General features: G+C 64.0%; 56 protein-coding genes (2 of these 56 only partly in view). 18 read left to right on the top strand and 38 right to left on the bottom strand.

What is annotated here, in order from left to right:
• Both R3C13_RS11365 and R3C13_RS11370 read left to right on the top strand, forming a co-directional pair.
• Window positions 1–1,905: the 3' portion of a TonB-dependent receptor domain-containing protein gene (locus R3C13_RS11365; protein ID WP_371310941.1), read on the top strand. The gene continues 1,095 nt to the left of window position 1, outside the view; 1,905 of the gene's 3,000 nt are visible here — the last part of the coding sequence; the start codon falls outside the window, past its left edge; it ends in the stop codon at window positions 1,903–1,905.
• A gap of 145 nt (window positions 1,906–2,050) precedes the next feature.
• Complete coding sequence (locus tag R3C13_RS11370; RefSeq protein ID WP_371310942.1) at window positions 2,051–3,190, top strand: PQQ-dependent sugar dehydrogenase; 1,140 nt, start codon at window positions 2,051–2,053, stop codon at window positions 3,188–3,190.
• 3 nt (window positions 3,191–3,193) lie between these two features.
• Here R3C13_RS11370 and recR read toward each other — a convergent pair whose 3' ends face one another.
• The 15 genes from recR to R3C13_RS11445 form a co-directional block, all read right to left on the bottom strand.
• Complete coding sequence (gene recR / locus R3C13_RS11375; RefSeq protein ID WP_371311038.1) at window positions 3,194–3,802, bottom strand: recombination mediator RecR; 609 nt, start codon at window positions 3,800–3,802, stop codon at window positions 3,194–3,196.
• 119 nt (window positions 3,803–3,921) lie between these two features.
• Complete coding sequence (gene ctrA / locus R3C13_RS11380; RefSeq protein ID WP_371310943.1) at window positions 3,922–4,635, bottom strand: response regulator transcription factor CtrA; 714 nt, start codon at window positions 4,633–4,635, stop codon at window positions 3,922–3,924.
• A 142-nt stretch (window positions 4,636–4,777) separates the two neighbouring features.
• Complete coding sequence (locus R3C13_RS11385) at window positions 4,778–5,620, bottom strand: AAA family ATPase (protein WP_371310944.1); 843 nt, start codon at window positions 5,618–5,620, stop codon at window positions 4,778–4,780.
• Window positions 5,620–6,642, bottom strand: coding sequence for a flagellar biosynthesis protein FlhF-like protein (locus tag R3C13_RS11390; RefSeq protein ID WP_371310945.1), 1,023 nt, complete (start codon window positions 6,640–6,642; stop codon window positions 5,620–5,622). The genes R3C13_RS11385 and R3C13_RS11390 overlap by 1 nt, the downstream gene beginning before the upstream one ends.
• A 115-nt stretch (window positions 6,643–6,757) precedes the next feature.
• A complete protein-coding gene (locus R3C13_RS11395) occupies window positions 6,758–7,912 on the bottom strand; it encodes an acyltransferase family protein (RefSeq protein ID WP_371310946.1) in 1,155 nt (384 codons plus the stop codon).
• Between the two features lie 11 nt (window positions 7,913–7,923).
• Complete coding sequence (gene fliN, locus R3C13_RS11400; RefSeq protein ID WP_371310947.1) at window positions 7,924–8,190, bottom strand: flagellar motor switch protein FliN; 267 nt, start codon at window positions 8,188–8,190, stop codon at window positions 7,924–7,926.
• The gene (locus R3C13_RS11405) at window positions 8,187–8,618 is read right to left on the bottom strand and encodes a hypothetical protein (protein WP_371310948.1); all 432 of its coding nucleotides are present in this window, start codon (window positions 8,616–8,618) and stop codon (window positions 8,187–8,189) included. The genes fliN and R3C13_RS11405 overlap by 4 nt, the downstream gene beginning before the upstream one ends.
• The gene (locus R3C13_RS11410; RefSeq protein ID WP_371310949.1) at window positions 8,618–9,565 is read right to left on the bottom strand and encodes a flagellar motor switch protein FliG; all 948 of its coding nucleotides are present in this window, start codon (window positions 9,563–9,565) and stop codon (window positions 8,618–8,620) included. Before R3C13_RS11410 ends, R3C13_RS11405 begins: the two co-directional genes overlap by 1 nt.
• Window positions 9,562–10,227, bottom strand: coding sequence for a hypothetical protein (locus R3C13_RS11415; protein WP_371310950.1), 666 nt, complete (start codon window positions 10,225–10,227; stop codon window positions 9,562–9,564). The genes R3C13_RS11410 and R3C13_RS11415 overlap by 4 nt, the downstream gene beginning before the upstream one ends.
• A gap of 82 nt (window positions 10,228–10,309) precedes the next feature.
• Window positions 10,310–10,582 (bottom strand): DUF1153 domain-containing protein, encoded by a 273-nt coding sequence (locus R3C13_RS11420; RefSeq protein ID WP_371310951.1) that lies wholly within the window; start codon window positions 10,580–10,582, stop codon window positions 10,310–10,312.
• Between the two features lie 204 nt (window positions 10,583–10,786).
• Entirely contained in the window at window positions 10,787–11,869 is a 1,083-nt protein-coding gene (locus tag R3C13_RS11425; RefSeq protein WP_371310952.1) for a phosphotransferase, read from the bottom strand.
• Window positions 11,835–12,488 (bottom strand): hypothetical protein, encoded by a 654-nt coding sequence (locus R3C13_RS11430; protein ID WP_371310953.1) that lies wholly within the window; start codon window positions 12,486–12,488, stop codon window positions 11,835–11,837. The genes R3C13_RS11425 and R3C13_RS11430 overlap by 35 nt, the downstream gene beginning before the upstream one ends.
• Window positions 12,489–12,503: 15 nt before the next feature.
• Window positions 12,504–13,331 (bottom strand): pyrroline-5-carboxylate reductase, encoded by an 828-nt coding sequence (gene proC / locus R3C13_RS11435; protein ID WP_371310954.1) that lies wholly within the window; start codon window positions 13,329–13,331, stop codon window positions 12,504–12,506.
• On the bottom strand, window positions 13,318–13,821 hold the full coding sequence (locus R3C13_RS11440) for a YbjN domain-containing protein (protein ID WP_371310955.1): 504 nt from the start codon (window positions 13,819–13,821) through the stop codon (window positions 13,318–13,320). The genes proC and R3C13_RS11440 overlap by 14 nt, the downstream gene beginning before the upstream one ends.
• Window positions 13,822–13,950: 129 nt before the next feature.
• Window positions 13,951–14,205 carry an accessory factor UbiK family protein gene (locus tag R3C13_RS11445; protein ID WP_371310956.1) on the bottom strand — a complete coding sequence of 85 codons (255 nt, stop codon included), beginning with the start codon at window positions 14,203–14,205 and terminating at the stop codon, window positions 13,951–13,953.
• Window positions 14,206–14,295: 90 nt separating this feature from the next.
• Between R3C13_RS11445 and lgt the strand changes: the two genes are divergently transcribed.
• Together lgt and R3C13_RS11455 are read left to right on the top strand one after the other, a co-directional pair.
• Window positions 14,296–15,252, top strand: coding sequence for a prolipoprotein diacylglyceryl transferase (gene lgt / locus R3C13_RS11450; protein ID WP_371310957.1), 957 nt, complete (start codon window positions 14,296–14,298; stop codon window positions 15,250–15,252).
• Window positions 15,249–16,295 (top strand): class I SAM-dependent methyltransferase, encoded by a 1,047-nt coding sequence (locus R3C13_RS11455; protein ID WP_371310958.1) that lies wholly within the window; start codon window positions 15,249–15,251, stop codon window positions 16,293–16,295. The genes lgt and R3C13_RS11455 overlap by 4 nt, the downstream gene beginning before the upstream one ends.
• Before the next feature lie 3 nt (window positions 16,296–16,298).
• Here R3C13_RS11455 and R3C13_RS11460 read toward each other — a convergent pair whose 3' ends face one another.
• Together R3C13_RS11460 and R3C13_RS11465 are read right to left on the bottom strand one after the other, a co-directional pair.
• The gene (locus tag R3C13_RS11460; RefSeq protein WP_371310959.1) at window positions 16,299–18,251 is read right to left on the bottom strand and encodes an alpha/beta hydrolase family protein; all 1,953 of its coding nucleotides are present in this window, start codon (window positions 18,249–18,251) and stop codon (window positions 16,299–16,301) included.
• A gap of 109 nt (window positions 18,252–18,360) precedes the next feature.
• On the bottom strand, window positions 18,361–18,786 hold the full coding sequence (locus R3C13_RS11465; RefSeq protein ID WP_371310960.1) for a secondary thiamine-phosphate synthase enzyme YjbQ: 426 nt from the start codon (window positions 18,784–18,786) through the stop codon (window positions 18,361–18,363).
• A gap of 92 nt (window positions 18,787–18,878) precedes the next feature.
• On the opposite strand from R3C13_RS11465, the gene R3C13_RS11470 reads away from it, so the two are divergent.
• Together R3C13_RS11470 and R3C13_RS11475 are read left to right on the top strand one after the other, a co-directional pair.
• Window positions 18,879–19,724 (top strand): neutral zinc metallopeptidase, encoded by an 846-nt coding sequence (locus tag R3C13_RS11470; RefSeq protein WP_371310961.1) that lies wholly within the window; start codon window positions 18,879–18,881, stop codon window positions 19,722–19,724.
• Window positions 19,725–19,845: 121 nt separating this feature from the next.
• Complete coding sequence (locus R3C13_RS11475) at window positions 19,846–21,135, top strand: O-acetylhomoserine aminocarboxypropyltransferase/cysteine synthase family protein (protein WP_371310962.1); 1,290 nt, start codon at window positions 19,846–19,848, stop codon at window positions 21,133–21,135.
• 51 nt (window positions 21,136–21,186) lie between these two features.
• On the opposite strand, the gene rpoD is transcribed toward R3C13_RS11475, so the two are convergent.
• The 3 genes from rpoD to R3C13_RS11490 form a co-directional block, all read right to left on the bottom strand.
• Window positions 21,187–23,181: an RNA polymerase sigma factor RpoD gene (gene rpoD, locus R3C13_RS11480; protein ID WP_371310963.1), complete on the bottom strand. Its 1,995-nt coding sequence runs from the start codon at window positions 23,179–23,181 to the stop codon at window positions 21,187–21,189.
• 66 nt (window positions 23,182–23,247) lie between these two features.
• Window positions 23,248–25,110 carry a DNA primase gene (gene dnaG, locus R3C13_RS11485; protein ID WP_371310964.1) on the bottom strand — a complete coding sequence of 621 codons (1,863 nt, stop codon included), beginning with the start codon at window positions 25,108–25,110 and terminating at the stop codon, window positions 23,248–23,250.
• Between the two features lie 67 nt (window positions 25,111–25,177).
• Complete coding sequence (locus tag R3C13_RS11490) at window positions 25,178–25,675, bottom strand: GatB/YqeY domain-containing protein (RefSeq protein WP_371310965.1); 498 nt, start codon at window positions 25,673–25,675, stop codon at window positions 25,178–25,180.
• A 133-nt stretch (window positions 25,676–25,808) separates the two neighbouring features.
• Between R3C13_RS11490 and carA the strand changes: the two genes are divergently transcribed.
• Together carA and R3C13_RS11500 are read left to right on the top strand one after the other, a co-directional pair.
• On the top strand, window positions 25,809–26,993 hold the full coding sequence (carA, locus tag R3C13_RS11495; RefSeq protein ID WP_371310966.1) for a glutamine-hydrolyzing carbamoyl-phosphate synthase small subunit: 1,185 nt from the start codon (window positions 25,809–25,811) through the stop codon (window positions 26,991–26,993).
• Between the two features lie 28 nt (window positions 26,994–27,021).
• Entirely contained in the window at window positions 27,022–27,687 is a 666-nt protein-coding gene (locus R3C13_RS11500) for a 2OG-Fe(II) oxygenase (RefSeq protein ID WP_371310967.1), read from the top strand.
• A gap of 5 nt (window positions 27,688–27,692) precedes the next feature.
• Here the strand turns inward: R3C13_RS11500 and R3C13_RS11505 are convergent, their stop codons facing one another.
• The 5 genes from R3C13_RS11505 to R3C13_RS11525 all read right to left on the bottom strand — a co-directional run bounded on the left by R3C13_RS11505 (window position 27,693) and on the right by R3C13_RS11525 (window position 31,664).
• On the bottom strand, window positions 27,693–28,280 hold the full coding sequence (locus R3C13_RS11505) for a TetR/AcrR family transcriptional regulator (protein ID WP_371310968.1): 588 nt from the start codon (window positions 28,278–28,280) through the stop codon (window positions 27,693–27,695).
• An 876-nt stretch (window positions 28,281–29,156) separates the two neighbouring features.
• The gene (locus R3C13_RS11510) at window positions 29,157–29,603 is read right to left on the bottom strand and encodes a hypothetical protein (RefSeq protein WP_371310969.1); all 447 of its coding nucleotides are present in this window, start codon (window positions 29,601–29,603) and stop codon (window positions 29,157–29,159) included.
• A 10-nt stretch (window positions 29,604–29,613) separates the two neighbouring features.
• Window positions 29,614–30,453, bottom strand: a complete 840-nt coding sequence (locus R3C13_RS11515; RefSeq protein ID WP_371310970.1) for a class I SAM-dependent methyltransferase — start codon at window positions 30,451–30,453, stop codon at window positions 29,614–29,616.
• 23 nt (window positions 30,454–30,476) lie between these two features.
• Window positions 30,477–31,151 (bottom strand): cytochrome b/b6 domain-containing protein, encoded by a 675-nt coding sequence (locus R3C13_RS11520; protein ID WP_371310971.1) that lies wholly within the window; start codon window positions 31,149–31,151, stop codon window positions 30,477–30,479.
• Between the two features lie 6 nt (window positions 31,152–31,157).
• Window positions 31,158–31,664 carry a cytochrome c gene (locus R3C13_RS11525; protein ID WP_371310972.1) on the bottom strand — a complete coding sequence of 169 codons (507 nt, stop codon included), beginning with the start codon at window positions 31,662–31,664 and terminating at the stop codon, window positions 31,158–31,160.
• Window positions 31,665–31,783: 119 nt separating this feature from the next.
• On the opposite strand from R3C13_RS11525, the gene R3C13_RS11530 reads away from it, so the two are divergent.
• On the top strand, window positions 31,784–32,278 hold the full coding sequence (locus tag R3C13_RS11530) for a hypothetical protein (protein WP_371310973.1): 495 nt from the start codon (window positions 31,784–31,786) through the stop codon (window positions 32,276–32,278).
• On the opposite strand, the gene R3C13_RS11535 is transcribed toward R3C13_RS11530, so the two are convergent.
• The 3 genes from R3C13_RS11535 to R3C13_RS11545 all read right to left on the bottom strand — a co-directional run bounded on the left by R3C13_RS11535 (window position 32,275) and on the right by R3C13_RS11545 (window position 34,975).
• The gene (locus R3C13_RS11535) at window positions 32,275–33,222 is read right to left on the bottom strand and encodes an alpha/beta fold hydrolase (RefSeq protein WP_371310974.1); all 948 of its coding nucleotides are present in this window, start codon (window positions 33,220–33,222) and stop codon (window positions 32,275–32,277) included. The genes R3C13_RS11530 and R3C13_RS11535 overlap by 4 nt on opposite strands.
• Before the next feature lie 59 nt (window positions 33,223–33,281).
• Entirely contained in the window at window positions 33,282–33,893 is a 612-nt protein-coding gene (locus R3C13_RS11540) for a DUF3365 domain-containing protein (RefSeq protein WP_371310975.1), read from the bottom strand.
• Window positions 33,894–33,994: 101 nt separating this feature from the next.
• Window positions 33,995–34,975, bottom strand: coding sequence for a M48 family metallopeptidase (locus R3C13_RS11545; protein ID WP_371310976.1), 981 nt, complete (start codon window positions 34,973–34,975; stop codon window positions 33,995–33,997).
• Between the two features lie 111 nt (window positions 34,976–35,086).
• Here R3C13_RS11545 and R3C13_RS11550 point away from each other — a divergent pair, with 111 nt between their 5' ends.
• A complete protein-coding gene (locus R3C13_RS11550) occupies window positions 35,087–35,761 on the top strand; it encodes an MBL fold metallo-hydrolase (RefSeq protein WP_371310977.1) in 675 nt (224 codons plus the stop codon).
• A 90-nt stretch (window positions 35,762–35,851) separates the two neighbouring features.
• Window positions 35,852–37,453 carry a pilus assembly protein TadG-related protein gene (locus R3C13_RS11555; RefSeq protein WP_371310978.1) on the top strand — a complete coding sequence of 534 codons (1,602 nt, stop codon included), beginning with the start codon at window positions 35,852–35,854 and terminating at the stop codon, window positions 37,451–37,453.
• A 10-nt stretch (window positions 37,454–37,463) separates the two neighbouring features.
• Here the strand turns inward: R3C13_RS11555 and R3C13_RS11560 are convergent, their stop codons facing one another.
• Window positions 37,464–37,895 (bottom strand): REDY-like protein HapK, encoded by a 432-nt coding sequence (locus R3C13_RS11560; protein WP_371310979.1) that lies wholly within the window; start codon window positions 37,893–37,895, stop codon window positions 37,464–37,466.
• A gap of 139 nt (window positions 37,896–38,034) precedes the next feature.
• Between R3C13_RS11560 and carB the strand changes: the two genes are divergently transcribed.
• The 5 genes from carB to R3C13_RS11585 all read left to right on the top strand — a co-directional run bounded on the left by carB (window position 38,035) and on the right by R3C13_RS11585 (window position 44,246).
• Complete coding sequence (gene carB, locus R3C13_RS11565) at window positions 38,035–41,298, top strand: carbamoyl-phosphate synthase large subunit (protein WP_371310980.1); 3,264 nt, start codon at window positions 38,035–38,037, stop codon at window positions 41,296–41,298.
• Window positions 41,299–41,367: 69 nt separating this feature from the next.
• The gene (greA, locus tag R3C13_RS11570) at window positions 41,368–41,841 is read left to right on the top strand and encodes a transcription elongation factor GreA (protein WP_371310981.1); all 474 of its coding nucleotides are present in this window, start codon (window positions 41,368–41,370) and stop codon (window positions 41,839–41,841) included.
• A gap of 1 nt (window position 41,842) precedes the next feature.
• Window positions 41,843–42,919: a mitochondrial fission ELM1 family protein gene (locus R3C13_RS11575; protein WP_371310982.1), complete on the top strand. Its 1,077-nt coding sequence runs from the start codon at window positions 41,843–41,845 to the stop codon at window positions 42,917–42,919.
• 80 nt (window positions 42,920–42,999) lie between these two features.
• On the top strand, window positions 43,000–43,737 hold the full coding sequence (locus tag R3C13_RS11580) for an autoinducer binding domain-containing protein (protein WP_371310983.1): 738 nt from the start codon (window positions 43,000–43,002) through the stop codon (window positions 43,735–43,737).
• 122 nt (window positions 43,738–43,859) lie between these two features.
• Complete coding sequence (locus R3C13_RS11585) at window positions 43,860–44,246, top strand: sigma factor-like helix-turn-helix DNA-binding protein (protein WP_371310984.1); 387 nt, start codon at window positions 43,860–43,862, stop codon at window positions 44,244–44,246.
• On the opposite strand, the gene mnmA is transcribed toward R3C13_RS11585, so the two are convergent.
• The 8 genes from mnmA to R3C13_RS11625 all read right to left on the bottom strand — a co-directional run bounded on the left by mnmA (window position 44,212) and on the right by R3C13_RS11625 (window position 51,747).
• Complete coding sequence (gene mnmA / locus R3C13_RS11590; protein ID WP_371310985.1) at window positions 44,212–45,396, bottom strand: tRNA 2-thiouridine(34) synthase MnmA; 1,185 nt, start codon at window positions 45,394–45,396, stop codon at window positions 44,212–44,214. The two genes, R3C13_RS11585 and mnmA, sit on opposite strands and share 35 nt — an antisense overlap.
• Before the next feature lie 98 nt (window positions 45,397–45,494).
• On the bottom strand, window positions 45,495–46,331 hold the full coding sequence (locus tag R3C13_RS11595) for a protein-glutamate O-methyltransferase CheR (RefSeq protein ID WP_371310986.1): 837 nt from the start codon (window positions 46,329–46,331) through the stop codon (window positions 45,495–45,497).
• Between the two features lie 71 nt (window positions 46,332–46,402).
• Entirely contained in the window at window positions 46,403–46,768 is a 366-nt protein-coding gene (locus tag R3C13_RS11600) for a response regulator (RefSeq protein ID WP_371310987.1), read from the bottom strand.
• A gap of 89 nt (window positions 46,769–46,857) precedes the next feature.
• Complete coding sequence (locus tag R3C13_RS11605) at window positions 46,858–47,505, bottom strand: histidine phosphotransferase family protein (protein WP_371310988.1); 648 nt, start codon at window positions 47,503–47,505, stop codon at window positions 46,858–46,860.
• Between the two features lie 98 nt (window positions 47,506–47,603).
• On the bottom strand, window positions 47,604–47,849 hold the full coding sequence (locus tag R3C13_RS11610; protein WP_371310989.1) for a hypothetical protein: 246 nt from the start codon (window positions 47,847–47,849) through the stop codon (window positions 47,604–47,606).
• A gap of 39 nt (window positions 47,850–47,888) precedes the next feature.
• Complete coding sequence (locus tag R3C13_RS11615; RefSeq protein WP_371310990.1) at window positions 47,889–48,236, bottom strand: YdbL family protein; 348 nt, start codon at window positions 48,234–48,236, stop codon at window positions 47,889–47,891.
• Window positions 48,237–48,255: 19 nt separating this feature from the next.
• Entirely contained in the window at window positions 48,256–48,441 is a 186-nt protein-coding gene (locus R3C13_RS11620; RefSeq protein WP_371310991.1) for a YnbE family lipoprotein, read from the bottom strand.
• A gap of 75 nt (window positions 48,442–48,516) precedes the next feature.
• Window positions 48,517–51,747 carry a YdbH domain-containing protein gene (locus R3C13_RS11625; RefSeq protein WP_371310992.1) on the bottom strand — a complete coding sequence of 1,077 codons (3,231 nt, stop codon included), beginning with the start codon at window positions 51,745–51,747 and terminating at the stop codon, window positions 48,517–48,519.
• A 300-nt stretch (window positions 51,748–52,047) separates the two neighbouring features.
• Here R3C13_RS11625 and R3C13_RS11630 point away from each other — a divergent pair, with 300 nt between their 5' ends.
• Window positions 52,048–53,424 (top strand): M23 family metallopeptidase, encoded by a 1,377-nt coding sequence (locus R3C13_RS11630; protein ID WP_371310993.1) that lies wholly within the window; start codon window positions 52,048–52,050, stop codon window positions 53,422–53,424.
• Between the two features lie 135 nt (window positions 53,425–53,559).
• Window positions 53,560–54,894 carry a M23 family metallopeptidase gene (locus R3C13_RS11635; RefSeq protein WP_371310994.1) on the top strand — a complete coding sequence of 445 codons (1,335 nt, stop codon included), beginning with the start codon at window positions 53,560–53,562 and terminating at the stop codon, window positions 54,892–54,894.
• A gap of 10 nt (window positions 54,895–54,904) precedes the next feature.
• Here the strand turns inward: R3C13_RS11635 and clpB are convergent, their stop codons facing one another.
• Window positions 54,905–55,739, bottom strand: partial view of an ATP-dependent chaperone ClpB gene (clpB, locus tag R3C13_RS11640; RefSeq protein ID WP_371310995.1) — the end only. 1,781 nt of this gene lie beyond the right edge of the window; the window shows 835 of its 2,616 coding nt (coding positions 1,782–2,616); the start codon falls outside the window, past its right edge; the stop codon is at window positions 54,905–54,907.

Consider the following 55,739-nt stretch of genomic DNA (forward strand, 5'->3'; position numbering starts at 1 on the left):
AGCCTGAAGCTGACATCGCTGAGCAGCCAGAACGAGACCAGCCAGCACTCGATCCAGGATACGGCACGACTGGTCGCGGATGTTCCCTTCAACGACCTTTCGGCCATCCCTCCGGGCCTGAATCCGACTGCGGACCTCTACAATTCCCTGTTCCCTGGCGGCTTCGTCGCGGACCCGGAACTTGGCGTCCTGAACAGCCTGGTCGGCTTTGACCTCTCCGGCGGCAAGTCCGACACGTTCACACAGGAACTTCGTCTCCAGTCGGACTTTGACGGTCCCCTGAACTTCAACCTGGGCGCCATCTACGTCGATGGCGAGTCGATCGACCCGCAGGATCCGAATGCGGGCTACTATGTCTTCTCGAACGCCCTGACTGGCCTGACCCAGTTCAACAATGCCCTGGTCGCACTCAATATCGTGGCGCCCGGTTCGACCTGCCCCGACCTTGGGGCCGGCCAGCTTCCCGGCATCTTCTGCGGCACGGTCCCCGTGGCCACGCCGGATGGGACAGCGACATTGTTTGACGGCACGGTCGGCGGTGATGGCGGAAACTATTACCGGTCACTCTCCCCCTACCGGCTCAAGTCCACGGCCATCTTTGGTGAACTCTACTATGATGTTACCGACGACCTGAAATTCACGCTGGGTCTGCGGAACACCAACGACAAGAAAGAGCAGGATGTTGTCCCGACATGGCTGTTCACCCCGACGTTCGCCTATCCGGCCGTTCAGAATGGCGATCCGCTGACCCCCACCGGCCAGCTGAAAGCTGACTTCAACGAAACGACGGGCCGGATCGGTCTCGACTGGACTCCGGATTTCAGCTTCACGGATGACACGCTGATCTACGGCTTCTATTCCAAGGGCTATAAGGGCGGCGGCATCAACCCGCCACAACCTGCCGGGGCCAACGTGTTCCCGCAGACCTTCGAGCCGGAATTCATCAACGCCTACGAACTCGGTACGAAGAACACCTTCGCCCACAACACCCAGTCGCTGAACGCAACTGCGTTCTTCTACGACTATGAAGGCTACCAGATCTCGCAGATCGTGAACCGGACGGCAGCGAACTTCAACGTGAACGCCGAACTTACCGGTCTCGAACTGGAGTACCTCTGGACCCCTGCAGACAACTGGCTGCTGACGGCGAACCTTGGTCTGCTCGATACCAAACTGCTCGATACCGCCAGTGTCGACGTGCTGGATCGGGCAAATGGCGACCCGAACTTCGTGGTGCTGAAGAATGCGTCGAGATACACGAACTGTGTCGTGTCGGCTCAGGGCTATGCCACGGTACTTGGCGCCATCGCCGGAGGTGCGCTCACCAATGGCTCAACGCGCGGCATCTGTAACGGCGCACTTGCTGCAGGCGTCTATGACGCCGCGAACGGTACGACCGGTGGTAGCGGCGATTCCGCGACCGATATCGCCTTCCTTGAAGGTTACCTCGGCCTGTCCGACGTCACCTATGTCGACGGCAACGGGAATACCGTGACGGTCGGTGCACTGACGCCGTTCGACGGCATTTCGAAGGATGTCGATGGAAACAAGCTGCCAGGGGCACCTGATATGACCCTGAACCTTGCGGCGGAATACACGTTCCCGTCGATCGGCGACTCCAACTGGGATCTGACGGTTCGTACGGACTACTACTACCAGTCCGACAGCTACAGCCGGATCTTCAACTCCGCCCACGACAAGCTCGACAGCTGGTCGAACATCAACCTGTCGATCATTCTCAACAACGCTGAGAGTGGCTGGGGCGTGGAAGCCTTCGCGAAAAACCTGACTGACGAAGAAGTCATCACCGGCAGCTATGTCGGCGACGACAGCCAGGGCATTTTCACCAACATCTTCCTGACCGAGCCGGCGCTCTACGGCATCACGGTCAAGAAGTCCTGGTAACAGCCAAAGGCGAAAGCCGTAACAATCAGGGGCGGTCCGGAAACGGACCGCCCTTTTTATTGCGCCTGTTTTCGTTTGGAAGCGGCTACGCACTGGCCTATGGTCTCGCGCCAAGTTCCATTCCCCAAAAACCCGGGAGCTGCCCATGCGCCTGTTTCTGACCGGTCTCGTTTCCATCCTCGCCCTTGCCGCCTGCACGGCCGAATCCACCGCCCCGCCGCAACCGCCCTCAGTCACCAGCGACCTCAAGGTGACGCTGGCCCATGTCATCGACGCAGAATTCCCCTGGGGGCTCGCCTTCCTGCCGAATGGCGACCTCTTGTTCACGGAAAAGGAAGGTGGCCTGAAATACACCGCCGGCGGAGAGGGCGTAGCAAGCTCCGTTGCCGGTATGCCGCCGGCCATCACAGACGGCCAGGCCGGCTATTTCGGCATCGCGCTCGACCCCGGCTTCGAAACCAACCGCCTTGTCTATGTCGCCTATGCGCAGGGCACCAAGACAGACAATGGCACTGCCGTGATCAGGGCCCGCCTCAGCGATGACCATTCCGCGCTTGAGGATGTGACGCAAATCTTCCGCGCCGACTCCCGCGGCACGACGGCCCATTTTGGCGGCCGGTTGCAGTTTGCGAATGACGGAACGCTGTTCATCTCGCTCGGCGAAGGCTTCGCCTACAAGGAAGAAGCGCAGAACCTGCGCATCACGCACGGAAAGATCATCCGCATCAATACCGATGGCTCCATCCCGTCCGACAATCCGTTTGCAGATGGTACTAACGGAAAGCCTGAAATCTGGTCCTATGGCCACCGCAACATTCAGGGCCTCTACTACGACAAGGAAAGCGGCACGCTGTATGAGACCGAACATGGCCCGAAGGGCGGCGACGAATTCAACATCGCAAAGGCAGGTGCCAATTATGGCTGGCCGAAAATCACCTATGGCATCAACTATGACGGCACGGTGATCACCGACAAGACGGCGATGGAAGGCATGGAACAACCGCTCACCTACTGGGTGCCGTCGATCGCGCCGTCAGGCCTGACGCGCCTCACCAGCGACGTCTATCCCGGCTGGAAAGGCGACTTCTTCACCGGCGGCATGAACGGCCCGGCCGGCATGGAGCTGGTCCGCATCCATCTCGAAGACGGCAAGGTGACGGAGCGGGAAAACCTGTTCGAAGGCGAGTATCCGATCCGCGACGTCGTTCAGGGGCCGGACGGCCACCTCTACATCGCCACCAAGGACACGGATGGAATCTTCCGCGTCGACGTGGCGGCCGAATAGCGCCTATTCGCTGGTACGCCGGGCGCGCAGCGCGGCGGCGAGCGTGCCATCGTCGAGATGGTCGAGTTCGCCGCCGACCGGCACGCCATGGGCCAGATATGTGATCTGCACACCCTTCCCGGCCAACTGGTCGGCGACATAGTGCGCGGTGTTCTGGCCCTCAAAGGTCGCATTCAGCGCAAGGATCACTTCGCGGATGCCACCGGCTTCCACGCGCGTCAAAAGTGAGGGGATGTTGAGGTCTTCCGGCGTCACGCCATCGACGGCGGACATGACCCCGCCCAGCACGTGGTAGCGCCCGCGATAGGCCCCGCCCCGCTCGAGCGCCCAGAGATCCGGCACATCTTCCACGACGCAGATGAGCCCCTCGTCGCGCCCGGTTGCCTGGCACACGGCGCAGGGCTGCAGTGTGTCGAAATTCCCGCACACTTCGCACTTCTCGATCCGGTGCCCGGCATCCGACATCGCCTCGGCCAGTGGCAGCAGTAGCGTGTCGCGCCGTTTAAGCAGGAACAGCGCCGCCCGTCGCGCCGAGCGCGGTCCGAAGCCCGGCAGGCGGGACATCAGCTCGATCAGGCGCAGGATTTCAGGGCCGGCAGAACGTTGGGACATGGCCCCAATGTCGGCCATTCGGCCCGGCTTGCAAGCCCGTGCCTGCCGGAATCCTGGCGCAAAACGAAAACGCCCCGGCACTGGGCCGGGGCGTCCTGAATTATCCTGTGAATTGCGCCTTAGGCGGCGGCTTCCACATCGCCCGTGCGGGCGCCCGGACGCGGATCGCGCAGCACATAGCCACGGCCCCAGACCGTCTCGATGTAATGATTGCCGCCGGTGGCCTGCTGAAGCTTCTTGCGGAGCTTACAGATGAAGACGTCGATGATCTTCAGTTCCGGCTCGTCCATGCCGCCATAAAGGTGGTTCAGGAACATTTCCTTGGTGAGCGTCGTGCCCTTGCGCAGGGAAAGCAGCTCGAACATCTGGTATTCCTTGCCGGTGAGATGGACGCGTTCGCCTTCCACTTCCACGGTCTTGGCGTCGAGGTTCACCACGATCTCGCCGGTGCGGATCACGCTCTCGGCATGGCCCTTGGAGCGGCGCACGATGGCGGTGATGCGGGCGATCAGCTCGTCCTTGTTGAACGGCTTGGTGAGATAGTCGTCGGCGCCGTAGCCCAGCGTCTTGACCTTCGCCTCGATGTCCGGATTGCCGGAGAGGATCATCACAGGCGTGTTCACACGGCCCATGCGCAGTTGCTTGAGCACTTCGTACCCGGAAATATCCGGCAGCGACAGGTCGAGAATGATCATGTCATACTCGTACACCTTGCCCAGATCGACGCCTTCCTCCCCGAGGTCGGTCGTATAGATGTTGAAGCCCGCGGACTTCAGCATCAGCTCAATAGAACGCGCAACAGCGCTATCGTCTTCAATGAGCAGGACGCGCATATGCCGTCTCCCGAATCAGCCTAACGACAAGCTAGTCGTTTTTATTAACGTTGAGAATCCTAGCTACTGTTTCTTTAACCAAGGTTAACAGTCGGCATTGATTCCCGTCGAAGTCCCCACAATCTTCACACAGATTAATTATCTAGTTTCCGAGCTCTGCCGCCGGCGAATTGCCAATCAGCACCTGGCTTATTGCGATCGCATCCTGGATCGGCTGGGCCTGCGGGTCTGTTGAAATCAGCGTTTTCTGACAACGGATTGCATCGCGCACCTTCGGGTCGCGGATCACCACGCCGGCAAGGTGCGGCCGGAATCCGAGGAAGGTCTGGCAGGCACGCGCAATCGCTTCGTAGGTGCGCTGTCCCGCCGCACGGCTCTCAGCCTGGTTGATGCAGATGACCGGATCGACATTCGGCGCATAGCCGCGCAGCACCTTGATGAAGGCATAAGCGTCGGTCATCGAGGTTGGCTCGTCGGTGATTACCATGAGCGCCTTGTCGGCCGCGCGCGCGAGGCGCATGCAGTTCGCTTCGATACCGGCGCCGAGGTCCACGACCACCTGGTCGTATTGCAACGCCAGCGCCGAAAGCCCGGCCGCGAGGCGCGCGACTTCTTCCGGCGGGAGTTCCGCGAGTGCACCGGAGCCCGACCGGCCCGGCAGCACGTCAAAGCCGCCATCGGCCGCGCCGCCATCGATCGGTGTCACCGCGTCATCCAGTTCCACCCAACCGGCCACCACCGCCGCAAGGTCGGTTTCCGGCGCAATGCCGAGCTGGACGTCGACGTTTGCGAGGCCAAGGTCGCCATCGACCAGCAGCGTGCGCTTGCCGGCCTGGGCGAAGGCGGAGGCCAGCGTGATCGCCATAAAGGTCTTGCCGACACCGCCCTTGCCCGAGGCAACGGCGATGATCGAAGCGGGTTCAACGCGCCGGTGCGTCATCCGGGCAGCCGGGCGCTCCTGCGATTTTCGCATCATGAAGCTCATTACGCGGCTCCTCTCAGGGCGATGACATCGCCGGGGGTATCTTCCATCAGCAGGGCGGCCAGGCGCGACGGTGCGGCCGGGACGAGGCCCCCGCCGATGAACGGCGTCACGGCCAGGTGCGAGAAGGCAATCCCCGCGGACGACAGCGCGGAAATCGCGCCCCCTCGCCTTCGGACGACATCGAGTTTGGTGAGCACCGCGCGCTTGACGCCGGCGCGGGCAAAGGATTTCGCCGCCTCCAGCTGGTCTTCTGGATGGCCTTCGGCGGACATCACGAGCACCGGCTCGGCGCGGATGACGGAGATGAGATCCTGCAGGCTGGCAAGGTCGTCATCATCGAACGGATTGATCGCCGGCAGGTCGATCACGAACCGGCGGCCCTCGTCCTTAAGCGTTTTCAGCGTGTCGAACAGGGCGTCTGCGGTCTGGCAGACGCGGATCTGGCCGCGCTCCAGTTCGAGATAGGCAGCAAGCTGGTCGCCGCCCGCCGTCCCGTCGAGGTCTGCGGCCACCGGCATCACTTCCATGCGGGCGACAGCCGCCCGGCGCGTCAGCTTTGCAGCGGTCGCAGTGCGGCCATGGCCCGGCGGGCCAACGAGGATCACATCGTTTTCAAGCCGTGCCGGCAGCGGATCGCAGGTGGCAAGGCGGGTCACGCCCTCGGCGATCGCCTCTTCCGGATCGCTCAGGCTGCCATGATTTCGGCCGGCGCCTTCGGCAGCGACACGCTCGGCAAAGCGCTGAGGCGCCCCGTGCCACAGCAGCGCATCCCGCACACGGCTGAACAGCGGGTTCTCGACCCCGCGGCCATGACCCGCACTTCCGCGCGCATCGCGCAGGAACAGCGGCTCGTTCGCGCTAGTGCCAAAGCTCACGCCACCCATCCTGTCGACGGCTGCGCGGACTTCGACGCCCGCTTCAGTCTCCCGCTCCGACAGGATGACCGCATCGGCCCCCATCTCGGCGAAAATCATGGCCTTCGCTGCTTCGAACGTCTCAGCGGCGAACATCTTCATGCGCATGAAGCGGCGTCCTCTCGTTAATCACTCCGGCCCGCAGGAGCGGCAATTCAGCGGGCACGGCTTAAGGTTCCCGCTGAAAATGGGGGGCCAATGGTTAACGAATCACGAAGTTCGGTTAGGGATTCGCAGATTCCTGCACCCCGATTCGCAGCGGGATGTGGGCGCCGAATCTCTTTCGCAGGGCCACGACAGGCCGTTCGACCAGGTAGAACGACAGGCTGGTGACCAGAAGCGTTACGCCAACCGCAACCAGCAGGAACACTGCTCCGCCCGGCTCCAGCCCGGTTATTTGCTGCGTCAGGTCATAGACCGGCATGTGCCAGAGGTAGAGCCCATAGCTGACCCGGCCGAGCCAGGACACAAGCGGCACCTCCAGAAGCTTCAGGGCGAAGTCCAGCGGCCGCCAGAAATACAGGTTGAGCACTCCGATAAACAGCGCAATGCCTTGAATTGTATAGCGGAAGGACTCGCGAAACATATCGTCCCGATAGACAAGGCTGAACACCACCAGCCCTCCGGCCAAAATGAACGGAATGAGCCCGGTCAGCCAGCGCCGCCATGCCCCATCCGGCGCGATATGCAACAGGAGCGACAGGAGACAGCCCCAGACAAGGCTGTCGATCCGTGTGTCGGTCGCCACATAATTATAGTTCGACGGCCAGTGCAGCACATGCAGCGTGGTCAGCCGCCAGGCCAGCGCCGCCGCACACAGTCCGAGGCAGATCCATGCCATCCGTTTCAGGTTCTGCAGGTTCAGCATCAGCAGCAGCGGGAACAGGAGGTAAAAATGCTCCTCCACCGCCAATGACCAGAGATGCGACCAGGGCGCTACGCGCACCCCCGGCAGGCCCTGCCCTGCCGCAGCCGCCGCATCCTGGAATTCGAGCGCCACGAACAGGTAGTTCGCCGTGTAGGTCAGCGCCGTCGCCACTTCCCGCAACAGTGGCGGGGTGCCCAGCACGATCAGGGCAACTGACGTGACCGCCAACATCACATACAGCGCCGGCAACAGCCGCAGGAACCGGCGGATATAGAAATTGCCAAGCCCGATGCGGCCCTTTTCGGACGCTTCGGCCAGAAGGAGGCGCGTGATCAGGAAGCCGGAGATGAAGAAGAACACCGTGACGCCGAGGCCGCCCGGCACAATCCGTTCAAAGCCCGCATGCGCAATCATCACGATCGCCACGGCAAGGCAGCGAACCCCATCGAGACCGGGAATATAACCGTAGCCCGCGCGAGCGCTCAGGCGATACTCGGGTAAGGCCTGCATGGCGGGTCCGGTCAGGCTGCTTCGCGGGAATCTACGATTTCAGACAGGGTGACGCCCAACTGGCCGTCCGCCACGACCAGCTTGCCACGGGCCATCAGGCGGTCAGAGACATAGATTTCGACCGGTTCGTCCGTGCGCCGTTCGAGGGCAACGATGTCGCCGGCCGTCATCTGCGCCAGTTCGTCCATCGGGATGCGCATTTCGCCCAACACGACGTCCACGCGCACCGGCACATCCATCAGCGACTTCTTCAGGGCGGGATTGGCTGGCTGTGTCATGTCTTGTCCTCCGGCCGGGTGGCGGGTGATTGGGGGGAGTACTGGCTGAATTCCGCCCGTTCTGCAAACAGGTCTCCCTGTCCGTCTGCAATCCGCTGCGCGGTTGCCGTGATCAGGCGCAGGGCCTTGTCGCTGAAGCCCTGCTCAAGGGCACTCGCTTCAAGATGGCCGGCCAGCTCCACAAGGCTCGCCAGCGCTTCGGACAGTCGGCCCGTGGCCTCCTCCAGCCTTGCATCCTGCGCGGCGGCAAACTGCGCCTGCGCTGCGGCATAGCCCTCGGTTCGCGCTTCAGACAGCAGCAGCGCGAGGTCGGACGAGGTCAGCGCAATGTTTTCAGGCGCCGGCTCGACGACCGGCTCGGGCGGCTCCACGATGGTGAAATCGCTTCGGAATTCAAAGTGCTGCAAGGTCTTTACGGCGCGCTGCATCAGTCGACCAATTCGTCCTCATCGGTCTGGTCGCCGGAACGGATGTCTCCGCGATGGACGAGCGTGCGGGCGAGCGCGACCAGTTCCTGCCGGGCGGCTTCGACCTCGCTGCGGCGCACGGGGCCGAGCGTCGCGATCTCTTCGCGCAGCAGGTCGCCGGCGCGGCGCGTCATGTTGTTAAAGAAGGCATTGGCCGTATCGTCGCGTGCCCCCTTGAGGGCGATGACCAGCGCAGCGCGGTCAACGGCGGAGAGCAGCGTCTGCAGGCCAGCAGCATCGAGGCTGCTGAGGTCATCGAAGGTGAACATCAGCGCGCGGACCTTTTCGCCAGCGCCGGGTTCTGCATTTTCAAGCGCCGCAAGGAAGGTCTTGCCGGAGCGGGCGTCCATCTGGTCGAAGATCCGGGCGACACGCTCATGGCCGCCGCGCTGTCCGGCTTCCGCCTTGGCGCCGACCAGCGCATCGAGGCGGGTCTCGAGTGCCGCCAGCGCAACCGGATGGACCGGCCCGAGGTTCAGGAGGCGATGCATCGCATTGATGGCAACCGGCGGTTCCAGCGCGCGCAAGAGGCGCGCGGCCGCCTCCCCTGTCAGGCGCGACAGGACCAGCGCAATCGTCTGCGGATGCTCCGCACCAAGGATCTGCACCAGCATCTCCGGACCGACTTCGGAGAGGCGTGACCAGACCGAAGCGCCCGACGAACGCGCTGCAGGCATGCCGAGACGCTGGTGAGCGTCCATGAACCGGTCGACCGCGTCGCCTTCCCCCTCGGCGCCATCGCCAAGCGCATCCATGGCGGCCGTCAGGGCCTGCACTTCGGATTTGGAAAGTTCGGACCAGATCGGCGCGGCATCGGGACCGAGCGCCCGCATCAGGCGGGCCGAGCGCGCGAGGCCGTCATCGGGCCGGGCCGGAACCATGTCTCGGGCGACAGCGAGCGCACTCATGCGGCATCTCCCGGCTTGCCCATCCAGCCGCGCACGATCTCGGCGGCACGCGCCGGGTCACGGCGCGCAAGGTCAGCCGCTTCGCCGGACCGGACCGGGGCGGCAGCCGGACGCGGCGCAGGGGCCGAAGGCGCCATCCGGGCGGACGGCAATGCCTCGCGCACGATCTCGACGGCGGGGGCCATGGCGGGGGACGGCCGGAAGCCCAGCCAACCGATGAGACAGGCCAGCAGCCCCAGCAGGGAAAGTTCGGTCCAGTCGGCAAGGGTCGGCTGCCCGGTCATGCCAGCGGCAAACGGAAGCTGTTTCAGCGAGACGATTTCGCCTTTTGAGTCATCTATAGCCGCTGCTGCGGTCACAATCTGGACCAGTATTGCAGGGTCCGTTTCCACCGCCTCATCCACCAGGACCAGCACCTGACGTGGCTGGCCGGAGCGCTGCGCGACCGAGACGCGCACATGCCCCTTCCCTGTAATGGCTTCAGCAACAGAGAGCAGCGAAGCTTCGGCCTGCGACAGCGGCCCGGGAGAGGAAGGCGCCCGCGTGAGCACATCCATGCTGCGCCAGCCGATCAGGCCCAGCACCAGCACAAACGCCGCGAACGCGACCGCCCGTGTGGAAGGCGTCGCGCCGCGCTGCATGCTGGAAGTGCCGTAAGCCATTCTGGACTCCTGCGATCCGGACAGCTCCGGATGCTTGAGCCCGAGTTAACGGCGAGGCCGTAAATTTCGCTTTAACAGGCGCCTAGCGGCGGTACTGTTGCAGGCGGGTCGTCCGGAGGCCTTTCGAGCCGTGGCGCGCATACAGGCGCTCCCAGCCTTCGTATTCCTCATCGGTCAGATTGTAGCGGTCGCAAGCGGCCTTGCGGGAGAGCAGTCCCCCGGAAACGGCGGCAACGACTTCTGCCTTGCGGCGGGTCACCCAGCGCGAAATGTTCGGCGACGGGAGATCCGATATGGTGAGCGACTTGCCATCCGGCCCTTTGACGCTCGTGGGCTTTGCATTCTGCGGTTCCATGTCCACACCTTCCTCAACATTGGTGGCTCCCCCTTCTGGAGGCCCCGGAAGATGCACTCTAAGCGATGCGCCTTAAGCCCACGCGTAACGCGAAACGAGAGTTTCCCACCCCGTATTAGGAGGATGTTTGGAAACCTGTTCCGCCGCGGCACAGTGGGTGAGACTCTGTAGACATTGTTACAGGAATGAGAGGAATCTACGGCATCAGGGCAGGAGTCTGAGGGCATCATTGTCCCGCGCCTGCGCCGCATGACGCCTGAGCATTGTGAGGAACATCTGGTCGCCTCGCTCGGTCTGCTTGACCAGCATCGCCGCGCCGAACGCGACCGACATGCCGTAGAAACAGTTGAGGCAATAATCCTCATAGAGTTGGTCGAAGCTGTAGCCTCGCACGCCCTCTGCTTCGAGGCGTGCATGATAGTAGCGCAGGAGCGCCTGCTCATGTTTCGGCCTGTCTTCCCGCGTCAGGCCCGCGCCGATGAAATAGGCAACGTCGTTGGCTGGCGCCCCCTTCCCGGCAGTCTGCCAGTCTACAACTGCCAGAGACTTCGGCGCCCCCGGCTTGCCGAACAGCATATTATCGAGCCGGTAGTCATTGTGGATCAGCGCGAACGGGCCGGGCCGTTCTTCAGGAAATCGCGGCAGCGCGTCAGCATAGGCGTCGCCGACCTCGACCACGTCCGGCGTGAGGTGTGCCCCATAGCGGTCCTTGAACCCGGCCCATAGTGTGACCACTGCTTCGGGGCCGATTGCGGGTGGCGGCGCCAGTTTCGTGTTCTGCAGCCACGAATATGTGTCGAGTGCCTCGTCCATCCAGTAGGCGGCATGCAGGATCGCAGCGGCGTCCATCGCCCGCTCGGCGTCCGCCACGCTGCAACCGGCGAGCTGGTCGCCCTGTTCGGCTGGCGCCATGTCTTCCATGATGAGGGCAAACCGGTTCGTGTCCGGGTCATAGTCGGCATAGAGTGCGGCGGGCGTGATCCGGCCCGCCACTTTCGGGAAGGTGCGATAGACCATCACCTCCCGCTCATAATGGCCGAGCAGTTTGGCCGTCATCAGGCTCGCATCGCTGCCAGACGGGAACTTTCCGACCAGTGTCGCCGGGGCGCCTTCGCCCTTTCGCGCGTAATCGAAGACGAAACGGACATTCTCGCCGATCTGACCGGTGCCGATCGCCTTCGCGGTCAGCGCCTGCACTTCGGCATCCACGCCGATCGTCTCAAACAGCTGGTTGAACCAGTCCGGCGTCAGTTCAAGGGGGTTCGTGTCCAGGCCCGGACGGCTCATCGGTTTCCTCCGCTTCATCGGGCTCTTGCGGCCCGCTCTTGGTCTTGTGGGGCAGCCAGCGCTGAAGGCGCATCATCCGCTCCTCGCCCGCGCGCAGGGCTTTGTCGAGCGCGGCCATGGTGAGGGCGAAATCGCCATGCTGGTCCTTGCGCCAGGCGCGTTCGGTCTGGGCGATCGCGAAGGCAATGCCGGCCACTTTCAGGCTGATTGGCGCGCCACTGTCATCGTCGAGACCGGTCGATGCGAGTGCCCAGTAAGCGCTCTGCGCCCGGTGCTGCGGCAGGCGGGCCAGCAAGCGCGGTGTGCGATCCCGGTAGCGCATGAGCGACAATGCCCCTGCCCGCACCTCTTCGATGGCCTCGTAGCGCAGCATGATGACATCGAACAATTGCTCGCGCGGCGTATCGCCTCCCGGCGGTGTTTCAGCCGACATGGCGCCATCGAAATACGTGTCGAAGGCATTGGTGAGGTCGTCGCGTGTAATGCCGTGGAAATCGCCGAGGGCGAGACCCGCCTGGCCTGCAATTTCGGACAGCGTCAGGTCGGCCCAGGGCGTCTCTTCAGCGAGACGAAGCGCGGCAAGCAGGCCGAGTTCGACAACATCGTCGCTCTCATCCATGCTGTTCAACGCCTCCTAGTCCATGTCGCGTGACAGATCCCGGTCGCGGTTGGCTGCCGCCCGGATCGCCTGTCTCAGCAATCTCGGCATCCCACCGTCATCCATGAGGATGTCAAGGGCCGCCTGGGTGGTACCGCCGGGTGAGGTGACCGCTTTTCTGAGCGCGCCGGGCGCATCGCCGCTTTCAGCCATCAGCGCAGCAGCGCCTTCCACCGTCAGGCGCGCGAGGCGCTGGGCGAGCTCACGAGGCAGGCCCTCGGCCTCTGCTCCATCCGCCATGGCTTCAGCCAACAGAAACAGATACGCTGGACCGCTGCCCGACAGCGCCGTGACATTCGACATGTGTTTTTCGTCGACCGGGCCGATCACTTCGCCAAGCGGCGCCAGCAGGCGTTCGGCCGTCTGGACGTCGCCCTTCGCGATGCCGGCCGGGGCGCTCATCACCGACACGCCGCGACCGATCGCGCCGGGCGTGTTCGGCATGACGCGGATGACGCGCTGGGTGTCCAGCTTTTCCGCCACTTGTTTCACGCGCACGCCGGCCATGATCGAAATGACGAGTGTCTTCGGGCCGATCCAGGCTTTCAGGCTTTCCGCCGCTTTTGGAAACACCTGCGGCTTCACCGCAACGACCAAAACACTGACGGGCTCCGGGACGGGATTGAGACGGACCTTGCCGGAGCCAGCCCATTCCTGCGCCTCGGCCGAGGGCTGCGGATCAGAAATCAGGATTTCGACTTTGCGCTTGCCGCTGAGCCAGCCTTTGGCCAGCGCCGTTCCCATGCGCCCGGCACCAATCAATGCGATCGACTGGGCGCCCGCCATGGGATCAGGCTTCACCATGAGTTTCGAACATCACCGCTTCGATGGCCTCGCGCGGCGATTTCCCGGCCCAGACCAGGAAGTTGAACGCCGGGATGAAGCGCTCCGTTGCAGAGACGGCAGCCGCCATCAGGGACCGGATCTCGCCGAGCGTCGGCTCATCCCGGTCCATCATCGGGATTGTGTGGCGGAAGATGATGACGCCTTCATCGCCCCAGTAGTCAAAATGGCCGAGCCAGAGACGCTCGTTCGCCATCATGATGAGTTCGGACAGTGCGGCACGCTTTGCGCCTTGCGGCTTCACGTCGAGCGTCATCGAGAAATGGATCGCGGCGGGGTCCGGCCGGTAGGCGAACAGGGCGCCGAGATCGCCCCAGCGTGTTTCGGCAACGGCCTGGATCGTTCCCTCTTCGTCGCGCTCGCCCTGCCAGCCGCCGTCTTCGAGCGCTTCCTCGACCCGCTCCAGCGGATCGATCATGCCGAAATCGTTGCGTGTCAGGCCAAGACTCATCATCACTCCCCTCGCAGAGACGGATAACGGGGCAGGATTCGCCCCGGATCACCATACCCCTGCCTGCCCTGAATACGCCCCTCAGCGCGCAGGTCCATTCGCTTCAACAGTTGAGCGAAGGCGCCATGCTTAAAGTTTGCCTGACTTTCCGGCTTCGAGTTCGGCGACGCGCTTCTCCAGCACCTCGACCTTTTCCAGTGCGGAAATGGCAAGTGCCTTCAGCGCTTCCACTTCATCGCGTCCGGCAAGGTCCATATCGGCGATCAGGCCGCGCACACGCGCCTGTGCAGCGGTCTTGGCTTCTTCACCGGCAGCCCGGGCGGCGCCCATCGCGCTGGTCATCAGACCGGCAATGTCATCGAGCAGTGGATTTGTCGTCGCCATGGGGCTACTCCTTCGCGCGCGGGTTCTGCGGCTGTCAGCTGCCGCACCCGTAACAGATAGGTCCGGGGCAAGACAGGGAAAAGACGCCGCATGCTGGAAACCATGATGCTCTCTGGCGCGCACCTCGCTGCAGGTGCGCTGTCCTTTCCGGAAATCAGCCCCGCTGCCTTCACCATAGATTTCGGCTTTCTCGGTCTCGGCAAGTTTCACCTGCGCTGGTACGCGCTCGGCTACATGGCGGGCATCGGCCTTGCCTGGTGGTATGCCAATGCAATGATCCGGCGCCCGGCCCTGTTCGGCGGCAACAGCCCGCTGGACAAGGAACAGCTCGACGACATCATGTTCTGGATCATCCTGGGCATCATCCTCGGCGGGCGGATCGGCTATATCCTTTTCTATATGGTGCCCTACCAGTTCGATGTTCTGGTCTCTGATCCCATGACCATTCTCAGGATCTGGGATGGCGGCATGTCCTTCCACGGAGGGATCTCAGGCGTCGCCATCGCGATCGTCACCTTCGCCATGCGGCACAAGCTGCGCCTCCTGTCGCTGGGCGACATTGCCGGCGTTGTTGCGCCGATCGGCATCGGCCTCGTGCGGATCGCGAACTTCATCAATGCCGAACTCTATGGCCGGCATACGACCTCCCCATGGGGCATGGTGTTTCCGGAAGGCATCGTGCCGGGCTCCACGCCGCCGGCCTACAACTGGGACACCGGCACATGGGTCTACAACGGCCTCGAGACCGCGCGCTTCCCGAGCCAGCTTTACGAGTCTGCACTGGAGGGCTGGGTGCCCCTGATCGTTCTCAGCATCCTGATCTGGAAATTCGGCGCGATGAAGCGGCCGGGCCTCGTCGCGGGCCTGTTCCTGCTGATGTATGCGGCAGGCCGCACCATCGTTGAGAATTTCCGCATGCCGGACTCTTTCGTGCACGGACTGCCGGAATGGCTGACCATGGGCCAGATCCTGTCGATCCCGATGTGGATGGGCGGCGCTTGGCTGGTCTGGCATGCACTGAAGCCGAAAGGGCAAGCTGCGGCGTGACCCTCAAGGAACGCCTTGTCCGCCTGATCGAAACCGGCGGCCCGATCCCCGTTTCGACCTATATGCAGCTCTGCCTGCACGACCCGGCGCAGGGCTATTACGCCTCGCGCCCGGCCATCGGGCGGGACTTCATCACCGCGCCGGAAATCAGCCAGGTGTTCGGCGAACTCATCGGCCTCTGGCTGGTGCATGAATGGCGCGCGATGGGATCGCCAGACTCCTTCCGCCTGGTCGAGATCGGCCCTGGCCGCGGCGCCCTGATGCAGGACGCCCTGCGTCTCGCCATGGTCGCCGGCAGCGAGGACTTCGCCAAGGCAATGCAGCTCACCATGGTGGAGATGAGTCCGGCCTTGCGTGAAATGCAGTGTGCTGGCCTGTCTTCGGCCGCGCCGGAATTCGTCTCCACGCTTGCTGAAGTGCCTTCGGGACCGATGCTGCTGGTGGCGAATGAATATCTCGATTGCCTGCCTGCCCGGCAGTTTCGCAAGGATGGTACATGCTGGCGCGAATGCGTCGTCGGGCTCAATGGAGAGCGCGAACTGGTGTTCGGCCTCGCCGCCAACGAGCAGGCCGCGCCGGAAGGTGTGGCAGCTGCAAGCGCTGCCGTCGAAGTGCAGGTCGGCCTGGACCTGATCCTGGCAGATCTTGTCATGCGCGATGCACCTTACCGGGCGCTGTTCATCGACTACGGCCCTTCTGATGTCGCGCCGGGCGACAGCCTGCGCTCATTCAAGGACGGCAAACAGGTCAGTCCCCTCGCCCTGCCCGGCGAGTCCGACCTGACCGTCGATGTCGACTTCGGCCGGCTTGCCCGTCTTGCCACGAAAGCGAGCCTCGATGTGGCAGGCCCGGTTCCGCAGGGCATGTTTCTCATGGGACTCGGGGCACAGGCCCGCCTGAACCAACTCGTCAAAGCCAATCCGGACGAGGCCGATGCCATCTACGAAGCCGTCCGCCGTCTGATCGATCCGGCCGAAATGGGAGAGCGCTTCAAGGCAATCTGCCTCTCCTCCCCCGGCCTGCCACAGCCTGCAGGCTTCTGATCCTCAGTCGACGGGGATGTGAGTTTCGACGAAGTCCGCCATGGCGCGGAGCGCTACAATCCGCGTTTCGCCCTCGGACAGCCAGTGATCCTCGCCCTTCATCTGCACGAACGTCACATCCTTGCCGGCTTTCTTCAGCGCCTTTTCCATGATCCTGCTCTGGACGATCGGAACGACCGTGTCGTCCTTGCCGTGGATCAGCAGCACCGGCGCCTGAAACGCGCCTGCCGAATTGGACGGCGAAATCTGCTTCAGCTTCTCATTGTCGTCCTTCAGGTTCCCGATAATCCGTTGCCAGTATTGCACAGCGGAATTCTTGCGGCCGAGATCGTTGCGCAGGTCGCGGATCATGCGCTCAACATCCGAAACCGGCGCGAGCGCGACGACACATTTGTAAAGCTCCGGGGTGAATGCGCCCCCGGCCAGCGCGGCATAGCCGCCATAGCTGCCGCCGACGATGCACACACGCTCCGGATCGGCCGCTCCAGATTTCACGAGGGCGAGAACACCGTCCGTGACATCGTCCTGCATCTTGGCGCCCCATTCGCCATTCCCGGCGCGCTGGAAATCGCCGCCATAGCCGGTCGAACCGCGAAAATTGGGCTGCAGGACGAGATAGCCACGATTGGCGAAATACTGGGCCATCCAGTCGAAATCGATCGAGTCGTGCGCGGCCGGGCCGCCATGTGGCATGACGATAAGCGGAAGATTCTTGCGGGTCGCTTCAGTGGATCCGGCTGGCCATGTCAGGATGGCCGGAATGCTAAGTTCATCTCGCGCCGGATATTTGATGCCGACCACTTCGCCGATCGCTTCAGCCGGAATGCTGGCGCGCTCTGACGCAAGCAGGGAATAGGAATCGGTGACGCGATCCTGCAGGATGTATGATCCCGCAGTATCTCCTGCGAAGACATAATAGAGAACCTGCTGCCAGCCCTTGCTCCACGAAACCGGCGTGATGGCAGCGCCTGGCACAACGTCATACATGGCGTTGACCGCCGCTTCGGCGGCCTTGTTGTAGAAATCATAGGACGGCAGCGCGCCCGAATAGCGGACCCCTTCGACGAAGCGATTGTCGTCGAGGATGATGTCGTCGATGTCGGCATCGTCGCGGGCAAACACCGGATCGGAGAACTCGCCTTTCATGTTGAGCTCGTAGACCGCGGTATAGCCGCCATCGACGCCGGATTCATCGACGACCACCAGGGCCGATCGGTCCTCCTTCACGCCAATAAGCGAGAATGGCATCCGGTCTTTATCGGATTGGTAGACGAGCGTGCGGTCGCCTGGAATGTCACTGTAGAGACGATAGTATTTGTCTTCTGCCGAGAAATCCTCGCGCGCAAGGACGGTACCGTCTGCATCCACAAACCAGTCGATGGTCTTGGTGACACCGCGGGAATGAATACGTCCCCGCCCATGGTCGAGATCGACCTCGAAGAGGTGATACGGTGGCTTGTCGCCGAAATCGCCGGCATAGGCAGGAATGAAGACAGCCGACTTATTCCCGTTGCGTCCGACAATTTTTCCGAGTCCGGTTTGCGCCGGGAAAATGCCCTCGGTTGTCCGAAGCAGCGTGCTCGTCTTTCCGGTCTCGATGTTGGTCGAGAAGGCGCCGGAATCCTCCCATTTGCCGCGCACGCCAATCTGGCTTGTGGTCTCAGACACCAGAAGGACGACGTGTTTGTTGTCCGCAAAATTCAGCCCTCTGGCGGATAGCTCGTCGATGGACCCGAGGATGGAAACCTGACCCGTCGCGCGTGTGTAGAGAACGATGACGTCCTTACCGTCCCGGCGCATCAGGAAAGCGGCATGCGCACCGTCGGGCGCCAGTGTGAAAAAGCGGAGTTCCGGCAATTCGCCATACGCTTCAAGCGGAGGATGCGGCACCTCCGCCTTTGCAGAGCCCATAACGAACATGGCAAATGCCATGAGCGCAGCAAGTATGATCCTCATCCTGAACTCCCTGAACCTTCCCTTGGAAGGAAGCTAGACAGTGGTGTCAAAGGCCGCAAGTCTCAACTTAGGCGCAACTGCACGGCGTCCGAAAGTTGTTGCAGTACCGCTAGGCGGAAGGCTGGAACTGCACCACGACCCGGCGCTCATGTGGGGCATCGCGGTGCTCGAACAGGTACACGCCCTGCCAGGTGCCAAGTGCAGCCCGGCCGCCGATCACCGGAATGGACAGCGACACCTGGGTCAGCGCCGCGCGGATATGTGCCGGCATGTCATCGGGCCCTTCGGTCCGGTGAACCAGGTAGCGCATGGAGGAGTCGTCAGCAGGTGGTACGAGCCGGCGGAAGAAGGCCTTGAGATCGGTCTGGACATCCGGATCGGCATTTTCCTGGATCAGCAGCGAGCACGATGTGTGCTGGCAGAACAGGGTCAGCAGGCCGTCGCCGCCGCCGGCCTCGCGGAGGAAGGCCTGCACAGGGCGGGTGAACTCGTACAGCCCCTGCCCCGCGGTCCGGATGGTGAGGATGTCGTGCATACGCGCTCCCTGATGGATTGGCCTGTCCTCGCATGGTTGATAAGGTTCCGGCAATGGCCGGCAGTCGCCGGGCGGTTCAAGGGAGACATGGGATGCGGTGGCAAGGCGGACGCCGGGGCGGCAATATCGAGGATCGGCGCGGCATGGGGGCCGGCACGGTCGCCGGAGGCGGCGCGGGCATGATCATTCTGGCGCTGATCGCCTATTTCATCTTTGGCGTCTCGCCTGAGGAAGCAGGGCTGCCGGATCCTTCCACGCAGACAGCCTCAACCTCCGAAGCCGCGCGCACCGGCACACCGGAAGACGAAGCCGGGCAGTTCGTCGACATTATTGGCGCCAATATCAACGACGTCTGGAGCCAGGCGATCCGCGGCTATACCGAACCGCGCATCGTGCTCTACGACCGCGGCACGCAGACCGCCTGCGGCATGGGCCAGGCGGCCATGGGCCCCTTCTATTGCCCACCGGACCAGACCGTCTATCTCGACCTCTCCTTCTGGCAGCAGATGCAGCAGCAACTTGGCGCATCGGGCGCGGACTTTGCCAAGGCCTATGTCATCGCGCATGAGTTCGGCCACCACATCCAGACGCTGACCGGCGTGTCGGACCAGGTACGCAAGGCCCAGCAGCTCGCGCGCAGCCAGGAGGAGGCGAACGCCTACCAGGTGGCGATGGAGCTACAGGCCGACTGCTATGCCGGCGTCTGGGCTGCGCATGCAGCGGAAGCCTCGGGTGGCAAGGTGGCGCTGGAGCGGGGCGATATCGAGGAGGGCCTTCGCACCGCGCAGGCCATCGGCGACGACATGATCCAGAAGCGCACGCAGGGCTATGTGACGCCCGAAGCGTTCACGCATGGCAGCGCCGAACAACGCGTCGAATGGCTCTACAAGGGCCTTCAATCCGGCGATCCGAAAGTGTGCGACACGTTCAACCAATAGACTGCGGCCCCGGAAGTCATTAGCGCGGCGGGGGCCATATCGTCAGATTTCCTGCATTGCCGGGCCAATTCGCGTGACCTAAGACCTCTGCCTTGCACACAGGGACAGGAGACGCACGACCATGACGAACGCGGCTGAACAGGGATTTGACACACTCGCCATCCACGCCGGCACCTCAGCCGACCCAGCGACCGGCGCGCGGCAGGTGCCGATCTATCAGACCACGGCCTATGTCTTCCGCGACGCCGACCATGCGGCCGCGCTCTTCAACCTGCAGGAAGTCGGCTACATCTATTCGCGCCTGACCAATCCGACGATTGGCGCGCTGCAGAACCGGGTCGCGGCGCTCGAAGGGGGCGCGGGTGCGGTGTGCTGCTCCTCCGGCCATGCGGCGCAGATCATGGCGCTGTTCCCGCTGATGGGCCCCGGCCGTAACATCGTTGCCTCGACGCGCCTCTATGGCGGCACGATCACCCAGTTCAGCCAGACGATCCGGCGGTTCGGCTGGTCGTGCACATTCGTCGACTTCGACGATCTCGGCGCCGTGAAGGCGGCCATCAATGACGACACACGCGCCATCTTCTGCGAGACCATCGCCAATCCGGGCGGCTACATCACCGACCTCGACGCCATCGCAGCGATTGCGAACGATGCCGGCATTCCGCTGATCGTGGACAATACGACGGCGACGCCCTACCTCTGCCGCCCGATCGAGCATGGCGCGACGCTGGTGGTGCACTCACTGACCAAATATCTCACCGGCAACGGCACGGTGACCGGCGGCGCGGTGGTCGACTCCGGCACATTCGACTGGTCAGCCTCGGACAAGTTCCCGTCCCTCTCGAAGCCTGAGCCTGCCTATCATGGCCTCACCTTCCATGAGACCTTCGGCAATCTCGCCTTCACCTTCCATGGCATTGCGGTGGGCCTACGCGACCTTGGCATGACGATGAATCCTCAGGGGGCGCACTATACGCTGATGGGGATCGAAACGCTGTCGCTGCGCATGGAAAAGCATGTCGCGAATGCCGAGAAGATCGCGAAATGGCTTGAGGGTCATGCGGCGGTCGCTGGCGTCACCTATGCCGGGCTCGACTCGTCGCCCTACAAGGCGCGGGTGCCGAAGATCTGCCCGAAAGGCGCAGGCGCCCTGTTCACGGTGCAGCTGAAGGGCGGCTATGCGGCGTGCACGAAATTCGTTGCCGCGCTCAACCTGTTCAGCCATGTGGCAAACCTTGGCGACGCGCGCAGCCTCGTCATCCACCCGGCCTCGACCACGCATCGTCAGCTGTCGGATGAGCAGCTGATCGCAGCTGGCGCAGCGCCCGACACGGTGCGCCTCTCCATCGGCATCGAGGACGCCGCCGACCTGATCGCAGATCTCGACCAGGCACTGAACGCGGCGGCGTGAGCGTAATTTCAGCAGGAAGAGAAAGGGCGGCCCGCGGGCCGCCCTTTGTGTTTAGGTATCCAGGAAGCTGCGCAGCTTGCGGCTGCGGCTCGGATGCTTCAGCTTGCGGAGCGCTTTGGCCTCGATCTGGCGGATGCGTTCGCGGGTCACCGAGAACTGCTGGCCGACTTCTTCCAGCGTGTGATCGGTGTTCATGCCGATGCCGAAGCGCATGCGCAGCACGCGTTCCTCACGCGGGGTGAGCGAGGCGAGCACGCGGGTGGTCGTCTCGCGCAGGTTCGACTGGATCGCGGCATCCACGGGAAGAAGCGCGGCCTTGTCCTCGATAAAGTCGCCGAGGTTCGAATCCTCGTCGTCGCCAATCGGCGTTTCCAGCGAGATCGGCTCCTTCGCGATCTTCAGAACCTTGCGGATCTTCTCCAGCGGCAGGCCCAGCTTCTCGGCCAGTTCTTCCGGCGTCGGCTCGCGGCCGATCTCGTGCAGCATCTGGCGCTGGGTACGGATGATCTTGTTGATCGTCTCGATCATGGGCACCGGGATACGGATCGTGCGGGCCTGGTCCGCGATGGAGCGGGTGATGGCCTGACGAATCCACCAGGTGGCATAGGTCGAGAATTTGTAGCCGCGGCGGTACTCGAACTTGTCCACCGCCTTCATCAGGCCGATATTGCCTTCCTGGATGAGGTCCAGGAACTGAAGGCCGCGGTTCGTGTATTTCTTCGCGATGGAGATCACGAGACGGAGGTTGGCTTCCACCATCTCCTTCTTCGCGATGCGGGCTTCGCGCTCGCCCTTCTGCACCGTCTGCACAATGCGGCGGAAATCGTCGATCGGGATACCGATTTCCTGAGCAATATCGGAAATCTCGGCACGGACGTCTTCGATGTCAGCCGACTTGCCGTCAACAAACTTCTTCCACTTCGCCGACAGCTCACGGACCTTTTCGGTCCAGTCGGGCTCAAGTTCGCGGCCGAAATAGTTTTCGAGGAATTCCTTGCGCGGCACGCCATGGGCGTCGGCGAGACGCATCAGCTTGCCTTCAAGGCCCATCAGCTTCTTGTTGATGGCGTAGAGCTGTTCCACCAGCGCCTCGATACGGGCGTTGTTGATGTGGATGGTCTTCAGGTTTTCGACGATATTGTTCGACAACTCGTCATATTCGCCCTGCGCCTTCGGCGTCAGCGCCTTGCCTTCCATCTTGCGGGAGACCAGCTTGTCCTGAAGCTTGCGGTAACGGCCGAAGCCGTCGGCAATCTCGTCCAGCTTGGCGAGCACGCCGTCGCGCAGTTCCGCTTCCATGGCGGACATGGACATGGCAGCGGCATCGTCTTCCTCGTCCTCTTCCTGCTCCTGCTGCTGGCGCAGGCGCTCGGCCTCGACTTCGTCGACGTCTTCGCTGCTCTTGCGGGCGCGGGTCTTGGTCGGCTCGGGCTCCGGCTCCTTCTCGACGACTTTCGGCTCCGGCGGCGGATTTTCCGCGCCATAGGTCGCCTCAAGGTCGATCAGGTCGCGCAGCAGGATCCGCTCATTGATGAGCTCGTCGCGCCACACCATCATGGCTTCGAAGGTCAGCGGGCTTTCGCAGAGGCCCCGGATCATCGCGTCGCGGCCGGCCTCGATGCGCTTGGCAATCGCGATCTCGCCCTCGCGGGAGAGGAGTTCCACGGCGCCCATTTCGCGCAGGTACATGCGCACCGGATCATCGGTGCGGTCAGAGCCGCGGGCGTTGCCCTTTTTGACGACGACCTTGCGGTCCTCGATCTTGGTCAGGGCCTTGCCCTGCTCTTCGGCCTCTTCTTCGCTTTCGACGACAGCGATGCCCATTTCCGAGATCTGGGACATTACGTCCTCGATCTGGTCGGAGGTCATCTCGTCATTCGGCAGCAGGGCGTTGATTTCGTCATGCGTAATGAAACCGCGCTTCTGGGCGCGTTTCAGAACCTTTTTGACGTCCGTCGCATTGAAATCGACAAGGCCGTTCTCCTGGTCCTTGTCGTCTTCGTGATCGCCGTCACCCTGCATGTTTTTCTGCTTGGCAGATGCCATTCACTTTCTCTCCCATGACACAGGGCGCTCGCCTCGCCCGTGTATCCTGTAAATTCCGTGCCTATTTCAGCTTTCGCCGACTTTACCCGCTGCCTCGTTCATCCGGGCTTTCAGGGCTCGACGTTCCGCGACAAGCTGATGTTTCCGCCGCCACGCAGATGGCGACGACGTGGCGTCGATGCCAGCATCATCCATGCCAGCCTCCGCCTCAGCTTCATCGGGACGTCCTGCAACCATGTATTGCTCGAGGGCGATCAGCCATTCCCTTGCCTCGGGTCCATCGACCGCGATCTGAGGCGTGGTGGGATATTCTTTGAGCAATCCGGAAGCGCGCATGTTCCCTGCTTCCGCTAAATGGGCGCAGAGTCCCTTGCGGTCAATAGGGATTCCTGCATGTGCGAAGTCCAGGACTGTATCCCGGATCAGGCTCACATCCGGGTCCGCGAAGGCCGCCAGAGCGAGGGTTTCGGCGCCGAGGTCCAGCAACTCGGGCGTGTCGACGGCGCGCACGATGGCGCCGAGGCCGCGCAACTTGGCCGGAGCGCCGCCTTTCAGCTCAACCTGGCCTTGATCGCCTGAGGCGGGAAGCTGTCCCGATCCGGGGCGCTTCCTGTAGTCGCCGCTACGGTTGGCCTGGCGCACCTGCCAGAAATGGTCGCGCATCCGGGCTTTCAGGTCGCGTTCATAGGCGGCGCGCACGCCGGGATGTTTGATCTGAGCCGCTGCGGCAGCGAGGCGCGCTTCGAGCCCGGCCTGGCGTTCCGGCGTGTCTACCGGCTCGGCGTCGCGCTCGCGCATCCAGAGCAGTTCGGAGAGGGAAATCTTCTGCGCGAGGGCATCCGCCATGGCGCCGGGCCCGCGGGCGCGAATCAGGTCGTCGGGGTCCATCCCGTCCGGTAGGAGGACGAAGAACAGGCTGCGGCCCGGTTCGACATGCGGCAGGGCGCGGTCAATGGCGCGATAGGCGGCGCCAAGGCCGGCCCGGTCGCCGTCAAAGCAGAGGGTCGGTTCGGGCCCGGCTTTCCAGATGAGGCTCAGCTGGTCTTCCGTCAGCGCGGTGCCGAGCGGCGCGACCGATGTGCCGAAGCCGGCTTCTGCCAGCGCGATGGCGTCCATGTAGCCTTCGCAGACGATGAGGCCCCCGCCCTCCCCGCCGCCGAGCGCCTCGCGGGCCGTCTTGTAGCGGTAGAGGATGCGCGACTTGTGGAAGAGCGGCGTGTCGCCGGAGTTCAGGTATTTCGGCTTGGCATCCGGCGTGAGGCCCCGGCCGCCAAAGGCAATGATGCCGCCGCGCAGGTCCGCGATGGGGAACATGAGGCGCCCGCGGAAGGCGTCGTAGGGTTCGCCGCCCTTGTCGCTTTCCTTGGCAAGGCCGGCTTCAAGGATTTCCTGCTGGGTGAAGCCGAGGGATTTCAGGTGTTCGATGGTCTTGCGCCAGTCATCTGGGGCATAGCCGAGGCGGTGGCGCTTCCAGGCGCCGGGGCGCAGGCCCCGCCCTTCGAGGTAAGCTCGGGCGGCGGCGCCTTCGGACGCCATCAGCCGGTCTCCATAGAAGGCGGCAGCTGCTTCGCAGGCCTCCTGCAGGCGTTTGCGGTGATCGTATTCCTCAGCGGCCTCGGGACTCGCCTTTGGCAGCTGCATGCCGGCCTCTTCGGCCAGCTTCTCGACGGCTTCCATGAAGGTCAGCCGCTCGGTCTCCATGACGAAGCTGATGATGTCCCCGCCGAGGCCGGAGGAGAAGTCCTTGAAGATGCGCTTCTGGTCGTTGACGTAGAAGCTCGGGGACTTCTCATTGGTGAAGGGCGAGAGGCCGACCCATTCCTTGCCCTTCTTGGTCAGCTTCACCTTGCGGCCGATCACGTCCGAAGGCCGGATGCGGGCCTTCAGCTCTTCGACGAAGCCATCGGGGATGCGGATGCTGGACGACATGACCGTCTAGACTATCGCGTTACACGTCTCTGGGGAACGGCGCATTTACGCTGCGCCGGGTGGGCGATCAGCTGGCGCGGGACAGCGCCTTGCGCATGGCCTTGCCGGCCTCGCCGGTCTCGATGAGGCCCGGATAGCGCTCTTTCAGCGTGCTCATGCAGCGGCCGAGATCCTTGAGCTTGGACGCGCCGAGGTCGCTGACCACTTCCTCGACTGCAGTTTCCAGAGCCTCGCCGTGCAGCAGTTCAGGCAGGAATTGCTGGATGATATCGATTTCGTCGCGCTCGCGGATGGCGTCCTCGATGAGGCCGGCATCCTCATGCTCGCGGGCCGACAGTTCGCGCTGGGCGATCATGGTCTCCAGAACGCGGCGCACATCGGCATCGGGACATCCCTCGCCTACACCGCGGCCACGGGCGCACACGTCGCGGTCGCGCACGGCGCACTCGATCAGGCGCAGCGTTGCCAGACGAACGCCGGTCTGGCCGGATTCGGTTTCCGATTTGAGGGCATTCGCAATGCGCGCCTTGAGCGTCATCGCATCACTTGTGTCTTCTCGGCCCATGCCGCGTTTTGCCTTTCACACCCTGTCCGCAGCGTTTGCTTGACGCGGCAGGGACTCAGCCCCAATACACCCGGCGAGCTTCTGGTCGTTGGGTTAACGGAACCCTACGGCCCCGCCGGGAGGTGTGACAAATATGTCCTATGTTGAGAAAACTCAAGCAGACTCGTCAGCGACGGGAGCGATCGCCCTGGCCGACGGCACAGTGTTCCTCGGACACGGCACGGGCGCGACAGGCATCCGGATCGGCGAATTGTGCTTCAATACTGCGATCACGGGCTATCAGGAGATCCTGACAGACCCCTCCTACGCCTCCCAGATCGTGCTGTTCACGTTCCCGCATATCGGGAATGTCGGAGCCAATCCGGAGGACCATGAAGAGAGTTCCGAGCCTGGGTCCGACGCCGCGCTCGGCGCCATTTTCCGCGAGCCGATCACCGCGCCATCCAACTGGCGGGCTGGCGAGGGCTTCGATTCCTGGCTGAAGACGCGCGGCATTGTCGGCCTGTCCGGCGTCGACACGCGGGCGATCACCCGCCTCATCCGCGAGAAGGGCATGCCGAAGGCGGCGATCTGCCACCAGCCGGAAGGCAATATCGACTTCGAGGCCCTGATCAACGCCGCCCGCGCCTGGGAAGGGCTCGAATGTGCCGACCTTGCCGCGAATGTCGATGCCGATACGAGCTTCGCCAATGCCGAGCAGCTGTGGCAGCCGGCTGAGGGCTACAGCGCGCTGACGGACGGCGCATATCACGTCGTGGTGGTCGATTTCGGGGTGAAGAAGAACATCCTGCGCAACCTTGCCAGCGTCGGGGCGCGGACGACCGTGGTGAACGGCGACACACCTTTCGAAGAGATCCTGGCGCTGAAGCCGGACGGCATCGTCCTCTCCAATGGCCCCGGCGACCCGGCAGCGACGATCGAGCGCTCCGGCGACACGATCCGGGCAGTCGTCGGCAGCGGCCTGCCGATCCTCGGCATCTGCCTCGGGCACCAGCTGCTGGCCCTTGCCCTCGGAGCCAAGACCATGAAGATGGCGCAGGGCCATCATGGCGCGAACCATCCGGTGAAGGATCTTGCCACCGGCAAGGTGGAGATCGTGTCGATGAACCATGGCTTCACGGTCGACCCGGCGACGCTGCCGCCCGGCGTGGAAGAGAGCCACCGCTCGCTGTTCGACGGGACCAATTCCGGCCTTGCCGTGAAGGACCGCCCGATCATCTCGGTGCAGCATCATCCGGAGGCGAGCCCCGGCCCGCAGGACAGCTTCTACCTCTTCAGACGGTTCGCAGACCTGATGGACAAACACCGCGCCGGCTGACGACCGGCCGATTCCGAAAGCCACGGCCATGACGGCCATCTCCCCTCCTCTGCCGGGCGAAAACCGCCTCGGCGCCATTGTCGATGACCTCGCCTCGAAGGGCTGGAGCTGGCAGCCGGGCTTCCTGCCGGACGCGCTCTACCGTGCCCTGCGCGCCGAAGTGCTGGCGGTGGACGCGCTGGACGACCTCGCCCCGGCAGGCGTCGGGCGCGACGATGCGTTCCAGCTTGACCGGTCGATCCGGCGCTCGCGCATTGCCTGGCTCGACGGATCGAGCCCGGCACAGGCGGATTTCCTCGCATGGGCCGAGCAGTTGCGCGAGACGATCAACCGGGCCCTGATGATCGGCCTGTTCGAGTTCGAGGCCTGCTACGCCGTCTACCGGCCGGGCGGCTTCTATGACCGCCATCTCGACAGTTTCGAGGGCGCAAGGAACCGGGTCGTCTCATTGGTCGTCTATCTCAATGAAGACTGGCAGGACGGCGACGGCGGCGCCCTGCTGGTCTGGCCAGAAGGCGCCGGCGAGGATGACGCGCCAGAGGCGCGCCTTGTGCCGGAGGGCGGCGGGGTTGTGTTCATGCTGTCCGAGACGATCCCCCATGCGGTCGAGGCAACGGAGCGGACCCGCTATGCCGTCGCAGCCTGGTGGCGGGTGAACCCGTCCGTTGGCGGACGGATCGACCCGCTCGCCTGACGGGCCTATCTGAGATTGCGCAGCATGATCTCGAACGCTTCATGGGCGACGTCCGGCGTGAGGCCGTCCTCCCCCTTGCCCAGCGCGAAGCCGAAACCGTTGAGCACCGACTGGACGAGCACGGAATAGACATTGATCCGCGACCGCGGGAAGCAGCGCTTGTCCGCCATGAACTCCATCGACCGGCGCACATTGCGCTGGCCGATGTCGCGGTCGGATTCGTACCAGCCCTGCATGCCGAGGACGGACGGCCCTTCGAACAGGACGATCCGGTAATATTCCGGCCGGGCAGCCCATTTCAGATAGACCTTCGCACCGGCGAGCAGCTGGGAATACGGGTCGTTCGGATCGATCACCTTGCGCGCCTCGGCGCGGGCCTCTTCGTCCATGCCTTTCTGAAGGTCTGTCCAGACCTGCTGGAACAGGGCGAGCTTGTTCGGGAAATGATGGAACAGGGCGCCTTTCGTGACGCCTGCGTCAGAAACGATGTCGGCAAGGCTCGCCTTGAATCCGTCGCGCGCGAAATGCGCCTGCGCCGAAGCGAGGATCGCTAAGCGGGTCTTTTCCGCGTCTTCTGCCGTGCGTCGTGCCATCTGGTTTCCAATTGCCCGGCAAACATACCAGTGGTAGGAATAAACTCAAAGGTGATGCGTGGCGGACCTGTTCGCAACGTGTCCCTGAAGGACCGCGACGGAAAAAGCGCTGGGTGGGACCGGCATTCGTCGGCGCGGGACGCTAGCGGGCCGCACCGCCTTCCTGCCGGGAGGCCGGTGCGGCCTTATTCCCGATCTGTAGCAGATACAGCCGGACTGGCGTGAGCCATCCGGGGATGAAAGGTGTTTGCCCCTTGAAGGGAGCCGTGGCGCGGCGGGCGCCGTGGCGCTCCGCCAGTGATAAAAGGTAGGCTACGGATTGGAGCGTTACCGCCCGCCGCGCCGGAGATGGAGATTTCGGATCGCCGCCGGCGCGCCTCATCGCATCGGCCGTCTTGCAGGGCCGAGGTCGCAAAGGCCCGGACAGTGCTGACGCACCGAGGCCGGGCACAGACCAGCAAGGGACAAGCGTCCCAAACCGGATCTGCCGGGGAGGTCATCGGTCTTTGTCGGTCGTGTTTCCACTTCCTCCGCCGGACCAGCTTTCCTAGGGCCGCCGCCTGGCCGTTACTCCGGGCGACAGCTCAATCTCTCCATTCCTCCCCCGCACAAACCGAACGGTACCGGCCCGGCCCCTGTGCGTTGGATGCATGTAAGATAGTCGTGTGATCCCGCTGGCCGGATAAAGTGGTCGTCACGCCCGGCCGCGCAGCGGTCAGGGGACCCATCCCTGAACGCTTCAACAGTTCACGGCATCTGCTGTGTCTTCAGCGGAACATGACGCACGTGGGGGGTCTTCCAGAGATGGGTGCCCGGACGGCTTGCAGCCGTCGGGCATGACGCGAGAGGGGGGATAGAGAGGGCGCCCCTCCCCTATTACCGCGCCGCCTTCCGAAACAAGGCAGCAGCCGCGAGCCAGAGCAGCGTGAAGACGCCCGTTGCGCCGGCGACATCCCAGGGCCATGCCGCAGCCTCGCGACCGAAACCGGCGATCAGGGCGACGGCCCCTGCACCTGCCTGCGCCAGCGCCGCAGCGAACATGGCACGCGCCATGCCTTCCGGCCGGAAGCGCGCGATAAGCGCTCCACCCAGCGCAACCGCAAGGACACCGGCAAACATGAGATTTGCCGGATGCCCTTCAGACCCGATAATGCCGACGGCAAGACTGGTCCATACCAGCATGAAGGCGCCGGCCAGCGCGACCATAGACGCAATGCGATAGGGCCAGCCTGTCTTCCGTGTCCTGAAGACCAGAACCGCAGGCACGGCAACGGCGAAGACCAGAACGGCCGCCGCAATGAAATCTTCAGGCCCCCAGTTCACGGAATATCCCTCAGGGATTGCCGGCGCTGACGAGCCAGCAGGCCGCGCGCATGGCCACGGTGCCATCGGCCCGCTCATTCGCGCGCATCAGGTCTGCAAGCGCTGCCTCGACGGGTGCCGGCGCGATCCCCTGCGCGGCCATGAGACGCGACAAGGGCCCGAGCTGCATCATGAAGCCGGCATTGGCAGCGATGTCCTCGCCGGGCAGGATGAGCTCGGTTTCGATACTGTCGAGGGTCACGTCCGACCAGCCGGCCTCGCCCAGGAAGCGGGCGACGCGGTCCCTGTCATGGAAGGCGAACGGTCCGGGGGCGGAGGGATCCGGCTGAGGCGGCGGCTCCTTCAGGAAAGGCAGCCCGGCCAACAGCGGCTTCAGCGCCCAGTCATTCTTGTCGAGCCCCTGCCAGCAGACGAAAGTCAGCCGCCCGCCGGGGCGCACGGCGCGGCGGATATTGGCGAAGGCCTCACCCGGATCGGCAAAGAACATGACGCCGAAGCGCGAGACCATGATGTCGGCCTTGTCGGCGGTGTCGAATTCGCTGGCATCGGCGAGGTCGAACCGGGCCGGCAGGCCGGCCTCTGCCGCACGGCGGCGGGCGAGGCTTACGAGCGGCTCCGACACGTCGACGCCAAGGGCGCCGCGACCTTCCCCGACAGCCTTCGCCGCAAGCAGCGTCAGCGCGCCTGCGCCACAGCCGACATCGATGACCGCTTCGCCCGGTTGAAGCGCTGCGCGGGCGATGACGGCATCGGCGAAGGGCGCGAGCATGGCGTCGAGCCGGTTCGACTGGTCCACCCATCTCTGGCCGGCGGGGCCGTTCCAGTAATCGATCTGGTCCTTGTTGTTCATGGCAATGCCCTCCCTGGCATGCTTTATCCGCCTGCGAACCAGATCGCGCTCATCGCGGCAAAGGCGGCGGCCAGAGCGATGACGACCCGGATCAGGCCGGCCCGGTTGTCGGCCACGCTGGCGTCAAAATCAGTGCTGGCGCGGCGCCCGGTGACCATCGGGCGGACGAGATTGTCCTTGAAGAAGACGAGATAGGTGGCGATGGCGAGCACGTGCAGGACGATCAGCGCCAGCAGGATGTTGAAGCTCGTCTCGTGGATCTCGGCGAAGAGGCGCCCGGTCTCGAACGAGACATGCCGCGAGAGCGGGCCGGATTCGATGCCGTCGACATCGACCGAAAAAAGCCCGGTCGAGACCTGAACCGTGAGGGCGAGTAGCATGGCGAACACGCTCAGCACACCGACCGGATTGTGGCCGAGGCTGACCTTGTGGCGTCCGGCGCGCAGGTCACCCAGATAGGCGAGCGCAGCCTGCGGCGTCGGCACCATGCGGGCAAAGCGCGCTGTCGGAGGACCGATCAGCCCCCAGACGATGCGGTAAGAGATAAGGCCGACCAGGATCATGCCGATCCGCCTGTGCCAGTCCATCATGCCCTCTTCCGCCGTCCACCACATGGAGGCGACGAGCAGCACGGTGAGCCAGTGAAACAGGCGGACCGTCCAGTCCCAGACGAGGACGCGCGCTTGCCCGGTGGTCATGCGGGCCTAGTCGTCTTCGCGGTAAGTGTCGTGGCAGGATTTGCACGACATGCCGGTGACGCGCATGGCATCGCCGATGGCGGCAAGGTCACCGCCGGGTGCGACTTCGGCCAGCGAGTCGGACGCGGCGCGGAAATCCGACAGCTTTTCCGCGAAATCCGCCGGGTTTTCCCAGATCGCGGCGAGCGCCTCGGTCTTGACGCCGGAGTCCGGGCCGGTGCCGGCGGGGAACCAGTCTTCGATGCCGCCCGATTCCAGCTTCAGCGCCGCGGCGGCCGCCTGAAGGGCAGCGACATCCGGCGTTTCGGCTTTCATTTCATCGTTCATCGCCTTGAAGGCCTTGCCCATTTTCTTGAGCTGGGCCTGTCGGGTCTCGATCTGCTCCTTCGCAGTGAGGCCGTTTTCGAGCACGACCGGCCCTGCGGTTTCCGGGGCGGCGGCCTTGCTGCAGGCGCCCAGCAGGGAGGCTCCGGCGAAGAGGGCGATGGCGATGCTGGTGCGGCGAATGTTCATCAGGGACTCCTCAAGGTCTGTCAGGAGCATTGTTAGGCAAAGCCCCCCGCGGGCGCAATCGCTGCACGGGCGGGGTCACGTCCACGTGATCTTAAACCCTGTGCGGCACGATGACGCCCATGATCGCGGAATATTACACGCGCGCGCTGTCGCTGGCCTATGGTCTCGCCTTTGCCGGGGGGCTCCTGTGGCTGGTCATATGGCGCGACGGGGTGCAGTGGCGGAAGATTGCCCGCGCCTATCCGATGACGGGCGAAGCACCGGCCGAGCGGCGCTGGCTGCAGACGGTGTGCCTCAGCGATGGCGGGCTGGCCTTCAATTCCTATCACGGCATCATCACGGCAGGGCTCAGGCCTGACGGTGTGATGCTGCGCATGCTGGTGGCGCCGCCCGGCGTCTATCCGCCGATTTTCGTGCCGTTCAGCGAGATGGAGTTCACCGAGCGGCGCTGGTTCCTGCGCAAGGATGCGGTGTGGATTTCCACGCGGCAGGTGCCGGGCATCTCCATCGTGGTGTTCGACAAACTGCGCGACCGGATCCGCGAAGGCGCTGCCGGGCGGCCCCTGCCCGCAAAGCGCGCCCGGCCCGTCGCAGCAACGAACTGGCCGAATTAGGGCGTACCCTGCCCTTCCGACAGGAAATCGAGGAGCAGCGGGTTCACGTCTTCATGGCGCTGGTAGTTTAGGCCGTGCGTGCCGCCCGCGATGCGGACGATGCGCGCCTCAGGCATCAGGGCCGCCAGCTTGTCGGCGCTCGAGATGAGGACGGTGGGATCGTCCGTGCCGTAGACCGCCATGACGGGCAGGCCCGTGGCAGCAAGGCTGCGGAATGTGTCGTCGCGGCCGGTCATGTGAAACCGGCGATAGGTTGAAAGAAGGGCCGGGAAGTAGCCCTTGTATTTCAGCTGTTCCAGCACGTCGCCCTGCAAGCGGTTTTCGGGCGCAAGGGCGCTCTCGTCATATTGCGGATCGGAGAGGAGAATCTTCTTGGCCGAGACGCGCCACATCCAGTCGCCGATGACCGGCATACGGACAAGCGCGGCCGAGGCGCCGCCTTTGGCGCCGATGTCGAGCCCGGCGGGAACAAGCAGCGCCACCCGCGAGACACGCTCCGGATGGCGCACCGCGAATTCCGACACGATGGGGCCGCCCATGGAAAGGCCGACCAGAGATACCGGCTGGGTGAGGGAGAGGCCGTCAAGCAGGTCCAGCAACTCGTTGTCGTAGAAGTCAGCCGTGTACGGACCTTTCGGCCTGTCGGACCAGCCGCGTCCGAAATGGTCAAACCGGACAACCCGGAAGCCTGCCGCCTCCAGCGCCGCCGCATTCTGTTCGAAGATGAAATTCGGCGTCGAATAGCCATGCACCATCACGACAACCGGGCCATCCTCCGGCCCCTGCACGCGGTAATGCAGGCGGCCCGCCCGCGTTTCGATGAAGCCGCCCGGCGCACCGGCCTGGGCTTCGCGCGTCAGCGGCTTTTCATCTTTGCCGGCCCACCAATAGGTGCCGCCGAAGAACAGGCCCACAAGGCCCAGGAACAACAGAAACCATTTCATGCAGGGCGCCCTCCCCGGCGCGCACATCCGGCCCTGATTATAAAACGGGTCCGGCGCGACTATTTGCTGACGGTGAACATGCCCCGCACGTCGCCGATTGCAAAGCCGGTTGCCGTGTCTTCGGGGTAGCGTTCGTGAATATTCGCAAGGAGGGCCGGGTCGACCTCCTGCCCGTGACAGGTGGCGCAGGGCGCGTCCAGCAGGATGGGCCGGGCCCAGCGGAGCGTTGCGGTGCCGTTGTCGTCAACCAGTTCCGCGACTTCCAGCGTCGCCGGATCGGCGCCGTCGGCGAGCGCGTCGATGAAGGCGTGCAGCTGAGTTTCTTCCCATGCGTCGGGCGCATTGGCCGGATTGCGCACGCGCAGGGCCGTGCGGCCGACCGTGTAGCCGGTTTCGGCGGAGACTTCGGCGGCGATGACGGGCGCCTCTTCGGCACAGACGGCAACCGCCGCTTCCGGGCCGCCTTCCTGCATCGCGGCCATCAGGCGGCCCTTGAGGCGGGAGCCGAGCAGGCCGGCTGCATAGCGCGCGCCGTCGACCTCAGCCGCATCCGGCGCAGCGGGCGTCGCGGCAGGTGCAGGTGCTTCGGTTGCCGGTCCACAGGCCGCCAGCCCGCCGAGCGCTGTCGCAGCAAGGAGGAGGCGGAAGGCGGGTGCGGTGCGATAGGCCATGAGCGATCCCTGTCAGTTAGCGGCGCGGGGGCCGGTTCCATTGCAGGAAGTCTAGTGCTGCACCGCAATCGCAAACAATGCGGCAAACAGGGCCGGCCGGATCAGTTCAGCGGGCCGCAGCGGCGTTCGTATTCGGCGATGGCGTCGGGCATCCATTTGCGGAAGTTCTCGGCGCGGGTCTCGCTGGCGGGGTGCGTGCTCATCCATTCGGGCGGGCGCTGGCCGCCGCCGATCTCGCCCATGCGCTGCCACAGCTCCGGCGCTTCGCGCGGATCGTAACAGGCGCGCACGAGCAAATCGAGACCGATCTTGTCGGCTTCGGTCTCGTGCTGGCGGGAGAATTTCAGGATTCCTCCCTGCGCGGCCATGCCGAAGGCCTGCATGATGGCGCGCTGCTGGGCGGCGCCCATGTCGCCGAAGCCAACGCCGACCGCCATCTGGCCGAGTTGGACGACCTTGGCCTGGCTCATCCGCTCGGCGCCGTGATGGGCGAGCGCGTGGCCGATTTCATGGCCCATGACGACGGCGAGTTTGTCCGGATCGGCAATGTCGTCCATCGAGACCTGGCCGTCATAATTGCCGGTGATGTCGAGGATACCGGTATAGACCGCCACATAGCCGCCCGGCAGGCAGAAGGCGTTGGGCGTTGCCGAGTCGACGACGTAATAGGTCCAGTCGAAAGACTGGGCGACGGGCGTGAACTGATAGCCCTCGCTCAGCAGATCCTGTTCCAGCTCCACGGCGGCGGACTGAAGCCGCGCGCCGATCTCGCGCACTTTCGAGGTCAGCTCCGCTTCGGTGCCGATGCAGCGCTCGGCGCAGAGGACGGTGTTCCCCTGCCCCTGCTCCTGGCTGAGGATCTGGACATAGGATTGCTGGCCGAGCTGGACTTCCTGTTCAATCGGAACGGTGTTGAGCTGGTTGCGGCCGGAGAAGGGCACCGGCTTCTGGTTCATCTGCCAGTAGAAGAAAAGGCCTATGGCCGCGATCAGCAGCAGGCCGAGGCGTCCGCGCAGGAGCCGGCCGAGGCCGCCACCGCCGCCGCCATAGCTTCCGCGGCCATATTGCTGAGGCATCCGCATTGCCCGGTCCTCCATCACCTTGTGTCTTGTCCCAGTGTTAACCGAGCCAGCGGTTCAGGAAAAGCACGCAGGCACGTTTGCGCGGGCCCGCGAACGGATTATGTAACAGGCATGACCGACGCACATGCTCACCACCCGCCAAAGCTGGAAATCCGGATCATCCCGGTGACGCCCCTGCAGCAGAACACGTCCATGATCTGGTCGACCGAGACCATGGAAGGCGTGTTCGTCGATCCGGGCGGCGAGGTCGACCGGCTGATGGCGGTGGCGAAGGATCATGGCGTGAAGATTGTCGCCGTCTGGCTGACGCACGGCCATCTCGACCATGCGGGCGCGGCGACCGCCGTGTCGGAGCGGACGGGCTGCCCGATCATCGGCCCCCACAAGGACGACCAGTGGCTGCTGGACGAGATCGAGGCGCAGGGCGCGAAATACGGCATCCGGGACGGCAAGAATGTGAAGCCGGACCGCTACCTGCGCGAAGGCGACGTGCTGGAGCTGGCCGGAAACAAGTTCCATGTGGTTCACACGCCGGGCCATACGCCGGGCCATGTGGTGATCTACTCGAAAGAGGGCCATCTGGCCTTTGTCGGAGACGTCCTGTTCCGCGGATCGATCGGCCGGACCGACTTCCCGCGCGGCAATCATCAGCAGCTCATCGATTCCATTGTACAGAAGCTCTGGCCGCTCGGAAGCGAGATGAGATTCGTGCCGGGACACGGCCCCCTGTCGACTTTTGGACAGGAACGGCAGGACAATCCCTACGTCGCCGACCACGTGGTGTGACACTCAGACGACAGAAAATGTCGCTGATATTATTGAAATTTCACAGGACGTTTAGGGGAAGTATAATGTATTTCCCGTTACAAGCGTGTCATGGCGAAGTACTGTGAGCGCGCGAATACCCTGCGTGCCCGCTTCCACGGGGAAGACGGGTCCACCCTTCCCCTCTTTGCGGTAACGCTGATGGCGATCGTCGCGCTGGCCTTTGCAGCCATCGCGCTCGGCCTTGACAGCAAGGCCGCGAATAACCTGCAAAACGCAGCAGACTCTGCAGCACTGGCCGGAGCGACCGCCTTCGTCGCGGCCAATTCCCCGCGCGCGGAAGACCGGCTGGAAGAGGCCCGCCAGACGGCACTCGCCACCGCGCAGGGCAATGCCGAATATGTCCTCTCCAACATGGACATTGCTGCGATCTCCGAAGACGCCTATGGCCAGCACACCGAAATCGAGGTCGCGCTCGCGTTCGAGCCGGCAAACGTTGCGGCAAAGGTTCTCGGCCGGAACGCAAACATTGCCCTGACCCGCGAAGCGGCGGCCTCGACCACCTGGGGCTTCCCGCTGTGCATCCTGGCCCTGGAGCCGACCGGCAACGGGCTCTCCACCGCAGACAGTACAAGCCTTTCAGCCATGAATTGCGTGATCTGGAGCAATTCGACCGGCGCCCGGTCGATGGCGTTCTCGGGCGGAGACGCCGAGACAAAGTTCTTCTGCGCTGCCGGCAAGGCGCCTGTCTCGGGCGGCACACAGATCAGCCCTCGCCCGACCGAGCATTGCGACCGGATCCCGGATCCGCTGAATGGACTGCAGATTCCGACACCCGGCAAAAGCGTTGCCGCGTCCCTCACCTATGCGAAGGTGCAGGTCACGGCGAATGCCGTCGCCCTTGTCGAAATGATCAACAGAGCGATCCCGCGCTTGAGCCTGCTTGGGTCTGACTATGACGCGCTGAAGACGGCGGCGCAGACCGGGACCATGCTGCCCGAAACGACCGCCGATTCGATCGCCAACACGATCCTCGGCATCCTGTCAGGCGGCGGAAAAATGTGGCTCGACGATCACGGCTACTACAAGATCGGCGCTGCCAGGGGCCTGCACATTCTCGAAGTCGCCCAGATTCTTGGAATCGTCGACAACCTGCCCGCCAACCTGATCGAAGATGACGTCTATTTTTCCAGCCCGACCGACACGCTGCTGCCGGGCACCTATAAGGGCCTCGATATCTACAAGGGCCACGTAAAGATGATGCCGGGCGTGTATCATATCGTGGACGCCCCACTCATCGTGCGGCGCAAGGCGACCCTGACCGGGGATGGCGTGACGATCATCCTGCACGGCCGGGACGCGACCTTCAGTGTCACAGACGAGGCCCGGCTGACCCTCACCGCTCCGGAAGACGGCGACATGGCCGGCTTTGCCCTGATTTCCGATCCGAAATCGATTCCTGACGGCGTCATCCCCCGCTCCCGCCTGACGGGTGCCGGCAAGGTCTCGATGATCGGCACGGTCTACCTGCCGGAACAACGCTTCTCGATCACCGGCGACGGCGCCGCAGACCAGGCCTCGCCGCTGCTGCAGATCGTCGCCAATTCGATCGACATGTCGAAGAATGGCGGCCTGAAGATCGATTTCGACACGTCGGAAACCAAGGTGCCGATGAAGATTCTTCCTGCCCGTCAGGCCCGCCTGCTGCGCTGAGCCGGACGTCCTAGTCGACCGGGGTCACCAGGATGAACTGGGGCGCCTCGGCGAAACCTGCAAACTCGCTTGAAATGGCCTGCACGGCCTCACTGGCCATGTCTTCAGAGCCGAAGCCTGCCATGTCGTCGATCGCGAAGGTTTCGATATAGGCGACGGAGGGAGTTCCCTCGCCCGTCAGCAGGCCGTCTGCGCGGTAGGTCTGAAAATCCTTCACCCGCGTCAGGCCGCGCATGGTGGGATGATCGCGCGTCACCACCCATTCCTCGAAATCGGCCGGCGTCACGCCGTCCTTCAGCGTGTAGAGGATGACGAGGTTGACCGGCGCGGCTGCTTCCGTTGCGGCCTCCGGCGCGGGTGCAGGCAGGACTTCGGTTGTATCGACACTGATGCAGGCAGCGGTGCTGAGCGCCAGCGCAGCGGTAGCCAGAATACGAATCATGATGACCTCCTCCAAGAGATGCGTCATCGTGCGCCTGCAGAAACCTTCCCGCAAGACAGCAGATTTCACCCTCTGGTGCTTGCCCCTCCCCCCGACTCTGCTATGACGCAGCCGTTTGACCGCGAGGAGTCTGGAGCCCATGCCGAAGCGCACCGATATCAGCTCCATCCTCGTGATTGGCGCCGGCCCCATCATCATCGGACAGGCCTGCGAGTTCGACTATTCCGGCGTACAAGCGGTGAAAGCCCTCAAGAGCGAAGGCTATCGCGTCATCCTCGTGAACTCGAACCCCGCCACGATCATGACCGATCCGGAACTGGCGGACGCGACCTATATCGAGCCGATCACGCCGGAGATCGTCGAGAAAATCATCGAGGCGGAAAAGCCGGACGCCCTGCTGCCCACGATGGGCGGCCAGACGGCGCTCAACTGCGCGCTGGACCTGCATCATTCAGGCGTGCTCCAGAAACATGGAGTCGAGCTGATCGGCGCCAAGGCCGAGGCCATCGAAATGGCCGAGGACCGCGCCCTGTTCCGCGAAGCGATGGACCGGATCGGCCTCGAAAACCCGCGCGCGGCAATCATCTCCTCGCCGAAGAAGCCCGACGGCAAGTATGACCGGATCGAGGGCCTGAAACGCGCCATGGACGTGCTGGACGAGGTCGGCCTGCCGGCGATCATCCGGCCGGCCTTCACGCTCGGCGGCACCGGCGGCGGCGTCGCCTACAATATCGAGGAATACGAAGAGATCTGCCGCACGGGCCTCGCCGCGTCTCCCAATGCGCAGATCCTCGTCGATGAAAGCCTGCTCGGCTGGAAGGAATACGAGATGGAAGTCGTCCGCGACCGGGCGGACAATGCCATCATCATCTGCTCCATCGAGAACATCGATCCGATGGGCGTGCACACCGGCGACTCGATCACCGTCGCCCCGGCGCTGACCCTGACCGACAAGGAATACCAGGTGATGCGCAACGCCTCGATCGCGGTGCTGCGCGAGATCGGCGTCGAGACCGGCGGTTCGAACGTGCAGTTCGCCGTGAATCCGGAAAACGGCCGCCTCGTCGTGATCGAGATGAACCCGCGCGTGTCGCGGAGTTCGGCACTTGCCTCGAAGGCGACCGGCTTCCCGATTGCCAAGATCGCGGCGAAGCTGGCCGTCGGCTACACGCTGGACGAGCTGGACAATGACATCACCGGCGTGACGCCGGCCTCGTTCGAGCCGACGATCGATTATGTCGTCACCAAGATCCCGCGTTTCGCCTTCGAGAAATACAAGGGCGCCGAGCCCGTGCTGACCACGGCGATGAAATCCGTTGGCGAGGCCATGGCCATCGGGCGGAACTTCAAGGAGAGCCTGCAGAAGGCGCTCTGCTCGCTGGAGACGGGGCTCTGCGGCCTCGACGAATTGCCGTTCGAGGATGAAGGCAAGCTGCGCGCCGCGCTGGCCGTGCCGACTCCGGACCGGCTGCGCGTGGTGGCGGAAGCGTTCCGCATGGGCGTCAGCGTCGAGGACATCTATGCGATTACCTCGATCGACCCCTGGTTCCTGCGCCAGATTTCGGAAATCGTCGCGACGGAAAAAGCGATCCGCGAGCTCGGCCTGCCGCAGGATGCGAGCGAGATGACCGACCTCAAGGCGATGGGCTTTTCCGACAAGCGCCTCGGCCAGCTGACCGGCAAGACCGAAGGCTGGGTGCGCGGCTATCGCCATTCGCTGGGCGTGCGCCCGGTCTACAAGCGGATCGATACGTGTGCGGCCGAATTTGCGGCGAAGACGCCGTATCTCTATTCGACCTATGAGCACCCGATGTTCGGCCAGAAAGAGCCGGACTGCGAGGCGATGCCGTCGAACCGCGAGAAAGTCGTGATCCTGGGCGGCGGCCCGAACCGGATCGGCCAGGGCATCGAATTCGACTATTGCTGCTGCCACGCGGCCTTCGCCATGGAAGACCTCGGCATCGAGTCGATCATGGTGAACTGCAACCCGGAAACGGTGTCCACGGACTATGACACGTCGGACCGCCTGTATTTCGAGCCGCTGACCGATGAGCATGTGCTGGAGATCATCAACAAGGAACAGTCGGCCGGCACGCTGAAAGGCGTGATCGTGCAGTTCGGCGGGCAGACGCCGCTGAAGCTGGCCGGGCCGCTGCACAAGGAAAACATCCCGATCCTCGGCACCAGCCCGGAATCGATCGACCTTGCCGAGGACCGCGAACAGTTTGCCGCGCTGCTCGACCAGCTGGGCATCCAGCAGGCACCGTCGCGTACCGCGCGCAGCGTGGAAGAGGCCGAGGTGAAAGCCAATGAGATCGGCTATCCGGTGATGCTGCGCCCGAGTTTCGTGCTGGGCGGACGCGCCATGGAAATCGCGCGCGACGATGAAGACCTGCGCAAGTTCGCGGCCGAAGCGCTGAAAGTGTCGGGCGACGCGTCCCTGTTCATCGACCGCTACCTGTCGGATGCGACGGAAGTGGATGTCGATGCGATCTGCGACGGCACGAACGTGCATGTCGCGGGCATCATGGAACACATCGAAGAGGCGGGCGTGCATTCGGGCGACTCGGCCTGTTCGCTGCCGCCCTTCACGCTGTCCCCTGCCCTGCAGGGCCGCCTTGCCGAGCAGGCCATCGCGCTTGCCCGCGCGCTGAAGGTGCGTGGACTGATCAATATCCAGTTCGCGGTGAAGGGCGATGAGATCTACGTGCTTGAAGCCAATCCGCGCGCGAGCCGCACCGTGCCGTTCGTGGCCAAGGCCGTCGGCGCGCCGATTGCCGGTATCGCGGCGAAAGTGATGGCGGGTGAAGCGCTGACGCAGTTTGACCTGACGCATGCCAATCCGCGCCGCGTGGCGGTGAAGGAAGCCGTCTTCCCCTTCGCGCGTTTCCCCGGTGTCGACCCGCAGCTCGGGCCGGAAATGCGCTCGACCGGCGAGGTCATGGGCTGGGACGATGATTTCGGCATGGCCTTCCTGAAAAGCCAGCTGGGCGGCGGCGTGGTGCTGCCCTCCGAGGGCGCGGTGTTCATCTCCGTGCGCGACGCCGACAAGATGCCGGCCGTCGAGGCAGCGAAGAAACTTGTGGAAATGGGCTTCACCCTGGTCGCCACATCGGGCACCGCCAGCTTCCTCGCCAGCCAGGGCCTCCCGGTGCGGAGCATCAATAAAGTCAATGAAGGCCAGCCGCATATCGTCGACGCCATGATTAATGGCGATATCCAGCTGGTCTTCAACACAACCGAAGGCGCACAATCGCTGGCCGACAGCTCGTCGATCCGCCGGACGGCCGTGAACCGGAAAATCCCTTATTTCACAACGCTTGCGGCCTCCATCGCCTCGGTCAAGGCGCTCGAAAGCATGAAGTCACGGGAAATCTCCGTGCGGGCCTTGCAATCGGCATGAACGCCCCCACTTGACGGCCTTCGCGTTTGCGACAACGATTTTTCGCCAAAAGACAGAGGTGACACACCCATGGAACGCATCCCCATGACCGCCGAAGGCCATGCTGCGCTTCAGGCTGAGCTGAAAACGCTTAAATCGGTCGAACGCCCGAGCATCATCGCGGCGATCGCCGAAGCGCGCTCGCATGGCGACCTTTCGGAGAATGCCGAATACCATGCGGCCAAGGAGAAGCAGAGCTTCATCGAGGGCCGGATCAACGAGCTGGACGACAAGCTGGCGCGCGCCGACGTGATCGACGTGTCGAAGCTGACCGGCGCGAAGATCCGCTTTGGCGCGACCGTGTCGCTGGTCGATGTGGATACGGAAGATGAAGTCACCTACAAGATCGTGGGCGAAGACGAGGCCGACGTGAAGCACGGCAAGGTCTCGATCACCTCACCGATTGCCCGTGCCCTGATCGGCAAGGAAGAAGGCGACGAAGCCGAAGTGGCGGCCCCGTCCGGCGCGCGCGCTTACGAGATCACCAAAGTCGAGTATCTCTGACATGTCAGGGTCCGGATCGCTCGGACCTTCTGTCTGGGCGGTCTCGGACGGCCGTGCAGGCAATGCCGCGCAGGTGCGCGCGATTGTTCATGCGCTGGGTGAAACCCGCCGCTGGCTGAAGATCGGCCATATTGCGGGCGAGGCCCATCGCGCCGATCCGATCACGGTGTCGCCGCGCCTGCCCTGGACCCTTCTGCCTGCGGACAAATGGCCCTCGCCGTTCGCCTCCCTCCCGAAAGACCAGCGCGCCCTTATGCAGGCGCCCTGGCCGACGGTGTGGATTGCGGCCGGGCGCCGTTCGGCAGCCCTCACCCGTGAAGCGCGCGAGACATCAGGCGGCAAGACCCTGACGGTACAGATTCTCGATCCGCGCATCCCGGCGGACAATTTCGACCTGCTGGTGACGCCGCTGCATGACGGTGTCGGCGGGCCGAACGTGATCCAGACGGTGGGCTCGCCCTCTTATTTCTCGCCCCATGCCATCGAAGACGCCGCGCAGGCCTTTGCCGATCTTGCCGATGAGCGCGGCAAGAGTGCCATCGTCATCCTCGGCGGCGACAGCAAGACGCACACCTTCACCGAAGCCGCCGCGATCCGTCTTGAGGCACAGCTGCGCACGCTGGCCGGTCAGGGCTGGCGCCTGCGCATTACCGCCTCGCGCCGCACGCCGGACGCCGCCCGCGCCCGTTTCCGGCGCATGGCAGATGAGACCGGCGCGCGATTCTGGTCGGGTACGGACGATGGACCGAACCCCTATATTGCCTGGCTGACCTTCTCCGATGTCGCGATCGTAACGGAAGATAGCGCCAACATGCTGTCGGATGCCGCCTGGCACGGACTGCCGGTGCATATTGCGCGCCTGGAAGGCCGGTCGGAGAAATTCGACAAGCTGCATGACAGCCTGATCGCACACGGCGCAGCCCGCTGGTTCGGCGGCTCGCTCGAAACATGGGCGTATGCGCCCCTGCGCGAGGCGGACCGCGTGGCCGATGCGATCGTGAACAAGCTGCTGGAGCGCTATCCACAGCCCAGTATGGATGGCACTGACAAGGTTGCTGCGCCGGACTGGATGTCCTGACGGGCCGCGGACGCGGCATTTGAAAATGTTTGCACTCTCCGGCCACTGTGAAATAGTGCGCGGGCATCGGAGGGACACGCATGAGCGGTTGCGACCTGGCGCCCATATTCGAGTATGTCGACGCCTGTAACCGGGCGACGCGCATGCAGGATCTGGCGGATGCAGCGCGCAAGTATTACGCCACAACACCGGCCCGAGAGACCAGCTATCATCACTATCCGGCCTTTGTTTCGCCGGGCATGGAAGAGGGCCTTCGCGTCTTGGCAACCGGCTTTCCGGAAGACTATGTGCGCGAATACAATCGGAAAAAGCTGTGGCGCGTCGATCCGTTTGTCCGGCTGGCAGCGACAGCGACAGCACCCTTCTTCTGGAGCGAAGGGCTGCGCGACCCGAGCCTGAGCGACCATGAACTGGCCTATCTCGAATATATGCGCGGCGCGAATCTGGGCGACGGCATCGCTGTTCCCGTTTACGGGCCGCGGGGGCGCAACGGCTATTGCGGTCTCGGCTTCGGACGTGGCGCGCCACGGCCGGCTCCTGACGTGATCGCGGAAATCCACTGGGCTTGCCAGATCGGCCATCTCGCTTATTGCCGGATACTGACGAGCAGGCAGCCGGGCGAAACGGCGCTTTCAGCTCGCGAAAAAGAGATCCTCGGCTGGATTGCACGTGGACAGACGAATAACGAGATTGCCGAGACGCTCCATATCTCGCGCAATACGGTCGAGACCTATATCCGGCGGTGCTTCGAGAAGCTGGATGTGAACGACCGTGTGTCGGCGGCCCTGCGCGGCATGGCGCTGGGCATGGTGGACTAGGCCTTGCAGATTTCAGCAGTTCCAGCTGCATTTGTACCGGAATCCCGTGACGTGACCGGACGCGCCCCCGCACTATATAGCCCCGCATGTGGGCGGACATTATTTCTGAGAGCGTGCAGGTCGTGCGCGCCTATGCGGCAATGGCACTCGGCTCGGCGGAGCGGGGCGACTTGGCCGTTCATTCTGCATTGGTGCAGATTCTTCAGCTGCACCTTGGCGACGCACCCGATCCCGTCTCGCTGTTCGCCCTGGTGGACCGGCAGGTCGTCGCCGTCAGCCGGCGGCAGATTCCCTTCTTCCCGAAACAGAATCCGCTGGGCGGGCTGACACCCCTGCAGCGCCGCGCGGTTTTGCTGCGCACAACGCATGGGTTTTCCGAAGCAGAGATCGGGGAAATCCTCGATCTTCAACTGAGCGAGGTGAAAGCGCTGCTGGACGCATCCGCTTGCAAGCTTGCGGGCCGCGGGCCGGATGTCAGGCTGCTGCGACCCGTGCGTCGGCAGGGATAGAACGGCGGATAAAGCCGCCGCCGAGAATGCGCGTCGCGCCTTCCGGATCGTAGAGCACGGCGGCCTGTCCGCGCGCCACCCCCTCTTCCGGATCGTCGAACCAGATCACCGGCATCTCATCCTTCCAGCCGAGGCAGCCCGGCACCGGCGGCCGGGTCGACCGCACACGGACGAGCACCCGAACGCCGGCTTTCGCAGCCTCTTCCAGAGAGCCCGAGCCGAGCCAGTTCAGTTCTTCAAGGAAGAGGCCGGAGGTCAGCAAGGCCTCGCGCGGGCCGACGATGACGCGGCGGTTCGGCGCATCGATCTTGACGACGAAAATGGGTTCGCCCGTGGCGACGCCGAGGCCCCGGCGCTGGCCAATCGTATAGTGGATCACACCGTCATGCTGGCCGAGGACCGTCCCGTCGAGATGCACGATGTCGCCGCCGCGGCCGGAGCCAGGGCGCAGCTTTTCGACGACGGCGGCATAGGAGCCTTCCGGCACGAAACAGATGTCCTGGCTGTCGGGCTTGGCAGCGACGGGCAGGTTGAACTTGTCCGCGAGTTCGCGAACTTCCGTCTTCGGAAGGCCGCCCAGCGGGAAGCGCAGGTAATCCAGCTGTTCCTTCGTCGTGGCGAACAGGAAATAGGACTGGTCGCGTGAGGCATCGGCAGCGCGGTGCAGCTCCGGCCCGTCCGGGCCGTCGGTGCGGCGGATATAGTGGCCCGTGGCGAGGCAGTCGGCGCCGAGATCCTTCGCGGTTTTCAGCAGGTCCGAAAACTTGACCGTCTGATTGCAGCGGATGCACGGGATCGGCGTCGACCCGGCAAGATAGGTGTCGGCGAAATCCTCCATCACCTGTTCGCGGAACTTCGACTCGTAATCGAGCACATAGTGCGGAATGCCGATCTGCGCGGCGACGTTGCGGGCATCGTGAATGTCCTGCCCGGCACAGCAGGCGCCTTTCTTCTCGATGGCGGCGCCATGATCGTAAAGCTGCAGTGTGATGCCGATGACGTCATAGCCTTCGGCTTTCAGCATCGCGGCCACGACAGAACTGTCGACCCCGCCCGACATGGCGGCGACCACGCGCGTGTCAGCCGGCGCTTTCGCAAATCCAAGGGAATTCGGGCCGCCCGTCCAGGCGGCCGCATGTGTATCGGTCATCTCTCACTCCCACCGGGGTCAAGGCCCGGAGCAGCTGGTTGAGGCGCGCATATAGCGGCGCAGGCGCGAATTGTGAAGGTGTGGGCCTGAGTGCGGCCTCAGGCGGCGTCGCGATTGGCGGTGCCGGCGGCAACCCAGGCGCTGCGCAGGTCTCGGGCCGGTTCCATCTTGTCGGTGATGCCGATCAGGCTCTCGCCCTGCCCCAGCAGCAGCACGGCGCCCGGATTGAGCTGGGCCTGGAGGTTGTCGACCACAGTGGAGCGCACGGCGCGGTCCATGCCGGAGAGGACATTGCGGCAGAGGATGACATCGAACTTGCCGAGCCCGGCGGCGCTTTCAAGAAGGTTGTGCTGGCGGAAGCTGACGCGGCTGCGCAGGGCCTCGGAGGCTTCCCACTGGCCGGTTTCCATGCGGGTAAAGTGCTTCATCAGGCGGTGGATCGAAAGGCCCTTCTGCACTTCGTAATGGCCGAAGCGGGCCGCGCGGGCGCGGTCTGTCGTCACCTTGCAGATGTCCGTAGAAAGAATGTCGATCTTCGCCCCGCGCAAGGAGGCCGGAAGCTCGTCCTCCAGCAGCATGGCGATGGAGAGCGCTTCCTGGCCCGTCGAGCCGCCTGCGACCCAGATCTTGAGGCGGCCGGTATTACCGGCTTTCAGGCGCGCGGGCAGGATGTCGGCGACGAGGCGCTGCAGCACCTCCCGGTCGCGAAAAAACCACGTATCCTTCGACACGAGCGCCGCGGCGCACTCGGCCGCGAAGACAGGGTTCGCGCGCGATTTCAGACAGTGGACGAGGTCGTCCATCGTGCCGAAGCCCTCGCGGCGGGCAATCGGCGAGAGGCGCGCCTCGATCAGGTAAGACTTGGATTTGGGAATGGACTGGCCTGACCCTTTCAGGGCCAGATCCGCCAGTTCATCAAACACCTCATCCTGCATGATTCGCTCCGCCGCCCGACGTTTGAGCCCGCAAACGTTACCGGTACAGTCCTTTTTGTTAAGAAATTGCTTCAGACCAGCCCGACTTCGGCAAATTTGCTTTCGAGTATGTCGGCGTCAAACGGCTTCATGATGAACTCATCGGCGCCGGACCGGATGGCCTCGCCGATATGCTCGGCATCGCTCTCGACGGAACAGAACAGGACCAGAGGCTTTTTGCCCCCTTCTTCGCGGCGCAGGGCCTTGAGGAAATCGAGCCCGTTCATGACCGGCATGTTCCAGTCCAGCAGGACGGCATCCGGCATCTGCTTGCGGCACTGGGCGAGCGCATCGGCGCCATCGGTCGCCTCGCTGACCTGGAAGCGCAGATCCTTGACGATGCGGGCCGCCACCTTACGCACGACGCGCGAGTCATCGACGATGAGGCAGGTTTTCATGGCCGGGGCATCCGTTAGCAAAAGGTTTCCGCGGACGCTCGCCGAAGTCCGTTAACAAAACCTTTCCGGCCGCGTTCCCTGCTGTGGGATCAGCCCTCTGCGCGGATGCCGGTGGCCATGAAGATGACCTGATCCTCACCCTGGCTGCCGGTGAGTTCGCCGTCCAGGCCGTCGCAGATCATGCGGGCGAAATAGGGCTGGATGGTTTCAGGGCGCCAGCCTTCCGACGGCTCGTCCCCGGTGATAGCGGCCGCTACGTCCGGCTTCAGCTTCGCCCGGTCGCCTTTGCAGGTCAGCACCATGGTGAGACCGCCTGCCTCGTTGCGCACGCGCACATTCACCACGCCGCCGCGCGGCAGGGCGTCGGTGCCCAGCATGACGAGGTTCATCATCAGGCGGACATGCGAGAAGCTGAGATGGTCGGCCCTTATGTCCCAGTCGACGCTCGGCCGGTGGCTGCGGACAAAGGCCTCGGTGATCTTCTTGGCTTCATGGATGTCGGCCGCGCCGGAATTGAGGCCGATGGAGCCGAAGGCGTAGCGCAGGAACTGGATGCGGGCCGCAGCTTTTTCGGCACCTTCGTGAAGCAGGGACTCGGCCTGTGCCTTCATTTCATGGTCGCCCGGCTCGTCCATCAGGTCGAGCGCATTGGTGACGGATGAAATGGGCGAAACGAGATCGTGACAGATACGCGACGCGATGAACGCCGACAGGCGTGCGGGATCGATCGATGACATGGCCAGCCCTGTGCATGTGTGAATTGCGGGGCAGGATTGAGTGCGCCGCCGCTCATGTCAATCAAGCCCGGCGTGAAACCGGCGACAGGTTGCAGCCCTCAGCCGGAGGTGTCTTCCGGCCGGTCGATATCGTCCATTCCGGTGCGGCTGGAATGGAAAGACAGCATGAAAAGCCCGCCCGAAAGGGCCAGTGTTACCACGCCGCCGAGGATGTAGGCGATCCAGCCATGCCAGGAGATGCTGCCGACGCCGCCGCCCAGCCAGAAACGCGGTGCGATCGCCAGAACGACCGCCACACCGATGATGCAGGCAGCAAGGACGATGAGGGCGGAGCGGGAAGACATGCGCCCCACCCTATCCCGCGCCAGCCATCCGGCAAGCGCCTATTTCCGCTTCCAGACGCCGGACTCGTCCATGTAGAACTCGCCGGCTTCGAGGCGTCCGATCTGCTTTTCGCCGGTGAGGCGCGCGACCTGGGCCGGCGTGGTGCCGGTTTCGGCGGCGACTTCGGCGTATTTCGCGACGCGGCGATTGTTGATCTCGTTGACCTTGCGGACGAGCGCGGGGTCGGCCTGGCCGACAACGCCAAGCAGGCCGTCAATTGTCTCGCCGACCTCGCCGGCCGAAATGGCGGCATCGATCATAGGATCGCCGGCCATGGCCGACGGCGCCGCGAACAGGGCCGCCAGCGAAAAGGCGGACACGGCGGCAAAAGTGCGAAGGGATGTCATGAACTGTCTCCTCTCTCCGCTAGAACAGGTCCGGATTGTCTGCGATCAGGTCTTCGACTTGCTTGTCGAGGATGATGCGGACTTCCTGGGTGATGTTGAGATCTATCTTGATCGGCTTGTCCGACGGTTCGATCTTCACGGTGTGGACGCAGGCCGCCAGCACAGCGAGTCCGGCGCCGGCAAGGAGTGGGGTTCTGAAGCTCATGGGCAGTTGGGCCTCCTTTTCTGGCGCCAGCATGACATGCCCGCGCTTAACGTCAATCGAGCCCGGCGTTGGCCCCTATTCATCTTCCTGCGGCGCAAGGCCCCGCTCGGTCAGCACTTCCTTGACCACGAAATCGGTGATCTTCTGCTGGTTTGTATAGAACTGGCTGGAGCGGAACAACTCGGCCAGCGCGGAATCGATGGCGATGTTGAATTCGAAGGGCTGGCCGCGGACGATCTGGGCCGAATTGCCATAGGTGATGTCCTTGCGGCTCTTGCCGGCGAGTTTCAGCGTGATCGTCACCCGGTCGGCGACATTTCCGTCCAGCCCGACTTCGAGGACCGTAAAGTCGAAATCCTTGAGTGCTTCGAAGGCCATGCGGACATTGGCGTTCGACTGCGCGGCCGCATCGGCGGCGTCGCCCAGATAGGCGACCCGGCCGCCCGACGCATCCGCGAACAGGTGCGCGTCGCGGATAAGGACTTTCGTGCCGACGAACTCGATGGGGAAGCTTCCAGACACGGTGCCTTCGGCCTCGATCTTCGGCAGCTTCATGATGCGCACGAGTTCAGCAAGGTCGATGGCGTCCGCCGTGACTTCCAGATGCTGCGTCTCCGCCCTCGGCACCCATTGGAACGGCGCAAGGGCGAGCACTCCGCCCGAGAACGGGAAGGACGCCGAGCCGACATCGAGGCCCGTCTCATAGGCATAGTCGAATGTGATCTGGCCATTGCGCAAGGGGATTCCCGGATTGAGCCCGCCGATCGTGAGCACCTGGGCCGGCTCCGTCTCAAGCGCGAAGAGATCGGAGAAGGCGACATGTCCGTTCACGGATTCGACGCGGCCGAGACGGGTGGTCTGGAAGCCGAAGCCGGACACCGTGACATTGGCCGTGCCATCAAGTTTTCCGCCGGTGATCGTGACATCGGATTTGGCTTCGATGCGGCCAATGGCATCGGTATAGACACCGCGCAGGCGCTCCGACAGCATGACCGGCTGCAGCGCGCCTTTGCGGAAATCGAGCGGATGAGTCGTGACCCGCGCCGTGCCGTCGAGCCGCATGACATTCACGTCGAGCGCAAAGTCGCCGATGGGCACGTCATTCGCCTTTAGCCGGAAAGGCCCGCGGGCGATGAGCTGGCCCTGGTCGAGCGTTGCGGTGAGGTCCGCGGCCAGCGGCTGGTACATTGGATCTTCGCGGAAATCCTCGACCAGGACGCCGGTGCCCGCAATGTCGCCCGACAGGCCGCCGGAATTGCTGGTGCCATCGAAGGAAATCCGCTCCGCCGAAACGCGCGCTGGCACGAGCGTGCCGGTGAAGACGGTCCCGCCGAGAGCGGCGGTCAGGTGGGGCGTCGCACCCTTGCGACTTGCAAAGCCCATCGTGGGTGCGGCAGCGTCGATGCCCAGCGTGCGCTCGCCGACCTGCATGGGAAGGCTGAGCGTCGGCGCATCGAGGCTGAAGGCGAGACCGCCCTGCGATGTCCAGTCGAGGGTTGCGTCGGGGAGGAAGACTGTTCCGGAGACGGACTTTGCTGAGAATGGCAGGGAGAGATCGCCAAGGACCAGCCGGCCGCCCGGTGTGGCGCGGCCCGGCTTGATGTAGGCGCCGCCTTGCGGGCAAAGGTCGAAGCTGTTGCGCTGGAAGTCGATGGCGCCGATGCCGACGCCGTCTGTCTCGAAGCGCAGGCAATTTGTGTTTTCCGGCAAGACCTGCCAGCCCTTGTCGCTGCGCGCCGCACGCAGGCCACCCGACAGGGCCGATGCCCCAAGCTGGAAGCCGAACACCTTTCCCGAGACAGTGATGCGCCCATGCGATGCGGCGGCGAATGAGTCCGGGCCGCCCTCAATCGTCAGGGCCGGAAGGTCCGCGCCGAAGGTTGCGCCACTGGCGGTCCAGGGGCGGACGGAAATGTCATGCGCAGAAAGCCGGAACCCATCGCCCGTGTGGTCGAACGCATCGAGCGCCAGCCGTGCCTGCGGTACGCCGCCGCCCGATATGGCGACATTGCCTGCCAGCGACAGGCCCTCACGCCCGAACCGCAACCAGTCAGCGCGGGCCGAAGGCTCTACAGACACTGCAAGGCCGGACACTGCCTGCATTCTCGTAGCGGACAGGAACGACACCGTATAGGCAGAGCCCTCCTTGCGGAGCCTTGCATCCAGCACCGCATCGACGCCGTCCAGCGCCCGGCTTAGCGCGGCCTTCAGGCTTTCTCCGTGAGCGGAGAGTGGTGCGGGCAGCTCTACCGATGCGAGCAACTTCTTGCGTGACGCATCGGATACATGCGCGGCGGCAAGACTGACCGGACCGCTGAATTCGAGGCGTCCCGACTCGTCGCGGCGAACCACGCCTTCTGCCTCAAGGCGGCGGGCCCCGCCCTGCCCGATCTCGGCATCCTCGATTGAGAGTGCCAGCGGTCCTTCAAAAAGGCCCCCGCTACCCTTGAGCGAGGTTTCGAGCGAGATCGAGGACGCCGACTGGCCCTGCCCTGCAACGGACCCGGTCAACAGTTGCAGATCGAGAACCGTCAGGGAGCGGAGGAAGTCCTCGACGCTTGCGCTGGAGAGCTGTCCGGCGGCGGCGCGGCCGCTGGTCGTGACGCTGTCCAGCGCATATCCGGCCGCCCGGGCGGTCGCGACTTCGCCGTCCCAGACGAGACTGACCGGCGCGTCGGCAACTGTGCCAGAATCGAACACGGCCGACAGATGTGCCTGAGAAATCGAGACGTCGTCCGATTCCAGGGATTCCAGTGCGAGCGTGATGTCGCCCTGAAGCTGGCCATCCTCGGCCACCACATCGATCACGCCTTCGGACCATTCGATCGCACCCTGAGGCGTGTCGAGGCGGGCCGGATCGACCGTGAGGGTCAGTCGGCCTTCGCGCGGCAGCGGGCCGGACACGGCAAATGATGCGCCGATTTCTCCAGCTGAAGTGCCGATCAGGATGCGGCCGTCCCTGATGCCGAAATCTGGCATTGCGCCCGCCCCGCCGGCGCCGCCCTTCACGAGGCTTTCCAGCCCGTAAAAGCTGAGCCGGCCATCGGACAATACCCCATGAACAACCGGTGAGACGGCAGAGACCGCCTCCAGCCGGGGCTTGAAAAGGCCCGGCCAGCCTAGCTTTACGCCGATTTCTGGCGCTTTTAATGCGGTCTGCCCCTGGCCGCTGACCATCAGGTTTTCGAGGGTCGCCCCGCCCATGCTAAGGCGGGTAAATTTCCCCGTACAGACGAGTTCACGCGCCTCGCACCAGCTTGCCAGGGCCTGCTGAGCGAGGGATTTGCGCAATGCCCAGCCGGACACGGCAATCACAAGGACTGCAAGAACAGCAAAGATAAAAACATGCCGCCATCGGAATCGGCGCGCGCCTGTTCCGGCAGACTCTTCGCTTAAAATGCCGTCATCTGTCGTATTCACTGAAACACCCGGCTTGCATCCGGCAATATTTGGTTCTTACTTTCATGCCGGAAACAAAGAGTCCTTTCCGTTCGCGTTTCAGGATCATTAACAGGCGAACGCGATAACAATTTGGCAAAGACGTGTCCGTCTGCATTGTTCTTGCAGACAGGAAGCCGGGGGCGGCATCAAGAGGGAGGAGCTTGCGTGACGCAGGACATCCAGAACCAGGCCGAAACACCCGCGCCAGAGCGCCGGGGCCTTTCGCATGGGGTAAAGAGCCTGATTGCCCTCGCGGGTCTTGGCTCGCTCTCCGTCATCATCGGCCTGCTGGCTGCCGGCCCATCGGGCGAGCGCGGGCCCGGCACGGCGGAAGCCGCCGTTCCGCCACCGCCGCTTGCGGCCCGCCTTCTCACGGCCACGGATTTTGCCGGACCGGCGCCGGCAGCGGACCGGATCAGCGGCGCGCTGCGGCGCAAGGAAACGCTTACCGGCCTCGTGACGCGCCTCGGCGCGCCACCCACAGAAGCCGCCGCCGCGCTTCAGACCCTCTATGACCGCGAGCTGATCGATCCGCGGCGCCTGCTGCCGGGCCTTGAAGCAGAAGCGGTGCTGGATGACGGCCACCTGCGCGCCCTGACCGTGAAGGCGGAACCCGGCCGCAACCTGTTCATCACCCATGGCGCAGACGGCGAATGGACGGCCGCCGCGCTGAATGCGCGCCTGACGGCAAATGTCCAGCGCGTGGCCGCGCCGATCGAGACGTCGATCTATGAAACCGCGCTGAAACTGGGCGCGGGCGACCAGCAGGTCGTCGATTTTGCCTCAGTATTCGCCTATGATGTTGATTTCCAAAGGGAAATACACCCCGGCGACTCGTTCGAGATGCTCTACGAGACCTTTACGGATGAGACCGGCACGCCGGTGAAGACCGGGAACCTGCTGTATGCCAGCCTCAACGGAAAAGCCCTGACGCGCAGTTTCTACCGCTTCACGTCGTCCGACGATGGCGAAACCGACTATTTCGATTTCAACGGCGAAAGCGCGACGAAATTCCTGATGAAGACGCCGATCAATGGCGCCCGCATCTCGTCCTCCTTCGGTAACCGGAAGCACCCGATTTCAGGCTACACCCGCCTGCACAAGGGCACGGACTTCGCCGCCCCGACGGGCACGCCCGTCTATGCCGCCGGCAATGGCACCGTGGAGTGGGCCGCGCGCAAGGGCGGCTACGGCAACTATATCGTGATCAAGCACGCCAATGGCTACAAGACGGCTTATGCGCACCTGTCGCGCTATGCCCGGGGCCTGAAATCCGGCCGGCGCGTGCGCCAGGGCGAGGTGATCGGCTATGTCGGCTCGACCGGCGCCTCGACCGGCCCGCACCTGCACTATGAAGTGTACATCAAGGGCGCGCCGGTAAATGCGATGACACTGAAACTGCCGACGGGACGGAAACTGGCGGAAAGCCCGGAGATTCTCGAAGAATTCCTGAGCGCCCGTCAGGCCATCGACACGGCGCGGGCGGGTTCCGGCGCATCGCTGTTAACCGTGTCCCTGCCTGAAAATCCGCCGTCTCCCTAGGGTTTCACCCACAATCAGCACGCCCCGAATACCCGCGAAAGTGCGGGTATGGCGTGGTTTTTGCTCCATTCCGGCCAGAGGCTGGAAAGGAACAGCACTGTGCAAGGCAAACCCCGACGCAGGACCGCGGCACGCGTGGACCGGCGCCTTGCGCGCCGGCACCGGGCCGAATGGGCCGCCGCCCTTTGCGTGATCGCCAGCATGGCGGGCCTGTTCCTGATGGTGCAGCCGAAAATGTCTTCCGCCGAGGCCGGTCCGGTGCTGGCCACCCTGCTCACGGATCTACGCCCGGAAGACAGCCAGCGCACGACGGTGGAACTTTCCGGCAAGGTCACGCGCTCAGCCAGCGCAATTGACGTGCTGGAAGTGCTGGGCGCCTCCCGCGAGGAAGCGAGTGCGGCCCTCGAAGCGCTGCGCGACGCCGGCTTCATCGAGCGCAAGCCCCTGCCCCCCGGCACCAGCGTCACCGGCTTTTTCGAGGAACAGGCAGAGCCGGATACGCGCTGGCCGCTCGTCTCAGTCAGCGTGCGCCCGGATCCGCGGGCCTCTTTCATGGTGACGCGCCAGCCCGATGGCGCATTTGCGCCGGCGCGGCTCAACGCCCGCATCCGCCTCAGCCAGAAATTCGTTTCCGGCGCCGTGACAACCAGCCTGCCGGAAACCATCCGTTTGCATGGCGGCTCAGCCGATGTGTCGGACCTTTTCGCGCGCCCCGTGCCAACCGCGCGCAGCACCGGCGTTGCCCTGCCGGGCGACCGCTATGAACTCGTCTATATGGCCCGCGAGGACGAACACGGCCACGACCTCGGCATGGAGGATCTCCTCTTTGCCGGCTTTACCGGGCCGGGCCGGACCGAAGGCTGGTACCGGTTTACGCCGGCCGATACAGGCGTCACCGATTTTTACCGCGCCGACGGCCTGTCCTACTCGCAGCTGCTGGCCCGGTATCCGATCGGCCGGGTGCGGATCAATTCCGGCTTCGGCAAACGCACGCATCCGGTGTCGGGCGAACAGCTGTTGCACAAGGGCATCGATTTCGGGGTGCCGGAGGGGTCGGAAGTCCTGGCGGCCGGCGACGGCGTGATCGGCGCAATGGCCTGGGGCGACGGCTATGGCAAGTATGTCCGCATCCACCATCCGGATGGCTACGAAACCGTCTACGCGCACCTGAAGGGCTACAAGTCCGGCCTCAAACCGGGCCAGACCGTTCGCCGGGGCGACATGATCGGCTTCGTCGGGGACACAGGCACGGCAACCGGCGCGCACCTGCACTATGAGATCCGCCGTAACGGCCGGGTCTTCGATCCGATGAAGCTGGAATTCCCGGCCAACCGGAACCTGCAGGACACGCCGGAGATCATGCAGGCCTTCCGTGAACAGATGGCCCGTATCGACATGACCCGTGGCAGATATGAACCGGCGCAGGCGGCAAGCGCGCCTGCGCCGGGCATTCGGGCGAAAAGCCCTTAGTCAGCGGGACTTAATTGAGCGCCACGGCGCCCTTGGCAAAGCCGTTCGGCACGCCGTTGATGGAAAGCTGGTCGCCCTCCACGCCGATATGGATCGTATCGCCGTCATGGATGCGGCCTTCCAGCAGCAGCCGGGCCAGCGGGTCCTGCAGCTCCTTCTGGATGACGCGCTTCAGCGGGCGGGCGCCGTAGACCGGATCGTATCCGCGTGCCGCCAGCCAGTTGCGGGCGTCCAGCGTCAGGTCCAGCTTCATCTTGCGGTCCTTCAGCAGCTTTTCGAGCCGCTCCATCTGGATGTCGACGATATGGTCGATCTCGCCGCGGCCGAGCCGCTTGAAGAAGACGATCTCGTCGATCCGGTTGATGAATTCCGGCCGGAAGTGCATCCGGATGGCGCCCATCACGGCATCCTTCGCGGCGGCGGAGATGTCACCCTCCTCACCCGAGGCGAGCGCATCGGCGCCGAGGTTCGACGTCATGATGATGATCGTGTTCTTGAAGTCGACCGTGCGGCCCTGCCCGTCCGTCAGGCGCCCGTCATCGAGCACCTGCAGCAGCGTGTTGAAGAGGTCCGGATGGGCCTTCTCCACCTCGTCGAACAGGACAACCTGGTAGGGACGCCGGCGGACAGATTCGGTCAGCACGCCGCCTTCGTCATAACCGACATAGCCCGGAGGCGCGCCGATCAGTCTGGCCACGGAGTGCTTCTCCGAGAACTCCGACATGTCGAGGCGCAGGATGGCCGTGTCATCGTCGAACATGAATTCGGCGAGCGCCTTGGTCAGCTCCGTCTTGCCGACGCCGGTCGGGCCGACGAACAGGAACGAGCCGATGGGACGGTTCGGA

The sequence above is a fragment of the Hyphomonas sp. genome (assembly GCF_041398385.1).
GTDB lineage: Bacteria > Pseudomonadota > Alphaproteobacteria > Caulobacterales > Hyphomonadaceae > Hyphomonas.

Excerpts from the sequence above, each read along its gene's own strand:
- R3C13_RS11415 (WP_371310950.1), bottom strand. The coding sequence starts at position 10,227 with ATGGCTTACGGCACTTCCAGCATGCAGCGCGGCGCGACGCCTTCCACA.
- R3C13_RS11560 (WP_371310979.1), bottom strand. The coding sequence starts at position 37,895 with ATGATTCGTATTCTGGCTACCGCTGCGCTGGCGCTCAGCACCGCTGCC.
- mnmA (WP_371310985.1), bottom strand. The coding sequence starts at position 45,396 with ATGACCGATACACATGCGGCCGCCTGGACGGGCGGCCCGAATTCCCTT.
- R3C13_RS11475 (WP_371310962.1), top strand. The coding sequence starts at position 19,846 with ATGACGAACGCGGCTGAACAGGGATTTGACACACTCGCCATCCACGCC.
- R3C13_RS11555 (WP_371310978.1), top strand. The coding sequence starts at position 35,852 with ATGGCGAAGTACTGTGAGCGCGCGAATACCCTGCGTGCCCGCTTCCAC.
- R3C13_RS11420 (WP_371310951.1), bottom strand. The coding sequence starts at position 10,582 with ATGGAACCGCAGAATGCAAAGCCCACGAGCGTCAAAGGGCCGGATGGC.
- R3C13_RS11515 (WP_371310970.1), bottom strand. The coding sequence starts at position 30,453 with ATGAACAACAAGGACCAGATCGATTACTGGAACGGCCCCGCCGGCCAG.
- R3C13_RS11500 (WP_371310967.1), top strand. The coding sequence starts at position 27,022 with ATGACGGCCATCTCCCCTCCTCTGCCGGGCGAAAACCGCCTCGGCGCC.
- greA (WP_371310981.1), top strand. The coding sequence starts at position 41,368 with ATGGAACGCATCCCCATGACCGCCGAAGGCCATGCTGCGCTTCAGGCT.
- R3C13_RS11610 (WP_371310989.1), bottom strand. The coding sequence starts at position 47,849 with ATGTCTTCCCGCTCCGCCCTCATCGTCCTTGCTGCCTGCATCATCGGT.
- proC (WP_371310954.1), bottom strand. The coding sequence starts at position 13,331 with ATGGTGAAGCCTGATCCCATGGCGGGCGCCCAGTCGATCGCATTGATT.
- R3C13_RS11390 (WP_371310945.1), bottom strand. The coding sequence starts at position 6,642 with ATGCGCATGAAGATGTTCGCCGCTGAGACGTTCGAAGCAGCGAAGGCC.
- R3C13_RS11520 (WP_371310971.1), bottom strand. The coding sequence starts at position 31,151 with ATGACCACCGGGCAAGCGCGCGTCCTCGTCTGGGACTGGACGGTCCGC.
- R3C13_RS11440 (WP_371310955.1), bottom strand. The coding sequence starts at position 13,821 with ATGAGTCTTGGCCTGACACGCAACGATTTCGGCATGATCGATCCGCTG.
- R3C13_RS11580 (WP_371310983.1), top strand. The coding sequence starts at position 43,000 with ATGAGCGGTTGCGACCTGGCGCCCATATTCGAGTATGTCGACGCCTGT.
- R3C13_RS11615 (WP_371310990.1), bottom strand. The coding sequence starts at position 48,236 with ATGACATCCCTTCGCACTTTTGCCGCCGTGTCCGCCTTTTCGCTGGCG.
- R3C13_RS11395 (WP_371310946.1), bottom strand. The coding sequence starts at position 7,912 with ATGCAGGCCTTACCCGAGTATCGCCTGAGCGCTCGCGCGGGCTACGGT.
- R3C13_RS11605 (WP_371310988.1), bottom strand. The coding sequence starts at position 47,505 with ATGTCATCGATCGATCCCGCACGCCTGTCGGCGTTCATCGCGTCGCGT.
- R3C13_RS11430 (WP_371310953.1), bottom strand. The coding sequence starts at position 12,488 with ATGGATGAGAGCGACGATGTTGTCGAACTCGGCCTGCTTGCCGCGCTT.
- R3C13_RS11505 (WP_371310968.1), bottom strand. The coding sequence starts at position 28,280 with ATGGCACGACGCACGGCAGAAGACGCGGAAAAGACCCGCTTAGCGATC.
- dnaG (WP_371310964.1), bottom strand. The coding sequence starts at position 25,110 with ATGTCGTCCAGCATCCGCATCCCCGATGGCTTCGTCGAAGAGCTGAAG.
- R3C13_RS11620 (WP_371310991.1), bottom strand. The coding sequence starts at position 48,441 with ATGAGCTTCAGAACCCCACTCCTTGCCGGCGCCGGACTCGCTGTGCTG.
- R3C13_RS11445 (WP_371310956.1), bottom strand. The coding sequence starts at position 14,205 with ATGGCGACGACAAATCCACTGCTCGATGACATTGCCGGTCTGATGACC.
- R3C13_RS11410 (WP_371310949.1), bottom strand. The coding sequence starts at position 9,565 with ATGAGTGCGCTCGCTGTCGCCCGAGACATGGTTCCGGCCCGGCCCGAT.
- R3C13_RS11540 (WP_371310975.1), bottom strand. The coding sequence starts at position 33,893 with ATGGCCTATCGCACCGCACCCGCCTTCCGCCTCCTCCTTGCTGCGACA.
- R3C13_RS11405 (WP_371310948.1), bottom strand. The coding sequence starts at position 8,618 with ATGCAGCGCGCCGTAAAGACCTTGCAGCACTTTGAATTCCGAAGCGAT.
- fliN (WP_371310947.1), bottom strand. The coding sequence starts at position 8,190 with ATGACACAGCCAGCCAATCCCGCCCTGAAGAAGTCGCTGATGGATGTG.
- carA (WP_371310966.1), top strand. The coding sequence starts at position 25,809 with ATGTCCTATGTTGAGAAAACTCAAGCAGACTCGTCAGCGACGGGAGCG.
- R3C13_RS11460 (WP_371310959.1), bottom strand. The coding sequence starts at position 18,251 with ATGAGGATCATACTTGCTGCGCTCATGGCATTTGCCATGTTCGTTATG.
- R3C13_RS11490 (WP_371310965.1), bottom strand. The coding sequence starts at position 25,675 with ATGGGCCGAGAAGACACAAGTGATGCGATGACGCTCAAGGCGCGCATT.
- recR (WP_371311038.1), bottom strand. The coding sequence starts at position 3,802 with ATGTCCCAACGTTCTGCCGGCCCTGAAATCCTGCGCCTGATCGAGCTG.
- R3C13_RS11385 (WP_371310944.1), bottom strand. The coding sequence starts at position 5,620 with ATGAGCTTCATGATGCGAAAATCGCAGGAGCGCCCGGCTGCCCGGATG.
- R3C13_RS11595 (WP_371310986.1), bottom strand. The coding sequence starts at position 46,331 with ATGCAGGATGAGGTGTTTGATGAACTGGCGGATCTGGCCCTGAAAGGG.
- R3C13_RS11530 (WP_371310973.1), top strand. The coding sequence starts at position 31,784 with ATGATCGCGGAATATTACACGCGCGCGCTGTCGCTGGCCTATGGTCTC.
- R3C13_RS11535 (WP_371310974.1), bottom strand. The coding sequence starts at position 33,222 with ATGAAATGGTTTCTGTTGTTCCTGGGCCTTGTGGGCCTGTTCTTCGGC.
- R3C13_RS11575 (WP_371310982.1), top strand. The coding sequence starts at position 41,843 with ATGTCAGGGTCCGGATCGCTCGGACCTTCTGTCTGGGCGGTCTCGGAC.
- R3C13_RS11600 (WP_371310987.1), bottom strand. The coding sequence starts at position 46,768 with ATGAAAACCTGCCTCATCGTCGATGACTCGCGCGTCGTGCGTAAGGTG.
- lgt (WP_371310957.1), top strand. The coding sequence starts at position 14,296 with ATGCTGGAAACCATGATGCTCTCTGGCGCGCACCTCGCTGCAGGTGCG.
- ctrA (WP_371310943.1), bottom strand. The coding sequence starts at position 4,635 with ATGCGCGTCCTGCTCATTGAAGACGATAGCGCTGTTGCGCGTTCTATT.
- carB (WP_371310980.1), top strand. The coding sequence starts at position 38,035 with ATGCCGAAGCGCACCGATATCAGCTCCATCCTCGTGATTGGCGCCGGC.
- R3C13_RS11370 (WP_371310942.1), top strand. The coding sequence starts at position 2,051 with ATGCGCCTGTTTCTGACCGGTCTCGTTTCCATCCTCGCCCTTGCCGCC.
- rpoD (WP_371310963.1), bottom strand. The coding sequence starts at position 23,181 with ATGGCATCTGCCAAGCAGAAAAACATGCAGGGTGACGGCGATCACGAA.
- R3C13_RS11525 (WP_371310972.1), bottom strand. The coding sequence starts at position 31,664 with ATGAACATTCGCCGCACCAGCATCGCCATCGCCCTCTTCGCCGGAGCC.
- R3C13_RS11470 (WP_371310961.1), top strand. The coding sequence starts at position 18,879 with ATGCGGTGGCAAGGCGGACGCCGGGGCGGCAATATCGAGGATCGGCGC.
- R3C13_RS11550 (WP_371310977.1), top strand. The coding sequence starts at position 35,087 with ATGACCGACGCACATGCTCACCACCCGCCAAAGCTGGAAATCCGGATC.
- R3C13_RS11425 (WP_371310952.1), bottom strand. The coding sequence starts at position 11,869 with ATGAGCCGTCCGGGCCTGGACACGAACCCCCTTGAACTGACGCCGGAC.
- R3C13_RS11545 (WP_371310976.1), bottom strand. The coding sequence starts at position 34,975 with ATGCGGATGCCTCAGCAATATGGCCGCGGAAGCTATGGCGGCGGCGGT.
- R3C13_RS11465 (WP_371310960.1), bottom strand. The coding sequence starts at position 18,786 with ATGCACGACATCCTCACCATCCGGACCGCGGGGCAGGGGCTGTACGAG.